The following is a 57,671-nucleotide window of genomic DNA, read 5'->3' as shown; positions in this document are numbered from 1 at the left end:
TTGGACTGGTACTTGCTTATTTTGAAGCTGCTTCTTTTCAAAAAGCGAAAGCACTCGCCAAGGAAATGCTCCATAAGGGGATTGGTGATTACCTTCAGATGGTCGACCTCTATTTGACAGTATTGATCCAACTCCATGAATATCATGAAATTGTGTCAACCGTCGAAGCACTTTTAGAAGAAAAAGAGATTCCGCCGGAAAAACATGATCATTTTCTAACCATCCTTCAGTTCAGCCGAAGGATGGCAGAGAATCGTCAACTAGATCTTGAAGAGAATGAACCAGAGGAAAAAACGGTCCAAGAGTTAAACCTATTTGCGAATGAGAATCTAAACGAACAAATGCTTCTCATTTCAAGCTTAGCAGAGAAAAATATTCGCCCCTACCTTCATGAAATTGCTGATTATTTAGAAGCGGAAGCAGGACATCCATTTTTAAAAACGATTCTCTTAACTCTTTTAAAAGAGCAGGAAATTGATAGAGAACTTTTGATCAGGAAATTTGGCGTGGATAAGAAAGTTATTCCAACACAACTTCCTGAGGTTAGAGAAGAACCAAGAATGCGTGAGATAAAAGCTTTTCTAGAATCTCATCTGGAAAGCGAAAACCCTGGTCTTTTTGAAAATACGAGCGGAATGGTTGAGCGTAATTTTTTTATAAGCTATCCGTTCGAATTAGAGCCCGAGAGTACTCATGCGTGGGCCGCCGCCTTTCACTACTTGGCACAAGATTATATGGGGATAAATACAAGTATGGATGATCTTTCCAAGGAATACGGTGTATCTGTGCGGGAAATCGAAGAAGCTATCTCAAAAATTGAGGAAATTGAGAAAATTTCTTATCCTAATATATAGGCTCGCTGTTGAAAGAAATCAATCCTATGTTATAATGTAGTGGTTGCATTGTGTAAAAAACTATATTTTACATTTAAAAAAAGGAAATTAGCTTTGATAGAAAGTGATTTCCAAACTACTCAAATTCGTTACGAATGATATGAGAATAGATTGTTGGAGGGAAAATGTATGTCAGCAAAATGGGAAAAGTTAGAAGGAAACCGTGGCGTTCTTACTGTTGAAGTAAGTGCGGACAAAGTAAACGAAGGTTTAAACGCGGCATTCCAAAAGGTTGTAAAGCAAGTTAACGTTCCAGGTTTCCGTAAAGGAAAAATGCCACGTCAAATGTTCGAAAAGCGTTTTGGCGTAGAATCTCTATATCAAGATGCATTAGATATTCTTCTTCCTGAAGCATATGGAAGCGCAATTGACGAAACTGGAATCGAGCCAATCGACCGTCCAGACATCGACATCGAGCAAATGGAAAAAGGCAAAGAACTTATCTTCAAAGCTACTGTTCAAGTTAAGCCTGAAGTAACATTAGGCGAATACAAAGGTTTAGAAGTAGAAGCATTAGACACAAACGTGACTGATGAAGATGTTGCTAACGAATTAAAAACTCTTCAAGAGCGCCAAGCTGAACTTGTTGTTAAAGAAGAAGGTACAGTAGAAAACGGCGATACAGCTGTTCTAGATTTCGAAGGATTCGTTGATGGCGTTGCTTTCGAAGGAGGAAAAGCTGAAAATCATTCACTTGAAATCGGATCTGGATCATTCATCCCAGGTTTTGAAGAGCAATTAGTAGGACTAGCTGCTGGTGAATCTAAAGACGTGGAAGTAACATTCCCTGAAGAATATCATGCAGCTGAACTTGCTGGTAAGCCTGCAGTTTTCAAAGTAACTATTCATGAAATTAAAGGAAAAGAACTTCCTGAATTAGATGACGAGTTTGCTAAAGATGTGGATGATGAAGTTGAAACATTAGATGCGCTTAAAGAGAAAATCAAAACTCGTTTAGAAAACAGCAAGAAGCACGAAGCTGAGCACCATTTACGTGATACTGTTGTTGAAAAAGCTGCTGCAAATGCAGAAGTTGAAATTCCAGAAGTGATGGTTACTAACGAAGTAAACCGTATGCTTCAAGAATTCGAACAACGTTTACAAATGCAAGGTATGAACCTTGAACTATACTTCCAATTCTCAGGTCAAGATGAAAATGCTTTACGTGAGCAAATGAAGGAAGAAGCTGTTAACCGCGTACGTGTGAACTTAACACTAGAAGCGATTGCTAAGGCTGAAAACCTAGAAGTGACTGACGAAGAAGTTAATGCTGAACTTGAAAACATGGCTGGCATGTACAACATGACTGTTGACAGCATTAAACAAGCTCTAGGTGGACTTGAAGGTATCCAATCAGACCTTAAACTTAAAAAAGCAGTAGACTTTCTTGTTGAAAACAAGAAGTAATTAGAAAAGCGGAAGTGACCGTTTTGCGAAGTACACTAGTCGCAGGTCACTGGAGCTAGACAATTAACTTGTATAATGCAAGGCACGATATATATCGTGCCTTGTTTTATACATTTCTACAAATACATATTATAATAAGAAGTGGGAACATTTTTAACAATGGGCAGGAAATCATCTCGACCAAGGCGAATTAAAATATAAAATAATTTCCAGACAGCTTTAAGATTTATTTTTATCGTAATGGTTAAGATTAAAGAATACATAAGTGTTTTAAAATGAATTACACAAACAAACGGAAAACTATTTACCTTAAGCTTTTTATTTCCAGTCCATTGGCATTCTGTGTTACAATGCAACATACATACTATTTAATAATTAGAGAGAGACATGACTTTTGTTTGTGTAATTCGCTGCTTTGCATATGATACTAACATGTTTTAAGGGGTGAAAGGATTTGTTTAAATTTAATGATGAAAAAGGTCAATTAAAGTGTTCCTTCTGTGGTAAAACACAGGACCAAGTTCGTAAATTGGTTGCCGGGCCTGGAGTTTACATATGTGACGAATGTATTGAACTTTGTACCGAAATCGTTGAGGAAGAGCTTGGAACAGAAGAAGAAGTAGAATTTAAAGATGTACCAAAGCCGAAGGAAATTTGTGAAATTCTTGATGAATATGTTATTGGTCAAGATCAAGCAAAAAAATCACTTTCAGTGGCAGTATACAATCACTACAAGCGCATCAATTCGAATAGCAAAATTGATGATGTTGAACTTGCTAAGAGTAACATCTGTATGATTGGACCAACAGGAAGTGGTAAAACATTACTTGCCCAAACATTGGCTCGTATTTTGAATGTACCATTTGCTATTGCTGATGCTACTTCACTAACGGAAGCTGGATATGTTGGGGAAGATGTTGAGAACATTTTATTAAAATTAATCCAATCTGCTGATTATGATGTAGAAAAGGCAGAAAAAGGGATTATTTATATTGATGAGATTGATAAAATTGCCCGAAAATCAGAAAATCCATCGATTACAAGAGATGTTTCTGGTGAAGGCGTTCAACAAGCTTTATTAAAAATTCTTGAAGGTACGGTTGCAAGTGTTCCTCCACAAGGTGGAAGAAAACACCCGCATCAAGAATTTATCCAAATCGATACAACAAATATCCTCTTTATTTGCGGTGGAGCATTTGATGGCATTGAACCGATTATTAAACGCCGTTTAGGTCAAAAAGTAATTGGATTTGGATCCGATATTAAACAGCAGGAAGTTTCACAGAAAGAACTTCTATCAAAAGTACTACCAGAAGACTTACTTCGCTTTGGATTAATTCCAGAATTTATCGGACGTCTTCCAGTAATTGCGAGCCTCGAGCAGTTAGATGAAGCAGCATTAATTGAAATTTTAACGAAGCCGAAAAATGCGCTTGTTAAACAATATCAAAAAATGCTTGAAATCGACGATGTTGAGCTTCAATTTGAAGAGGGCGCTTTGACTGAAATTGCCAAAAAGGCAATTGAACGCAAAACTGGTGCACGTGGTCTACGTTCCATCATTGAAGGAATTATGTTGGATGTCATGTTCGACCTTCCTTCACGTGATGACATTACCAAGTGTGTCATTACCAAAGAAACAGTCATTAACAATGGTGTTCCAAAACTCTTATTAGAAGATGGAACCGTCGTTGCTGAAGAAAAATCTGCATAATTGTAGCAAAAGGCCTGGCATTAGCCAGGTCTTTTTTTGCTTTTTATTGGTAATGAGCGAATTTTCAGGATGAATGGGCGAATTTTCTCTATTGATGAGCGAATCTCATAGTCCAATGAGCGAATGTTTCATGCTCCAATGAGCGAATCTCATAGTCCAATGAGCGAATCTCATAGTCCAATGAGCGAATTTCATGCTCCAATGAGCGAATTTCAGACTCCAATCAGTGAATTTCATGCTCCAATCAGCGAATCTCACTGTCCAATCAGCGAATATCCACGTTCAATCAGCGAATCCAATTTCACTTTCACCCCCGCCCCATCTCCCGAAACAGTTTCTTACGAATATGTGGTTTATTCCAACCCACTGCAGGAAATACTTATTAATATATATTTAGTAAAAAGTTGAAGTGCAGGAGGGAAATGTATGAGTTGGACGGGGATTGCCTTATTTATACAGCTATTCTTCGGAATCATTATTGGGCTGTATTTTTGGAATTTGCTTAGGAATCAGCGTACACAAAAAGTATCCATTGATCGGGAATCCCGAAAGGAAATGGAGCAGCTTCGCAAAATGAGATCTATTTCACTTTCAGAACCATTAGCTGAAAAAGTACGGCCTTCAAGCTTTCAAGATATTGTCGGCCAAGAAGATGGAATTAAATCATTAAAAGCAGCACTATGTGGACCAAATCCCCAGCATGTGATCATTTATGGACCGCCTGGAATTGGAAAAACAGCAGCTGCACGCCTTGTATTAGAAGAAGCGAAAAAAAATCGTAAATCACCTTTTAAACCTGAATCTGTATTTATTGAACTAGATGCAACGACCGCACGATTTGATGAAAGAGGAATTGCCGACCCGTTAATTGGTTCGGTCCATGATCCCATCTATCAAGGAGCGGGGGCCATGGGACAAGCAGGAATTCCACAGCCAAAGCAAGGGGCAGTGACCAATGCACATGGCGGGGTCCTTTTTATCGATGAAATCGGAGAATTGCATCCGATTCAAATGAATAAACTCTTAAAGGTATTAGAGGATCGGAAGGTTTTCCTTGAAAGTGCGTATTATCATGAGGAAAATAACCAAATCCCAACCCATATCCATGATATTTTTAAAAATGGCCTGCCAGCTGACTTTCGATTAATTGGGGCAACGACAAGGACACCAAGTGAAATTCCCCCTGCGATACGGTCTCGATGTATGGAGGTATTCTTCCGGGATTTAACTCAGGAAGAAATCGTGGAAATTGCGAATAAGGCTGCCCAAAAAGTGAACCTGCAAATCAACGAAACAGGCGTCAATACACTATCGAACTATGCAAGGAATGGGCGCGAAACAGTGAATTTAATCCAAATTGCGGCAGGACTTGCGATCACGGAAGAAAGAAATTATATCAAGGATGAAGATATTGAGTGGGTCATCCATGCGAGCCAAATGTCCCCAAGAATGGAACGTAAAATTAATGATTTATCCCATGTAGGTCTTGTGAATGGCTTGGCTGTTTATGGGCCGAACTCCGGTGCACTATTAGAAATTGAAGTGACCGTCATTCCTGCAAAAGATAAGGGGACCATCAATATCACAGGGATAGTTGATGAAGAAAGTATCGGCGGACAAGGCAAATCGATTCGCCGAAAGAGTATGGCGCGCGGTTCCATTGAAAATGTAATTACCGTGTTACGATCAATGGGTGTCCCAGCGAACGACTTTGATATCCATGTGAATTTCCCGGGCGGTGTTCCAATCGACGGCCCATCGGCAGGAATTGCTATGGCAACGGGGATTTATTCAGCGATTTATAAAATTCCAATCGACAACACGGTTGCCATGACGGGAGAAATTAGTATCCATGGAAATGTCAAACCGATTGGCGGGGTGTATCCAAAGGTAAAAGCCGCGAAAAAAGCAGGCGCAAAAACAGTGATCATTCCAGAAGAAAATATGCAAACCATCTTAAATGAGATAGATGGAATAAAAATTGTTCCGGTTTCCCACCTACATGAAGTATTCGAGATTGCTCTAGTCAATGATTATCAAAGAATGGATGCGATCCCTGCATCGATTGAACTATCTAAAAAAGAGAGTATTTAATGAAAAACTTCGGTTTGTGGCCCATCAGACAAACCGAAGTTTTTTTTGTCAAAAGATTTCTCCCATCATTATAGAAAGAATTCGGAATGATTGGGGAAAATAAACGTATGCTGAAAAGAGAAAATCACCTGCATTCTCTAAAAATAGACACTTAAAAATAAATAGGATAGAATTGTACAAAGACCATTCTGATTTTGCAGTGAAAAATTGTTTGCATGTGGAGGTGCAGTAATTTGACGAAAAAGAACGAATTGATCGTCCCCCTCCTGCCGCTTCGAGGATTGCTCGTCTATCCAACCATGGTCCTGCATTTAGATGTTGGACGTGAAAGATCAGTACAAGCACTTGAAAAAGCAATGGTAGATGACCATTTAATTTTCTTAACCACTCAGAAGGAAGTGTCCATTGATGACCCTTCTGAAGAGGATTTATACACGATAGGTACATTAACAAAAGTAAAACAAATGCTTAAACTGCCAAACGGCACGATAAGAGTATTGGTAGAAGGTTTAAACCGTGGGGAAATCACTTCCTTTCATGATGAAGAAGACTACTATGCGGTGACAATCATAACCTATGATGACCCAGTGACAAAGGATGTCGAAGATCAAGCCCTAATGAGAACCATGCTTGACTATTTCGAACAATACATAAAATTATCGAAGAAAATTTCTGCAGAGACCTATGCATCTGTTGCAGATATTGAAGAGCCTGGCAGAATGGCAGATATCATTTCCTCCCACTTACCAATTAAGTTGAAGGAAAAGCAGGAAATCCTAGAAACGACGGATATCAAAGAAAGAGTAAACAAAGTAATTGATATCATTCATAACGAGAAAGAAGTCTTAAATTTAGAGAAAAAGATTGGTCAGCGTGTCAAGCGTTCGATGGAACGGACACAAAAAGAGTATTATTTACGTGAGCAAATGAAAGCGATACAAAAGGAATTGGGCGATAAAGAGGGCAAAACCGGTGAAATTGCCGAGCTAACGAAAAAAATTGAACAAGCAGGCATGCCTGAACATGTGCTAAAAGCTGCACAAAAGGAACTAGATCGATATGAGAAAGTTCCATCTAGTTCAGCAGAAAGTGCTGTAATTCGAAACTACATCGATTGGCTGATTAGTCTCCCTTGGTCGAATAAAACGGAGGATGACATTGACATTAGCCGAGCTGAAAAAATCTTAAATCAGGACCATTATGGTCTTGAAAAGGTAAAGGAACGTGTCCTCGAATATTTGGCTGTTCAAAAGCTGACCAACTCGTTAAAAGGACCAATCCTCTGTCTAGCAGGACCTCCAGGGGTTGGTAAAACAAGCCTGGCTCGTTCGATTGCGTCGTCGCTCAATCGTCATTTTGTTCGTGTATCACTTGGCGGAGTACGTGATGAATCCGAGATCCGCGGCCATCGCAGGACCTATGTCGGTGCGATGCCAGGGCGAATCATCCAAGGAATGAAAAAAGCAGGTACCATTAACCCTGTCTTTTTACTCGATGAAATTGATAAAATGTCCAGTGATTTCCGCGGGGACCCTTCGAGTGCCATGCTGGAAGTTCTAGATCCAGAACAAAATAGTAATTTTAGCGATCATTATATAGAAGAAACCTATGATCTTTCAAAGGTCATGTTTATCGCCACAGCCAACAATCTATCAACCATTCCTGGACCATTATTAGACAGAATGGAAATTATCACAATTGCCGGCTACACGGAACTTGAAAAGGTTCATATTTGTAGAGATCATTTGCTTCCAAAACAAATGAAGGAAAATGGTCTTTCCAAGGGAGTTCTCCAAGTCCGCGATGATGCGATTCTAAAAGTCGTTCGTTACTATACACGGGAAGCAGGCGTTCGAAGTTTAGAACGTCAGATGGCGACTCTTTGCCGGAAAACCGCAAAAATTATTGTTTCCGGTGAAAAGAAGCGCGTCATCATTACTGACAAGAATATTGAAGAGTTTTTAGGGAAAACAAGATTCCATTATGGAATGGCAGAAAGCGAAGATCAGGTCGGAGTAGCAACGGGGTTAGCTTATACAACCGTAGGTGGAGACACACTTCAGATTGAAGTATCTTTAGCTCCTGGTAAAGGGAAACTCGTATTAACTGGGAAGCTTGGCGATGTTATGAAGGAATCCGCGCAAGCTGCGTTTAGTTATATCCGTTCTAAAGCGGAAGAACTAGGGATTGAAGAAGACTTCCATGAAAAATATGATATCCATATACATGTGCCTGAAGGTGCCGTTCCAAAGGATGGACCATCAGCAGGGATCACCATGGCAACAGCACTGGTATCCGCATTGTCCGGCAGACCTATCCGCCGTGAAGTAGGAATGACAGGAGAGATTACCTTAAGAGGAAGAGTCCTTCCGATTGGCGGTTTGAAAGAAAAGACCCTTAGTGCCCATCGAGCCGGATTGACGAAGATTATTCTTCCAAAAGATAATGAAAAGGATATTGATGATATCCCAGAAAGCGTAAGGAATGAACTAGATTTTGTCCTTGTTTCCCATGTGGATGAAGTCTTGAGGCATGCCCTTTTAGAAGGTGAAGTATAATGAAAGTAGTTAGTTCAGAAATTGTCATCAGTGCTGTAAAGCCAGAACAATACCCAGAAACAGATTTACCTGAATTTGCACTTGCTGGCCGATCCAATGTTGGTAAATCTTCTTTTATCAATAAAATGCTTAATCGAAAAGGTCTGGCAAGAATCTCCTCCAAGCCAGGAAAAACACAAACGCTTAATTTCTACTTAATAAATGAAATGCTTCATTTTGTGGATGTTCCAGGTTATGGCTATGCGAAAGTGTCTAAATCAGAACGTGCAGCCTGGGGGAAAATGATCGAAACCTATTTTACATCACGCGAGCAACTAAGAGCAGCTGCGCAAATTGTTGACCTTAGACATCCACCATCAAAGGATGATGTGATGATGTATGATTTTTTAAAGCATTATGAGATCCCTTGTATTATCATCGCAACAAAGGCGGATAAGATTCCAAAGGGAAAATGGCAAAAGCATTTAAAAGTTGTCCGAGAGACATTAGACCTTGATAAAAATGACCAAATGATTCTTTTCTCCTCTGAAACTGGACTTGGAAAAGATGAAGCATGGTCAGCACTAAAGAGCTATATGTAAAAAAGAAACGCCTGGCATTTGCGCCAGGCGTCATTTTTTTCTCTTCAGCAAAAAATAAATACCCACAACAATAAGCAGGGCAGGCCAAAACTTCCACACTAAACTCATTCCGTTTTGGAGTAAATCAAAATATGCTGTAATTTTATCATAAAATAAGAGAAGAACAGCTAAAATAAGAAAAAGGAATGCTTGAAATAAACCAGTATTCGTCTTTTGAAAGCGCAGGAAAAAGCCTACAGAAATAATTAATATTAGCATTCCAATCGTGTTACTTGGCCAAAAGGACATCTTGCCGACCAGATGAAAATGGAGTCCGAAGCCAGCCATAATGACCCCAGGAAGAATTGCCTCATAGTCATGTGCAGAATACCCCTGACCTAGAAAAGCAATTCCGACAATAATCAGTAGTGTCGGCCATGTGAAAAAATGCTGAAAAATAGTTATGCCGGTTTGCTGCAACAGAAAGTAAGCACCAAAGCCGATAAGAATGATCCCAGGAAAAATTCGTTGATTCTTCATTAAAAACACCACACTTCCAGTAAGGTTCTCTTGAATCTTGTCCATTTTTTTGGTACTGTACATAAGGAAGTATATTAAAAAAATATTTATCATGATTAAGTAAATAAAGGAAACGCTGCTAAACTGTTCCAGGTGGATTGTTAATCAGCGGCTTTACTTAAATATATTAACATATAGTTTCGTTTTCTGTTCACATTTTACGAGCAAAAGTCGAAATTGCTCATGATATAATCATACTAGCTAAGTTGTAATATCTATTGGGGGTGTCCTTACAAATGCATACATTAGTGATCGGTATAAACTATAAAACTGCCCCTGTTGAAATACGCGAGCGGTTGTCATTTGATGAAGCCGACCTTGCAAATGCCATAAAAAAGCTCAATACAAAAAAAAGCATCCTAGAAAATATCATCTTGTCTACATGTAATCGTACGGAAATTTATGCGGTGGTAGACCAATTACATACTGGCCGCTATTATATTAAAGAATTTCTGTCCGAATGGTTCGAATTAGAACAAAAAGAATTTTCTCCGTTCTTATTTGTGTATGAAGATGATGGGGCGATTGATCATTTATTTAACGTGACTTGCGGACTTAATTCCATGGTTTTAGGAGAAACACAAATCCTAGGACAGGTTCGTAAGAGTTTTATGTTGGCGCAGCAAGAAGCAACGACAGGTACTGTATTTAACCACTTGTTTAAACAAGCGATTACCCTTGCCAAACGTGCTCATTCAGAAACTGATATTGGTGCCAATGCCGTTTCTGTCAGCTATGCAGCCGTTGAATTGGCCAAGAAAATTTTTGGATCACTTGCTAATAAACATGTGTTAATTTTCGGAGCAGGGAAAATGGGAGAGTTAGCTGCTCAAAACCTTCACGGTAATGGCGTGAAGCAAGTTACGGTAATTAACCGAACCTATGAAAAGGCAATTGATTTAGCCAATCGTTTCAGCGGTAAAGCGAGAAAAATGGCTGAATTAGAGAAATCATTGGTGGAAGCTGACATCCTTATCAGTTCAACTGGTGCGAAGGACTTTGTTATTTCAAAAGAAATGATGGCCGGCATTGAGAAAAAACGCAAAGGGAAGCCGTTATTTATGGTGGACATTGCTGTACCACGCGACTTAGATCCTAGAATTGGTGACCTTGAAAATGTCTTTTTATACGATATCGATGATTTAGAAGGAATTGTTGAGGCCAACTTGCAAGAACGTAAGAAAGCAGCAGAACGAATCATGCTCATGATTGAAAAGGAAATCGTGGATTTCAAGCATTGGCTTGGAACGCTTGGAGTAGTACCAGTCATCTCAGCACTGAGAGAAAAAGCCCATGCGATACAATCTGAAACGATGGTAAGTTTGGAAAGGAAATTGCCAAATTTAACAGAACGTGACTTAAAAGTTTTAAATAAGCATACCAAAAGTATCATCAATCAGCTCTTAAAGGATCCGATCTTACAAGCAAAAGAATTGGCTGCGCGACCTGACGCAAATCAGGCAATGGAATTATTCATGAAAATTTTTAATATTGAAGAGCTTGTCCAAGAACAACATTCGAAAGCAGCCGAAACCAATCAAATACCGGTTACAACACCGCGGGCTTCCTTTCAGTCATAAGGGGTACATTCTATGTTTAATGTCTTTATGACAAGGCTTCACGAATTAACCGTTGTTCTTTACGCCTTTAGTGTGTTGTTATATTTTTTCGATTTCCTACATCATAACCGGAAGGCAAACCGTATTGCTTTCTGGTTACTTGCGTTTGTATGGATTTTGCAAACCGTCTTTCTCGGAATCTATATGTATAAAACAGGCAGATTCCCGGTATTAACGATTTTTGAGGGACTTTATTTTTATGCGTGGATATTGGTTACATTATCCATTGTGATTAATCATTTATTACGGGTTGATTTTATCGTTTTTTTCACGAATATCCTTGGCTTTACGGTGATGGCGATTCATACATTTGCCCCAATGCAATATAGTTCGCATATTATGGCGAAGCAGCTTGTTTCCGAACTGTTGTTAATTCATATTACAATGGCTATTCTTTCATATGGTGCATTTTCCCTATCCTTTGTTTTCTCATCATTATATTTGCTTCAATATGATTTATTAAAAAGGAAAAAATGGGGCACAAGGCTCATACGGCTTGCCGACTTAGATAAACTCGAAAAATCATCCTACATATTGGCTGTGATCGGTGTGCCAATGTTGCTGCTAAGTTTGATTTTAGGACTGCAGTGGGCCTTTCTTAAGGTTCCCGGGATGCCTTGGTACGATATGAAAATCGTTGGATCATTTCTGTTATTAATAGCTTATAGTATCCTTTTATATTTGCATATTATGAAAAATTTATCTGGCAGAAAACTGGCCATTTGGAATACAGCGGCATTTTTAATTGTCCTAATTAATTTTTTCTTATTTGGTAGATTATCATCTTTTCATTTATGGTATGCGTAGGGCATAACCACCTCAGGAGGCACATTCATGAGAAAAATCATTGTAGGTTCTAGACGAAGCAAACTGGCTTTAACACAAACAAATTGGGTGATGGACCAATTGAAGAAGTTGGACCCTCGTTTCGAATTTGAAGTGAAAGAAATCGTCACGAAAGGGGATCAAATTCTAAATGTTACCCTTTCAAAAGTTGGCGGTAAAGGATTATTTGTAAAAGAAATCGAGCAGGCTATGCTTGATAAAGAGATTGATATGGCCGTGCATAGTATGAAAGACATGCCGGCAGTTTTACCAGAAGGACTAACAATTGGCTGTATCCCATTCCGTGAGGATCACCGTGATGCGCTCATCTCAAGAGGACATGTAAAGCTAAAAGATTTAAAACCCGGTGCGATTATCGGGACAAGCAGCCTGCGCCGCAGTGCTCAGTTATTAGTGGCGCGTCCTGATTTAGAGATTAAATGGATCCGTGGTAACGTAGATACAAGATTAGCAAAATTAGAAACGGAAGAATACGATGCGATTATTCTAGCAGCTGCAGGCCTATCACGCCTTGGCTGGGCTTCAGACGTAGTTACTGAATTTTTGGATGCGGACCTTTGTATTCCAGCTGTGGGTCAAGGGGCTTTATCGATTGAATGCCGTGAAGATGATAAAGAACTTCTAGAACTTTTCGAAAAATTCACTTGTAAGAAAACAGAAAGAGCCGTTCGTGCCGAGCGGGCCTTCCTTCAAAAAATGGAGGGCGGGTGTCAGGTACCAATTGCCGGCTTCGCCTATGTGGCAGACAATGATGAAATCGTCCTAAATGTGTTAGTGGCTTCCCCGGAAGGACATGAAATCATTAAAGAAGAGGTAAGAGGTCATCACCCAGAAGAACTTGGTATTCAGGCAGCCGACCTGTTAATTCAAAAAGGTGGTAAGGACCTGATTGAGAAGGTAAAACGGGAGCTCGAGGGTCTATGACCCAAACGTTACCTTTGCTTGATAAAACCGTTCTTGTTCCAAGAGGAGAAAATCAAGCAAAATCCTTTTCACAGCTGGTTGAAAGGTTCGGAGGGATTCCAATCGAAATCCCTCTTATTGCTTTTCGTCCAATTGAAAAAAATCAACGCCTCTACAATTCATTATTGGCACTTGATACATATGACTGGATTATTTTTACTAGCAATGTCACAGTTGAAACCTTCTTTTCTTTTTTTAATAAAAGAGAGATAGGCGGGGCGTTTCCAAGAATCGCTGTGATTGGAAAAAAAACAGCAGAGGTTTTGGAAGCAATGGGATTCTCCCCTGAGTTTGTTCCGTCCGCTTATGTGGCAGAATCGTTCGTGGAAGAATTTAGTCCATTATTGGATAGGGATGCACGGGTGCTGCTTCCGAAAGGAAATCTGGCCCGAGAGTATATCGCCAGGACCTTAACTGAACGTGGTGCACGTGTGGATGAGGTTGTCATTTACGAAACATACCTGCCCGATGAAAGTCGCGATAAGCTGGCACGGATGCTAGCGGATCACAAACTCGATATCCTTACCTTTACAAGCCCATCAACAGTTGACCATTTAATGGCTGTTGTGAAGCAGTATGGACTGAATGAGCAGTTAGGTTACTGCCTTATTGGCTGTATTGGGCCTGTTACAGAGAAAAAATTACGCGACTATGGACTACCCGTCCATGCGTCACCCAAAGAGTTTACCGTAAAAGAAATGATTAATAGCATGATTGCTTATTTAGAGACGGAGGAATAATAAATGGAACTTCAATTTAAACGTCATCGCCGCTTACGCTCAAGTGCGAGCATGCGTTCACTAGTTCGTGAAAATCATCTGAAAGCAGAGGACTTCATTTATCCACTTTTTATTTATGAAGGCGAGAATATCCGCAATGAAGTGTCATCCATGCCGGGTGTTTACCAAGTTTCGATGGACCATTTAGAAGCAGAAATGGAAGATATCGTCGCACATGGAATTAAGTCGGTCCTGCTTTTCGGGATTCCAAAAACGAAAGATGCATGCGGTGAGCAGGCCTATCATGACCATGGAATCGTTCAGGTAGCTACTCGTTTTATCAAAGAAAAATTCCCTGAAATTATTGTCGTTGCAGATACTTGTCTTTGCGAATATACAAGCCACGGTCATTGTGGAGTGGTAGAAGGGGAGAAGATTCTTAACGATCAATCCCTTGAATTGCTTGTAAAAACAGCTATTGCGCAGGCAGAAGCAGGGGCAGACATTATTGCCCCATCTAACATGATGGACGGCTTTGTTGCAGCTATCCGTGCAGGATTGGATGAAGCAGGCTTTACGGAGATTCCAATTATGTCTTATGCCGTGAAATACGCATCAGCTTTCTACGGTCCTTTCCGTGAAGCAGCTGAGGGTGCACCGCAATTTGGTGATCGGAAGACTTATCAAATGGATCCTGCGAACCGGTTGGAGGCATTTAGAGAAGCAGAATCTGATGTCGCTGAAGGGGCAGACTTTTTAATCGTGAAACCAGGGATGCCATACCTTGATATCGTCCGTGATATGAAAAATACCTTTAATTTACCAATTGTTATTTATAATGTAAGCGGAGAATATGCAATGGTTAAGGCGGCAGCACAAAACGGCTGGATTGATGAAAAAAACACCGTACTTGAAATGTTAATGGGCATGAAACGTGCGGGTGCAGACTTGATCATTACTTATGCTGCAAAAGATGCGGTTCGCTGGTTACGAGAAGACCAATAATTTGAAAAGAGGGAACGGTATGCGTTCGTATACAAAGTCGATAGAAGCATTTAAAGAAGCCCAAGCTATTATGCCAGGCGGTGTAAATAGTCCGGTACGTGCGTTTAAATCAGTAAATATGGACCCGATTTTTATGGAACGAGGCAAAGGGTCAAAAATTTATGATATTGATGGCAATGAATACATTGACTACGTCCTTTCATGGGGACCACTCATCCTCGGTCATACGAATGACCGCGTCGTAGAAAGCTTGAAAAAGGTTGCTGAACTTGGAACAAGTTTTGGTGCACCAACATTAATGGAGAATAAACTAGCTAATCTTGTGATTGAACGTGTCCCATCCATCGAAGTGATTCGGATGGTATCATCAGGAACAGAAGCAACAATGAGTGCACTTCGCTTAGCAAGAGGGTATACAGGACGTAATAAGATTTTGAAATTTGAAGGCTGTTACCATGGGCACGGGGATTCCCTGTTGATAAAGGCTGGTTCGGGCGTGGCTACTCTAGGCTTACCTGACAGCCCAGGCGTACCTGAAGGGGTAGCCTCAAATACCATCACAGTCGCTTACAATGACCTTGAAGGCGTAAAATATGCGTTTGAACAATATGGTGAGGATATTGCCTGTATTATTGTTGAGCCTGTTGCTGGGAACATGGGGCTGGTGCCGCCGCTTCCTGGATTCTTAGAAGGTCTCCGTGAGATTACGTCAGCGAACGGCTCATTGCTTATTTTTGATGAGGTTATGACAGGCTTCCGTGTCGGTTATAACTGTGCACAAGGATATTTCAATATCACTCCTGATATCACTTGCCTTGGTAAAGTAATTGGCGGTGGACTTCCGGTTGGAGCGTACGGCGGGAAAGCAGAAATCATGAAGCAGATTGCCCCAAGCGGTCCAATTTATCAAGCGGGTACCCTTTCTGGTAACCCACTTGCAATGACAGCAGGTTATGAAACTCTAAGCCAATTAACTCCAGAGCATTATGCGGAATTTATCCGTAAGGGTGATTTATTGGAAAAAGGTTTCAAGGCTGCAGCTGAAAAATATGATGTTCCCATCACATTTAACCGTGCAGGTTCAATGATTGGCTTCTTCTTTACGAATGAAGCAGTCATTAATTATGATGTAGCGAAATCATCTAATTTGGAATTCTTCGCCGCATATTATCGTGAGATGGCACTACAAGGAATTTTCTTACCGCCATCCCAGTTTGAAGGCTTGTTCTTATCTACAGAGCATTCAGATGAGGATATCGAAAAGACTATCCGTGCAGCGGAAATTGCCTTCTCAAAGCTTAAATAATCTATTTCATGGCACCCACCAGGTTTAGTGGGTGTCTTTTTGTATGGTTAAAAGCTTAATTTGTTGAGCCAGTCTAGGGACTGGCTTTTGTAGAAAGTAGTTGGAAATAGGGTTTGGCGAAATAAATCGGTGTTTTGGCGAAATAATTAGCAAAGTTGGCGAAATAAAGTCCTAGTTAGGCGAAATAATCAAGTAAACCGGCGAAATACCTACTCAACTTGGCGAAATCCTCACTCTCATAAAACATAAAATCCTCATCTAAATCTCCAATCCCAAAAACTACGTTTCTTTTCCACTCAAAATAACACTTTTTATCATAAAAAAAGCCCATGGGTCATAGAGTGTAAGTGACATAGTGATTTTGCGTGAAGGAAACGAAAGGAGGAGTCGCTTTGTCCCAAGAGAACCAATCGTGCCTACGCTTTTCCTTGGAGGAGTCTTTGTGGTTTAGAAAAGGACAGGAAGTCGAAGAGCTTATTTCCATCTCTTTAGACCCGGACATTACCATCCAGGAAAACGACCAGTACGTAACCATAAGAGGTTCGCTCGAACTCACAGGCGAATATAAAAGTTACGAAACTAACAGTGAAAACGAAGAAGAAGGTGTAACATCACAAAAGTTTGTGGAAAGGGTGGATACCCGCGAGGAAGGAACCTGTGAATTTACCCACCGATTCCCTGTCGACATCACCATCCCAAATAATCGGATTCAGAGTATTTACGATATTGATGTTCTCGTTGAATCGTTTGACTATTCGATTCCTGAACGCAGCTGCCTGAAGCTGGCAGCAGAACTAACGATTAGCGGCTTATATTCGACCGAACAACAACAACCGCAGGAAGAGGCCACTGAAATTGAGGTTGTCCATCGTGCTGAACCTGAATATGAAGATGTGGAAGAAGTCGAAGTTGAATTGGAAACAGTCCAAAGCAGCTACCAAGATAACTTCTTATTTGAAGCTGAGGCTAGGAAGCAGCAAGAGGAAGAAGAGAGTGTAGAAGTTTTACCTAAATTTCCGACCTTCAATTACCAGCCGCAGGAAGAATTTGAAGAAGAGGAACACGAACCTACATGGGAGTTACAGGAAGCAAGAAATGTAGAGAGCCAGCCAGCATGGGAGTTTCAAGAGGCCAGTAATCAAGAAAACGAACCCGCAGTAGATTTACAAGAAGTTAGAAATGAAGGGTACCATTCATCATGGGATATAGAAGAAGTAAAAAGTGAAGAGAGCCAGCCAGCATGGTATTTCCAGGAAGCAAGAAGTGAGCCCAGCCAGCCAGTGCAAGAGCAAGCGCAAGCGGGCGGTGTGGAAGCAGAGCAACACCCAACAGGTCAGGTTGAAGAGGAAGTAAGTCAGGTAGAAGAGAGCTCTTCCTCCCCAGAGGAACCGCCGAAAAATGTAAAAAAGAAAAAAGCAGCCAAAAAGAAAAGTATGACGTTAACCGAGTTCTTTGCTCGGAAGGATGAACATGCGGAGCAAGCAAGAGTTAAGATTTGCATCGTCCAAAAGGGCGATACCGTGAGCAGCGTAGCAGATAGATATGATGTATCCGTACAAAACCTCCTTCGCGTTAACAATCTTGAAATCAATCAAGATGTATACGAGGGCCAAGTATTATATATTCCTAGCAGCTTTGCAAAAAAATAACTAAAAGAGATGAGCGGGTTCTTTTGACCTGCTCACCTTCTTTTCATAATCGTAATGGCGTCCACCAAGCGGGCGGTTACGCTTTTCCAATGGAAAGAGAGTTGAAAGTTCACATGAATAACTCCAATCATCTAGCCGCAATTGCCCCAATCTTAAAACATTATCTTGTTGAACCTCAGTTTGTAGAGGATTTTGGCAGCGTCCTCAAGGTTTATTCCAATAAAGGAACCTTTGCATTAAAAAAAATTGACCCGACGACCGGGACCGATTTCATACGTCATGTCCATCTTCTCTACCAAAAAGGATTTAACCGTATCGTTCCAATATATCCTACCATGGACGGCAGGTATGCAATTTTACATGAAAATGACCTCTATTACTTAATGCCATGGATGTCAAATGAACAAAAAGAAGACCGTGAGCACCGAAATCAACAGCTGTTTCGTGAACTAGCCCGCCTTCATACACTATCCGCCAAGGAAATTACCTTGGATAAAGAAGAAAGAACAGAGCACTATGAAAAGACTCTTCAACAGCATGAAAAACATCAGGAATTCCTCGATGGCTTCATCGACGAATGTGAAAAAAAGACCTATATGTCGCCTTTTGAATTGTTATTCTGCCTCTATTACAATGAAATCAGCCAAGCGCTGAAATTCTCGAAAACCAAATTTGAAGAATGGTATGAAAAAACGAAAGACAATGAAAAGGCCCGCATGGTGATTACTCATGGAAAATTGTCACCCGAGCATTTTTTATATGATGATAAAGGGTATGGTTATTTTATAAACTTTGAGAATGCTCGCTATGGTTCACCGATCCATGACCTCCTGCCCTATTTATCACGAGCTTTAAACACAAATCCAAAACGAAGCGATACAGCCATCGATTGGGTTTATCATTATTTTAAATACTTTCCGTTTAAAGCGGATGAAAAATTATTATTCTTCAGCTACTTGGCGCTTCCGATTCCAATTATCCAGGTAGCAGAAAGCTACTATCGGAAGGAGCGTCCCAAAAACGAGTTAAAATATGTACGCCAGCTGCAGCACCGCTACTGGCATTTGAAAAACTCCGAGTATGTTGTCATGAGAATGACCGAGATTGATGCGCAATCAGCAGCAAAAGAAGGAGCCCAGCAGCAGTAAACTTGCTACAAGGGCTCCTTATACGATTTCAAAATAGATCGACACAGCAATCGCCACAAATAACGTTAATAACACGATATCAAAGAATGTAGGAATAATCAGTGTTCGAATAAATTGGAAGACCACAAATGGAATAACTAATTGCGCTGCCACCCTCCGACAAGTCCGAAACCAGGGTTGGTATTTAAATTTATTGAAATTCCTCTTCACCAAAAACCCCCCCTTTTTTATTTTCTTTATGTATATTCCACATGAGCGGAGAATTCTCCAAAAAAGAAGCATATAGTATAAAAAATAAAAAAAGTGGTTATCATTATTGACGTCAAACCCTTTTTTTCGGTAGTATAACAATATAATTTAATTAATAAGCAACGACAGGGAAGAGTACGATGCCAACCTGCTTTATAGAGAGGGAAATTATAAGCTGGAAGATTTCCTAAGCAGACAGTCGGAAGGTCGCCCACGAGCTTCTTCTGCGAACGGATTATAAGAATCCTATTAGTTGAAGACGGACAAAATCCGTTATCTACATAAGTGCCAATCAGTTTTTTTGATTGGAAAAAAGGTGGTACCGCGAAGCAAACTCCATTCGTCCTTTTATGACGATTGGGGTTTTTTATGTGGAAAAGGAATCAAAGGAGGATTTTATAATGGAAACAAAGGAACTAACAATGCCTACTAAATATGACCCGCAAACGATTGAAAAAGGTCGATATGAATGGTGGCTGCAAGGGAAGTTTTTTGAAGCAAAAGATGATGAAAGTAAGCAGCCATACACGGTTGTTATTCCGCCCCCAAACGTAACAGGGAAACTTCATTTAGGTCATGCCTGGGATACAACGCTGCAAGATATCGTGACCCGTATGAAGCGGATGCAGGGCTATGATGTGCTTTGGTTACCGGGGATGGACCATGCGGGGATTGCTACCCAAGCAAAGGTGGAAGAAAAACTTCGCAGTGAAGGCAAAAGCCGCTACGATTTAGGCAGAGAAAAATTCGTTGAGGAAACATGGAAGTGGAAGGAAGAGTATGCTTCTCATATCCGTCAGCAATGGTCGAAACTAGGCTTAGGCTTAGATTACAGCCGCGAGCGTTTCACGCTTGATGAAGGCTTATCAGATGCTGTTAAAGAGGTGTTTGTTACCCTTTATAAAAAAGGTCTCATTTACCGCGGTGAATATATTATTAACTGGGACCCGTCTACCAAAACAGCACTATCAGATATCGAAGTAATTTATAAAGATGTTCAAGGTGCCTTTTATCATATGAGCTATCCGCTTGCCGATGGTTCCGGACATATTGAGGTGGCGACAACCCGTCCCGAAACAATGCTAGGCGATACGGCTGTTGCCGTTCATCCGGAAGATGACCGCTATAAGCACCTCATTGGTAAAAACGTCATTTTGCCAATCGTTGGCCGCGAAATTCCAATTGTGGCTGATGATTATGTGGATATGGAATTTGGATCTGGAGCGGTTAAAATTACACCTGCCCATGACCCGAACGACTTTGAACTTGGTAATCGTCATAACTTAGAACGGATTCTTGTTATGAACGAAGATGGCTCGATGAATGATAAAGCCGGCAAATATAAAGGTTTAGACCGTTTCGAATGCCGCAAGCAAATCGTGAAAGATTTGCAGGAACAAGGTGTTCTTTTCAAAATTGAAGAGCATCCACATTCCGTAGGTCACTCCGAGCGAAGCGGTGCAGTGGTTGAACCGTATCTTTCCACCCAATGGTTTGTTAAAATGCAGCCGCTCGCAGATGAAGCGATTGCCCTGCAAGATAAAGAAGCGAAAGTAAACTTTGTTCCAGACCGCTTTGAAAAAACGTACCTGCGCTGGATGGAAAATATCCGCGACTGGTGTATTTCAAGACAGCTTTGGTGGGGTCACCGGATTCCGGCTTGGTACCACAAGCAAACAGGTGAAGTATATGTAGGAACAGAAGCACCTGCAGATGCGGAGAACTGGGAACAGGATAAAGACGTTCTAGATACTTGGTTCAGTTCGGCATTATGGCCGTTCTCAACGATGGGCTGGCCGAATACAGAAGCAGCTGATTTCAAGCGTTACTTCCCAACTGACGTGTTAGTGACTGGCTATGATATTATCTTCTTCTGGGTATCCCGAATGATTTTCCAAAGCATCGAGTTTACCGGCGAGCGTCCATTTAAAGATGTCCTCATCCATGGTCTCGTTCGTGATGAGCAAGGCCGTAAAATGAGTAAATCCCTTGGAAACGGCGTAGACCCAATGGATGTTATTGAAAAATACGGTGCAGATGCGTTAAGATATTTCCTTTCAACTGGAAGTTCTCCGGGTCAAGACTTACGTTTCAGTTTTGAAAAAGTAGAGTCTACATGGAACTTTGCCAATAAAATTTGGAATGCGTCCCGCTTTGCGTTAATGAATATGGACGGCATGACCTATGATGAAATAGATTTCAGCGGCGAAAAATCAGTTGCCGACAAATGGATTTTAACACGCTTAAATGAAACGATTGAACATGTGACACGACTTTCTGACCGCTATGAATTCGGGGAAGTGGGCCGTGCATTGTACAACTTTATCTGGGATGACTTCTGTGACTGGTATATCGAAATGGCGAAACTTCCGTTATATGGTGAAGATGAAGCAGCTAAGAAAACTACTCGTTCCATTCTAGCTCATGTTTTGGATCAAACGATGCGATTGTTACATCCATTCATGCCATTTATCACCGAGGAAATTTGGCAAAACCTTCCACACCAAGGTGAGTCCATTACGACAGCGAAGTGGCCAGAAGTAAATCCAGCCCTATCTGATGACCAAGCAGCACAAGAAATGAAATTACTCATGGAAATGATTCGTTCTGTACGAAATATTCGTGCGGAAGTAAACACTCCAATGAGCAAGAAAATCAAAATGCTCGTTAAAGCGAAGGATGAAACAGTTCTTACATCGCTTGAGAATAACCGCAGCTATATTGAACGTTTCTGTAATCCTGAAGAATTGCAAATGGGTGTGGAGCTTGAAACCCCTGAAAAAGCCATGACAGCCGTTATAACTGGCGTTGAAATCATCTTGCCGCTTGCAGGCTTGATTAACATCGATGAAGAAATTGCGCGCCTGCAAAAAGAATTCGACCGCTTAAATAAAGAAGTGGAACGAGTTCAAAAGAAATTGAGTAATGAAGGCTTCATGAAAAAAGCCCCTGAGAATGTTGTAGCTGAAGAGCGGGCAAAAGAAAGTGATTATCGTGAGAAGAGAGCAATCGTAGAAGCTCGAATTAAAGAATTAAGAGGGTAAACTAAATGATGAGGCGAGTCCAGCAATGGAGTCGTCTCATCTTATTACACATACAAAAAGATGGGGTGTCACGGATGTTTACTACATATAAAGAAGCCCTAGAATGGATCCATGCTCGGTTAAGACTAGGGATCAAGCCAGGTTTAAGGCGGATGGAATGGATGATGGAAAGACTCGGCCATCCGGAAACAAAAATGAAGTCCGTTCATATTGGCGGTACCAATGGTAAAGGGTCTACAGTTACCTATCTTCGTTCCATTCTTGAAGCAGGGGGGTATACGGTCGGAACCTTTACCTCCCCTTATATTGAACAGTTTAACGAACGAATTAGTGTCAATGGCAAAGCAATTAGCGATGAGGAACTGCTTCAGCTAACAAATATCATTCGCCCGTTGGCAGATGAATTAGAAAAGACGGACCTAGGCGGCCCAACGGAGTTTGAAGTGATTACTGCCATGGCGTTTCATTATTTCGCAAGCTTGAACAAGGTTGATATCGTTATTTTTGAAGTAGGATTAGGCGGTCGCTTTGATTCAACCAACATTATCCAACCGTTAGCTTCCATCATTACGAATATCGGTCTTGATCACACCAATATCCTCGGAAATACATATGAGGAAATTGCTTTTGAAAAAGCAGGGATTATTAAAAAGAGTACCGCCTTATTCACAGCTGTTAAACATCCAGGTGCGCTCAAGGTCATCGAGGAACAAGCTCAAAAGAAAGAGGCACCCGTATATCGCTTAGATCAGGAGATTTCGATAAGCGGTCATAAATCCTTAGGTAAGGGCGAAATGTTTAACGTTTCCACTCCATTTCATACACTCGACCAGCTGGAACTCAGCATGATGGGCCAGCATCAAACGGAAAATGCCGCTCTTGCGGTAATAGCTGCCCAATTTTTACATCAAAAAGGCGAGTTTATCTTAACTGAACAAGCGATTCGAGCAGGATTACAGAAGGCATATTGGCCAGGTAGATTTGAAATGCTGTCGGAAAGTCCACTGGTCATCATTGACGGGGCCCATAATGAGGAAGGGATTACAGCTCTTACACATGAACTATCCACTCGATATCCTAATCGCCATATCCAGATTGTCTTTGCTGCATTAACGGATAAAAAGCTGGACGAGATGATTGGGAAACTCGATAGAATTGCTTCTCAAATTACTTTTGTTAGCTTTGATTTTCCCCGCGCGGCCAAAGCAGAGGAATTACTGAAAATCAGCCAGTCAGCCAACAAACTTGCGGTGGATGACTGGGGTTCGTATCTTGCAGAAGAAATAAAAACACTGGATAACGACGACATATTAGTTATTACAGGGTCACTTTATTTTATTTCAGAGGTAAAACCATTTTTATGCCAGTTTTTGAAAAACAAGAAAATTTCTTTATGACAAGATATTTTTTCGATGGTAAAATAATTTTATCTCGATAAAAATCGAAAGCGGAGGATAAGCATGAAGGTAAATCCATACATCAAGAATTCGATTTTTCTAACTTGGATTTTAATGGTCCCAGCTGGAACGTGGTTCACTTATAAGACTTATCCTCCACAAATCTCCGGGCAGTGGACGGATATCCTTGCCTTTTTACTGTTAACCTGTGTAGTGGCAGCCATGCCGATTGTCATAAATAATATGTTTATATTCTTAATTCAATGGGTGGCGCTTGCTACCTTTTTAAGATTCGGTTTATTTGTGGAAATCATTTTTGCACAAATAGCCGTTCTTGTTTTACTACTCAAGTTACGGATCCTCCGCAAAGGGGAATTATTTCGATTACCGCTTAACTTGAATATGTTTTTCCTCGTTTCCTTGACCAGTGGACTGGTCTACCACGGGCTTGGTGGAGAGGTAGGACAGAATTTTACAGAAAACTCTAATTACTTATGGCTAGCTATGTTATATGCAGTGGTTAGTTATGCGATGAATCAGATCATTGTCTCCTTCAATCTATATTTTATTTATAAAAGCAAAGAATCCTATTTCGGAAAGGATTTTATTGTTGAGACGATAACCACTTTCATCACCTTTCCGATTGGGTTTGTACTGTATATCCTTTATAATCAAGTCGGCGGTTTAGCCCTGTTGTTTGTGGGGATTCCTTTTGTCAGTTTATCTATGATTTTCAGACTTTATTATTCTAGTGAACAGATCAACGGTTATTTACAAAAGGCTGCCGAAATCGGACATCAAATGGCCGAGCGATTGAAGGTTGATGATGTGGTTGATTTGTTGATTCAAAAGGTTAGTGAAATGCTTCCAGTGGATTATGCCTATATCCTTGAAGTAACGAACAATGATGAACTTCAAGTCGTTCGAGGGGTCGAAGGGGGCGTGACTAAGCATTTCCCTCCTGTCAAGAAAAACCAAGGAATTTGCGGGATGGTGTGGGCAGAGCAGAAAACATTCTTATTTACAGCAAGGAAAGAATGGCGGAACTTTTCGTACGGTCATCTACCTGATGATGCCGAAAGTGTTCTAGGTGTACCCATCGTTCGAAGCAAAAAAGTACTTGGCGTTTTAGTACTTGCTTCAAAGCGAAAGCGTGCCTTTGAAAAATTCCAATTGATGATTATCGATATCCTTTGTTCTCATTTTGCCGTTGCCATTGAAAATGCCAAGCATTATGAAATGACAAAAATGCAAAGTGAACGCTGCTCATTAACCAAACTATATAATTATCGTTATTTTGAAAACCTGCTAACTGAGGAATTTGAAAAATTAACCCGATTCGAACGTCGAACACTGTCGTTAATTATTCTGGATATCGACCATTTTAAACAAGTCAATGATACGTATGGACACCAAAGCGGCAATGAAATTCTGTTTGAGCTTGCCAGCCGATTAAGTAAGTTGGTAGGTGGTCGTGGTACGGTGGCAAGATATGGCGGAGAAGAATTCGTTGTACTTCTGCCTGATACACTCAAAGAAGAGGCATACGAAATGGCTGAACAAATTAGGCAAATGATTTCCAATTGGCCATTTACCATCCAACAATCTTTTGATTTTGAAAAAACACAGCAGAAAGTCATGATTACCGCATCAATAGGGGTAGCGACAGCTCCTGAGAATGCGGAAGATGCGTTGGCTTTGATCCGGCATGCGGATCGGGCACTTTATGTGGGCGCAAAGAGGGCTGGGCGGAATAGGGTGGCGGAGTATTCTTCGTGTTAAAAAAGGTGTGACTGTAGTTGTCTTTACAACTACGGTCACACCTTTTTATCGTGTTAATTATAATCAACGCTATTTATGATGGTATTTACATTGTCTCCCCATTTAATATTAAATTCAGGCGGTATAAGACTTCCACATTCCCTAGTAAAAGTATTAAGATCAACGGTATATTCAGTTTTTATTGAACCATTTTCCCACACTTTACCTAACACATATAATTTACTAGTTGAGTCGACATCAACCTTTTTAGCTGCTAAATTTCCATTTACACACATCTTTGAGGAAGATAGAATGTTTAAATTATTATCAATCGTTGCGCTCTTATAGTTCACATCAGTTGTTGGAGCATCTGCACCTCCAACAAAAACAAAAGAATGATCGGCAAGTTCTAAATGTTGATTAACATACAATGTTTTATTTACTAGAATTTTTGATGTTCCACTTATCTTTACATTCTGCATAAATTTAGCGCCGTCTTTTGTTTCTATAATTACATTTGAAGCGCTATTCATGTTTTTGTTATTTATAAATGCACCATCAGAGTGGATTTTTACATTTGTTATATTATTTTCGTTGCCATTTCCATCAAAAGTGAGTGCACCTGTAGTGTAAATTGTTTGGTTATCTCTAATGTTATTATTACCAGTAAAATTACCATTACCGTTTATATAAACATTGTCACAATCTAACGTTGTACATTCTGATGTTGATGTTGGTTTAACCGTATCAAATTTTGGCATTGCGTATGTGTTACTGGTATCAATTGTTCTTTGATCAATGATTGAAGCAAAGTCTATAGTCATTTTTGTAAAAAGAGTGGTTTCTTTTGAGTTATCATTTCCGATAACATTAAAACTAATAATTACTTTACTCGAGCTCGGGTCAGGATCTGAAGTAACAATATAATTACTCATACGATATGGAGCATTCGTAGGAGTTGAAATGATTTTACCTTGTAGCACTTCTGCCATTTTTTTAGCAGCTTCGTTTTTAAATTTATTTTCATCCTGAAGCAAAGGTCTATCCCTTATATAATCACTTACAGTTTGTTGTTCAGATTCAAATGTTTTTTGAATTTCCACCTGGTAATTCGAAATCCCCGCTTCAGCTGCTGCAACCGAACGAGATTTTTTCTCAACCACCTGATTTTGTTTCACACTGCTAAATGCCTGCCCCATGAAGGAGAGGAATACAACCATAAAAACAGTAATGATCAATAATACGGTTACAAGGGCATATCCTTGTTCATTCTTCATTAAATTCTTCATTGATAATCCGCACCCTTCATTCGATAAAGAAATGTATCTTGAGTTATACTGTTTTGTGGATTATTTTTATCACTTGCATTAATTTTTAAAGAAACGTCATTTAAAGAGCCATCATTTAATTTATTATTGGGTTTTACTGTTTTTGGCCCAGAGCCTGGCACAGCATTTATTTCAAGAATTTTAAAACAAATCGCAGGGTGATTAAATATTTGCGTTTGCTTAGGATTAGTTTTTAAGTTCGTAACTTTAATTTCACAGTTTTCACTTTTTATTTCGTATTCGATCAGTGTTTGATGTACTTTTTTTAAATTTGTAATTAATAGATTGGTCTCTTGAATCATCGCGTTTTTAGAAATTGCCTTTTGCGAAAAATTATAGCCTTGAAAAAAAACACTCCAGGCAATGATCCCTACAAAGGAAAGAATGGATAGGGTAACAAGTACTTCAATTAGCGTAAAACCATTTTCAGCTCTCTTCATATATCTCATTTCCTATCTTTTAACATATCCGAATGTTTCAGTAACGACATGTCTATTCTTTTTATCTATCAATTGAACAACAATCGAATGGATACTTGATAATCTGGAACTTGTTTCAGGAAATCTCTTAATTTTAATATTCACGTCATATTGATCTTTAGTCGTTTCGAAATAATAATAGGTTGGATCAGAGTAGAACCTATTATATGTTACTTTTGAATCAGTTGGGGTAAATCCAGCTGTTTGGTCAGTCTTAACTAAAAACCATTTCACATCACTTGATTCTTGCCAATTAATAAGAACTTCTTTAGCAAGGTTTATAGCTTTAGCCTTTTCTTGATTTTGATTATTCATAAGTCCCATTTGTGGGAAAAATCTCATAACGGATAAAAAGATAATTGAAAGAAGCACAATGGATACAAGAACCTCGATTAAAGTGACTCCTCTTTCATTGCGAATTAATTTCATTCTAATCATTCCTTAATGATAGCAAAATTAGTACAAATAGATGGAAAAGCAATTAGGATTATCTACCTATAAAATTATTTTCCATCTTCTTTTAAACAACTTAAAAGTATTATACAATATTTATTAGGCGAATTTTGTCTAATATTTGAGGAAATCTACAAAAAAATTAAATCATTTGAAGGAAAATGTAGTTTAATAGTATAAAATGACTAATTAAAAGGAGAGTGAAAGAATGCAATCAATTTTATGGGCCTTTAGTTCGGTGGCTATACTCACGTTAATAATATACTTGCTGCCATTAGGTTACACCTTAAAAGGGAAACTCCTTTTAGTATTAATTAGTTTTATTTTATCTCTTGCAGGACTTGCAGCCGTTTCAATCATTCCGTTGTGGGAGACGGCATTAATACTTTTAGCGCTCAGTTTTTTTGCAGCTTACTTTATGGGTAACCGTTTGGGAACAGTATTATTACCAAAAAATCCTCTATTAGAAGAACCAATGGATGTTGAAATTGATGGCCACAATGCTGATTACAAAATTGAAAATTTAAAAGATATTAATTTGGTGGAAATTGGCGATGAATTACCAATAGCTGATTCGTCCCATTTTAAATTAGAAAAAGATCCAGTGACAGAGGTAGTATCTTCTCAAGACTTGTCTGAAATTGTAGATGTACCTGTTAGTGAGCAGGAGCCAATTGATATGGATATCTCCTTTTTACTAGAAAGAGAGAATGAAGTGGATGTAATGACTCAAATTGAGGATCAAAACATGGAAAATGACTATTTATCAGATATTGAAAGTTTATTAGAGCTTGAATCAAGAACGGAGCAAATGGATTCACAAGAAGATCCCCTGGAGCTTTCCCCGATTCGAGGAGAAACGACATTAGCTGCAGAGCTCGGAGCGGTGGAACAGGAGCTTTCTGATGACTCACTTTTCGATTTTCTTCTTGCTAAAAAAGAGGCTGCTGCAGATCGTGAAGATGTCTTAGATGTAATTGAATCGAAAGAAAAGGTAGTTCTACAAAAGTAACTAACAATAATTTCTATCTTAGTTTAATAGATGAAGTATATGTGAGTGTTTGAAGGGAGACAGAACTTTTGGGCAAGAATCAGCAAATGATCAAATTGTTTGTTGTTTTACTATTTAGTACAGCATTTATTTTTAGTTTTTCCCATTTTGGGGCAAAAGCATTTGAAAAAATGACTAATGCAGATGGAAAATTCTCTGATGGTACCTCGGTCGGTGCTTTAGATGTTTCAGGAAAGACAGAAATTGAAGCTAAAGGCCTGTTAGAGGAAAAATACGTTGAATGGGTGAAACAGACAAAGATCCAACTTCAATATGGAGAAAAAACAGCTTCATTTGATTTAACCCAATTTCACCTAGATTCCGGAAAAACAATCAATTCCATTAAGGATGGGCAGAAAAATCCTGCCTATATAACGGTAGATAAATTAAAGGTTAAAGAGCAATTAGAGCTATTATTTTCTCCAATTAAAACAAGTGATATTGATATCAATAAGCTCACATCGAGCTTAAATACGACAGCTTCCTTATTCGAATCCGGTTCACAGACTTTGGACCTTCATAATGATTTCTTACTTGCAGGAAAAATTAAAAAGGATGCTGTCATAAATTCCGCCGTGATCTCAATGACAGATGTGCCGTTTACTTTGAGAACGATCATTGATAAAAACCCTGAAATAGAAATTTCAGAAGGTGCGAGTTTTTCACTGTTAGATTTTGCGAAAAAGCAAAAAATTGATGATCTAGACTCTTTAAACATAATTGCTACAGGTATTTATCAAGCAATCTTACCTTCAAATTTTAAGATTCTAGAAAGAAACATTGGCAGCACGTTACCTGCATATTCGAAGTTAGGATACGAAGCGATGGTCAATCTACCTAAAAAGACCGATTTGATGATAGTAAATCCTAATAAATCAAAATATAAACTAAAACTCCTCTTAGAAAATAAAGAATTGAAGGTTTCTTTGACGGGACAAGAATTTGTTTATAAATATGAAATCAAGACTAAAGAAAAACAAGATTTAGCATATAAGACAATCATTCAATATAGTCCGCTCCTTCTCCCAGGAAAATCAAAGATCCAAACGGAGGGAAAAACAGGAGAAATTATTAAGGTTTATCGGGATGTTTATCAAGGTAACGAACTTCTTAAAAGTGAACTGATTTCAGAAGACTATTATCCTCCTTCATACCAGATTGAAGTCCACGGGCTAGCTGGCAGTGTACAAGCAGGTACTCCAACGACTGATACAACTGGTAATTCAGATAGCAGCGGTGACCAGACTACCGATTCATCAAATATGAATGGAAATCAAACATCAACAACAGATAATACCGGACAAAATTCTAACGATAATGATTTATGGGGCAAGCCAAATGAACAACCAAAATAAAAGCAGGGATGTAAAATGAGGCAATCACGAAAACGACTAGGAGATTTGTTAATCGAAGAAGGTTTAATTACTCCTGAGCAACTTCAAGCTACATTAGATGAAAAAAATGATTCTCAAAAACTTGGAGATGCCCTGTTACAAAAAGGATATTTAACAGAACAGCAATTAGTTGAGGTGCTTGAATATCAACTTGGTATTCCGCATGTCAGTTTGTTTCAATATCCATTTGATACCAATCTCTTTTCATTAATCACCAAAGAAACAGCCAAAAGAAATTTAATCATCCCATTAAAAAGGGATGGAAATAAGCTTTTCGTGGCAATGGCGAATCCAATGGATTTTTTCGTGATTGATGATTTGCGGTTGTCGACCGGTTTTCATATTGAACCGGCCATTTCTACGAAAGATGATATTCTCCGGACTATAAATAAATATTATGATGTCGATGATGGACTAGATGAATTACTTGATGAACTTCCATTAAACGATCGAGACAGAAATGAAGACGTAACAGATCAAAATTCTCCGATTGTTCGATTAGTGAATCAGATATTGACCAATGCAGTGATTCATCGTGCCAGTGATATTCATATTGATCCACAAGAGACAAAGGTGGTAATCCGTTACCGAATTGATGGTGTTCTTAGGAATGAACGAATTCTCCCGCGTAATATGCAAAGTGTATTAACGGCAAGAATAAAAATCATGTCTAATCTTGATATTACAGAGCATAGAGTACCGCAGGATGGTCGAATCAAGCTGAATCTTGACTTTCATCCGGTTGATCTCCGTGTCTCCACACTGCCAACTGTTTATGGTGAGAAGATTGTTATGCGGATTTTGGATATGGGCTCCACATTAAATGATTTGAACAAGCTTGGTTTCAATTCATTAAATCTGAAAAGATTCAATGAGATGATTGAAAAGCCAACGGGGATTGTCCTTATTACCGGGCCAACGGGATCAGGGAAATCTTCGACCCTTTATGCTGCACTTAATAAGCTTAACAGTGAAGCAGTTAACATTATTACTGTCGAGGACCCGGTTGAATATCAATTGGAAGGGATTAATCAAATCCAGGTTAACCCGAATGTAGGGATGACCTTTGCGGCGGGACTTCGATCGATTTTACGTCAAGACCCGAATATTATAATGGTTGGGGAAATCCGTGATAAAGAAACGGCTGAAGTGGCTATTCGAGCTTCATTAACGGGACACTTGGTTTTAAGTACTCTTCATACCAATGATTCAATTGGGACAGTTACTCGTCTGATTGACATGGGCGTCGAACCATTTTTACTCGCTTCATCACTTAGCGGGATTGTTGCTCAGCGTCTTGTCCGAAAGGTGTGTCGTGATTGTGCGGAGGTTCAAGAGCCATCGAAGCGTGAAATCGAGATTTTTGCCAAGCGCGGAATGAAGATTGAGAAAATTACTAGAGGAAAAGGTTGCTCCTCCTGCAGCATGACAGGCTATAAAGGCAGGCTTGCTCTTCATGAAGTGTTGGTCATAAATGACGAAATGAGCCGGGCAATGATGAATGGTGAGTCATTTCAAAAGATGAAAGAATTGGCAAATAAAAATAAAACGATCTTTTTATTAGATGATGGATTATTAAAAATAAAACAAGGGTTAACGACAACCGAAGAAGTATTAAAAGTAGCAATTCTGGAGTAGGAGAGCATGAAGATGAAAGAAAAAATTGACGCTATATTACGAGCTGCCATTGAATATAAAGCCTCAGATGTTCATTTAACGGTCGGTGTTCCCCCCGTGATGCGTATAAATGGTGACTTAAGAAGATATGGAACCGATAAAATCATGCCAGATGACACCGAAGGTATGGCTAAAGCGATTATTCCTGAAGGATTGTGGGACTTATTTAAGGAAAAAGGAGAACTGGATTTCTCCTATGGTGTTCCTGGTATATCCAGATTTCGTGTCAATGCCTATCATCAGCGGAAAAGTGTTTCAATTGCCTTAAGAACAGTCGCATCCAAAACACCAACAATTGAAGAACTAGATTTACCAGATATCATTTCTAAATTGGTTGAGAAGCCACAGGGGCTAATCCTTGTAACGGGTCCTACAGGAAGCGGGAAGTCAACGACCTTAGCATCGATGATTGATTATATGAATCGAACAATGCGAAAGCACATCATTACTTTAGAAGACCCGATCGAATATCTACATCGTCATGGGAGTTCGATTATTGATCAGCGGGAAGTTGGTTTCGATACCAATAACTACGCAAGTGGCTTAAAGGCAGCACTCCGACAAGATCCAGATGTGATTCTAGTTGGGGAGATGCGTGACATCGAGACCATGTCAATCGCGATAACTGCGGCTGAAACAGGTCACCTTGTTTTAGGGACACTTCATACATCAAGTGCACCGACCACCATTAACCGAATTATTGATGTATTCCCTCCGGGGCAACAGCCACAGATACGTGTCCAGTTAGCTTCTGTATTAGTTGGGGTTATTTCTCAACGTTTATTTCCGACTACGGATAAAAAAGGCCGGAAAGCGGCAACTGAAATATTAGTAAATAACGCTGCCATTGCCAACCTTATAAGAAATGAAAAAATCCATCAAATTCAAAGCACGATGCAAACGTCACGCGCTCAAGGAATGCATACGCTTGAAATGAGTATCAGAGACCTATTGGATCGAAATGTAATCCAAAGAGAAGCTGCTTCGCAATACCTGCATGAAAAGATGATGATGAATGGCTAGATTTAAATATAGTGGGCGGGATCGTAAAGGAAAACGGCAGGGAACACTAAACGCTGGTTCTAAGTGGGAAGCGATGGAAAAGTTGAAAGAAGAGGGAATTAGGGTAATTGAAATGACTCAAGTACCTGAGACCCTTATGACTAAAGACCTAACGCTTGGAACTCCAGTGAAATTGCAGGATTTTGTCATTTATTTAAGACAATTTTCGACTTTAATTAAAGCAGGGGTCACGGTTGTCGAAGCAACCTCGATTTTAGCCCATCAAACTGAGAGCAAAGCATTAAAGAAAGCCCTGCTGGATGTGGAACAGGAGATGAGGGAAGGGAATCCTCTTTCTGAAGCTGTGTCTAAACACAAGAAAATCTTTAATCAAATGTTTATTAACCTTGTTAAAGCAGGGGAAGTCAGCGGAAATTTAGATGAGACGCTGGATCGTTTGGCTGAGCATTTTGAAAAGCAACATTACACACGACAAAAAATTGTCTCTGCGCTTTCCTATCCGATAGCGGTTGGAATTATTGCTATTATTGTTGTTATTTTCTTACTTGTTGCCGTTGTCCCAACATTTGTATCGATGTTTGATGATATGGGTGGCGAACTGCCTGCAATCACCAAGTTTGTCCTGTCAGCAAGTACTTTTATGCAGTCTTTTTGGTGGATTGTTATATTGTTCATTTTTGCTTTGGTCTTTTTAATTACCTATATTAAAAAAAGTAATCAAACAAAATATTATTTTGATTATTTTTTGTTAAAGATGCCGATATTCGGTAATTTACTCCAAAAAGCGGCACTGGCACGGATGATGCGCACTCTCAGCTCATTGTTCTCAAGTTCAGTTCCCATTCTACAAGCGATGTCTATTGTAGAAAAAGTCGTTGAAAATGAAGTTCTAGCAAAGGTCATTCGAGAGTCACGAGATTCATTAGAGAAAGGTCGTTCCATGACAGAACCAATGGAGAGCCACTGGGCGTTTCCTCCATTGGTTACTCAAATGATTGCCATCGGTGAGGAAACTGGTGCTTTAGACGCAATGTTATCCAAAATTGCTGAATTCTATGAAAAAGAAGTAGAAAACGGAACAGATCGGTTAAAATCATTAATCGAACCAATAATGATAGTCTTTTTGGCAGGGTTAGTAGGAACTATAGTCACCTCCATCATGGTACCAATGTTTAGCATGTTCGACCAATTTCAACAAATGAATCAATAATCGACAAGAACACAAAAATTCTGAGAATATAGGACAAAATACTTAAAAACTTCATTTCTTTTCTTCGCCAATTAATGTATACTACAAGAGACAATATTACTAGGTTTATAGAACCATATAGGGAGATGAAATTAATGCGTCAAATGTTAAAAAATAGGCTAAAAGATCAAAAAGGATTTACATTAATTGAATTACTTGCAGTTATCGTTATTTTAGGGATACTTGCTGCTATTGCTGTTCCGTCTATTTTAGGAATAATCAATCATACTAAACAAGATGCACAAGTTGCAAATGCTCAGCAACTTGCCAATTCAGCACGGTTGGTCATTGCTGATGAAAAAAAGGAAATTACAACAAGTACAACAGCGAATGTAATTACATTAAAATATTTGGTCGAACATAATTATATAGAGGATTTAAAAGATCCAAATAAAAAAGGATATAATCCTGATACTACTGTAGTTAATGTTTATAAAGATAGTGCTGATTCAAATAAAATTAAATATGTTGTTACATTACAGCAACTTAATCCAGAATCCGGAGAGGTACCATACTTAAATGCAGCTACAAAAAAAGTTGGTACTGATAATATTGTAAAAGATGCCTCGGAATTAGTTAGAGATGATATAAAACTTCCATAATATGATAAAATTTATTTTAATTCTATACGGAGTAACATTAGGCTCTTTTTTTAATGTTGTTGGACTTCGAGTTCCTGTTAAAAAATCGATTTATACTCCCCGTTCTGCGTGTCCCACTTGTGGGCATCAGTTAAAAGCATACGAACTTATACCAGTAATTTCATACTTGCTTCAAGGAGGAAAATGCCGCGGCTGTAAGTCGCGGATTTCTCCTATCTATCCAATTTTTGAATTGCTTACTGGTTTACTATTTATGACAGCTCCTTTAGTTATCGGGTGGTCAGGAGAATTAGTAGTCGCTCTAACGCTAATCTCAATGTTTATGATTATCGTAGTATCAGATATTCACTATATGCTCATCCCTGATAAAATTCTAATCTGGTTTGCAGGGATTTTTTTATTGGAACGGATTCTTTGGCCGTTAAACCCATGGTGGGACAGCCTTTTGGGTGCCGTAACGGGATTTATACTTCTCCTTCTCATCGCTGTTGTCAGCAAAGGTGGAATGGGAGGCGGAGATGTTAAGCTGTATGCCTTACTTGGATTGGTAATAGGGTTTAAACTAGTCCTTTTGTCCTTCTTTCTTTCGACATTGTTTGGCGCTGTTATTGGCGGATTGGCATTGCTTCTTAAAATTGTGAACAGACGTCAGCCAATTCCATTCGGACCGTTTATTGCAGCTGGAACCTTAACCGCCTATTATTGGGGAACGGATTTAATTAATTTGTATATACATTTCCTTAACCAAGGATTTTAAATAAGGGGTTTTTTTACATGTCTTTTTCCCTTTTTACACCTAAAAACCGAATAATTAATCTGGTTTTAAATGATCATTCTATTCGCTTGCTAGAGTTAAAACAGGTGAATCCACCTTCTGCTCAGAGATGGAACGAGCGTTTTCTTCCCCCAGGTATTATCAGTGATGGGAAAATTACCGATATTGATTCCTTATCAAACATCCTGGAGGAGTGTATTGATGAATGGAAAATTCAAAGACGGCAAATTCGCTTTCTAGTACCTGATCCCCTTGTAATCATCCGGAAAGTTTCAATTCCATCTGAAATTCAAGATGATGAAATTCAGGGATATTTGTATCTAGAACTTGGCTCAAGTATTCACTTACCGTTTGAAGAACCCGTCTTTGACTTTTATCCATTAGAAAGTGATGGCAAAACACGGGATTTACTTTTATTTGTAGCACCGGAACAGCAGGTAATGGAGTATGCAAACTTACTTTCTAAGCTGAAGCTTAACCCGATTGCCGCAGATATTTCTCCACTTGCACTGTACCGACTGTATCATCAACTTGATAATACCAGTGCTAATGAGGTAATATTCTCTGTTCAATTTGATTTGACCAGTGTGAACCTTTGTATTTTTGAAAAAAATGTGCCGCTTGTTATGCGTCAATTTCCTTTACCGTTTAATGTAGATATTTGGGATGTCAAAAAAGACTTAACAGGCAAATTGGTATTTAAGTATACCGGTGAGGCGGAAGAGTTAGTGATTCAGTTTGAGGATATATTTAGAGAGATTAGTAAATTAAGCGACTTCTACCGATATACACTTAACAATGAAAAAAGTGATATTACAAAGTTTTTACTGAACGGTGATCATCCGATGCTTCAAGCAATTTATGATGAAATGATTGAGAGATTGGATGTACCTGTTGATAAGATTTCTCTTGAAACAGATTCTAAAGGAAAAAAAGAAAATCTACCTCCTAGTCAATTACTGTCTTTAGGACTGGCATTAAAAGGGGTGCAATAATGTTAGTAGAAATTAACCTGCTTCCCCAAAAGGAACCGAAAAAGATCGGCTTTATCATTACTTTATCTAGTTTAGTTGCATTGCTGATACTTGTTGGTGCATTTTACCTCTGGCAAACCAATGCTGCCAAAAATGAAATGGCATCATTAGATAGACAAATTACGATGACAAAGAGGATTACTAATAATGAAAATAAAAGTGCAGAAACAGCTGCTGCTACTAGTTCTGTTAGTCAATTAAAGAGTGCGATTGAATGGGCTAATGAATATCCAATTCAGACACTTCCTGTCATGCGCCATCTGACATCATTGTTACCAGAGCGTGGCTTTATTCAGAACTTTGCCTACACGGAGGCTGGGACTATATCACTAACAGTTCAATTTGATAGTGCTAGAGAAGCTGCGTACTTTTTAGATAATCTTAATGAATCAAAATGGATTGAAGAATCGAGTTTGAGTTCGTTAACTGCTGCAGCGAATGAACAATCGACAAGTGACAGTGCAGCTGCATCAACTAGTCAAACGAATCCATCGAATTCTTCAACAGATTCAACAACCCAAACAACGACACAAACAAATCAATCAGATATGAATCAAACTGGGACGAATCCGAATTCAACTACCAATTCTAGCAGTGAAACAAATTCACCATCTGGAACAACTGGTGAGCAAACAACTGCCACTACCTCGACACCAAATACCAATTCGACCAATACCTCTAAGACTGCAGCCAGCAGTGCAACGGGTAAGAAAGAAAAGGATAATATCCTTCCGCGCTATACAGGTCAATTTGAATTAAAGTTGAATAAAGAAGTGGTAAAGAAAAATACGCAAAAGAGCAAGAACATTGAGGAAGGAGTGACTGAATCATGAAACTCCGTTTCTCAAAAAAACAAGGACTAATAATTGGTGCGGTCACTCTTATACTGATATTATTCATTGTTTATGCTCAATTCTTTAAACTAGCTCCTTTAAAAACAGACTTGGATCTCAAGCAGCAGTCACTTGAGTCTGAACAAAAACTTTTAGAAATCGTTAGTCAAAAAAATGCAGAAGAAACGCAAAAAACTTCTGAAGGTACGAAGGAGTTACAGAAAAAGCTGCCTGTAAAGCCGTTACAGGAACAGCTAATTTTAGACTTAGAGAAAGCAGAAACCATTTCTGATAGTAAGATTAGTTCAATGAGTTTTTCAAAAGACGTGGATGTGAGCACTGCTACTGCTGACCAAACAAATGCTGAAAATGCTAATGGTCAACAAACTACAACTGACACTGCACAAGCTGCAGCAACACAGGACACAACGGCACAACAAACAGCCTCTAGTCAAACTACGGGCATGAAAAAAATGACCATCTCATTGAGTGTTGAATCACCAAACTACAAGAAATTAGAAAAGTTTATTGAAACACTCGAATCGTTGAAACGGATCATCGTGGTTGAATCTATCAGTTATTCAGGCGGCCAAGAGATCACAAGTTTAGACCAAGAAGATCAGCCGTTAACCTACAGTCTGACAATTTCTGCATTTTACATGCCAACTTTAGATGATTTAGCAGGAGAATTACCAAAAATCGATGCACCCAAACCAGCTGGCAAAGACAACCCACTAAGCCAATTCTCTGCCACAACTGACACACAGCCATAATTATCACCATGCCAAACTAATAAATAATTTGGCGAAAGTCTACGATAACAAGACGACAAAAGTCTTGTTATTTTTTTTTGTCTTTATGATAGGATGAAGCCAATGACTCATCGGAAGAGAGAGGAGTACGGTTTCGTGGACAAGCCCAATAATGGCAATACAATTAAGATCAAATTAAATGGAGAAAACCCGCCCATTCAAGAAGTTCCTCCAAAAAATGAGGTTGAAACTAACAGTGATCCAATTCCAAGAGTAATAAAAATAAATACCGAGCATACAGAATCAGAATCTGATGTTAATAGTGAGACGGCGGCATCCCAAGAATCGGTTGACGAAAGCTTTGATTGGATTATTCCTGAGTCCTCAGACCAAGACATTGGGGAGCTCAAAATTATACCGAGTCCAACGAGCAAAAAAACGTCCCTGCCGAAAATAACATCATTCACATCGAATATCAAAAAGAAAAATGGCCGTCCATTAGGATCCATCTTAATTTCTGCAGCATTCGCTATATTAATTGGAACAACAATTGGTGTTGTGATGCTGAAGTTAGTTATCACATCACCAACTGAGAAGACGGTGACAACAGTACCAACTGAGGTCACAGACAAGCCTGCCAGCAGCAATAAAACGAAAACAGCAGAAGCCAAAAATACTTCATCTGCCTCCATCTCCCAGTTAACGACCTATGTCATTCAAGGCGGTGTTTTTTCTTCAGATTCTGGAGCAAAAGCCACTTCAGATAATTTATCTTCGAAAAATGTTCCATCTCAAACAGTCGAAATGGATGGCAAGTATTTTTTATTTCTAGGTGTTGCAGATTCGATTGAAGGAGCAAAGGCCTTAGGGGCGCAGTATAAAGAAGACGGGATTGAAGACGTATTTGCTAAGCCATTGTTATTAGACGAAAAAAAGTTCTCTGGTATCACGGATAAAGAAAAGACCTTTTTAAAAGCAGTACCGACTATTTATCGAACGATCTCTCTTACCACTTCAAATGCCCTTGTGACCAAGGAACTTTCCGAGGACGCAAGTAAAGTCCTTTCAGAAATAGAAGCACCGTTAAAAACCGTTGTGAAAAACGAAAAGATAAAAGATCTAAAAGCAGAATTGGTTAGTGCAAACGAAAAAGTAAAGGCGTTTCAAGAATCAAAAGACGTAAAAAATCTTAGTGACGCACAGCAGCATTTACTAAAATTCATGTCAGTATATTTTTCTAAGTAATCACTATCGACATTTTCCGGGAAATAAAGCCTATCAAATTCTTGGTAGGCTTTTTGCTTTCCAAAAAAAAGAAAAAATCTGCATAATTTTACAAATTCCATCAAAATTTAATGATATAAAAATTGTTTGAGACTATAATTTCTGATAGGATTGAATTGTATCTCCCTAATACGTACCATAAAGGTAAGGTGATCGAATGCAGAACCTCATTTTAGCCTCTTCTTCTCCACGGCGAAAAGAACTTCTAGAAACTCTCCGTTTAACATTCGCGATCTCAAGTAGTGAAGTTGATGAAAGTTTTGACCCAGCTCTCGCTCCAAAAGATGTAGTAATGGAGTTAGCCGACCGGAAGGCACAGACCGTTTTTAAAGAAAACCAGGATGCCTTTGTGATTGGCTCGGACACCATTGTTGTTGCGAATAATCAAATCTTAGGAAAGCCCGCAGATGAAGCAGAAGCGTTTACCATGTTAAAAAGCTTGTCAGGTCGTCAGCATGAAGTTTTTACAGGTGTTTCAATTGTGTCGAAAACAGGGACAACAAAGTTTTATGAAAGAACAGAAGTTTGGTTTTGGGAGTTAACAGACGACTTAATACGGGCGTATGTAAAAAGTGGTGAACCGCTTGATAAAGCAGGTGCATATGGCATTCAGCAGCTCGGAAGTATGCTTGTCAAAAAAATAAATGGAGACTATTTTGCGGTTGTCGGACTGCCTGTTTCACGATTGGTAAGAGAATTGAAAAAGGCAGGCTACCAGTTGCCGTATTAAACTTTTTTGTTTATTAACTCCCTTAATAAGGGGAGGAAAAAAAGTGTCCACTAATACATTAATGATCCGTGATTTCCCTCAAGACGAAAGACCCAGGGAGCGGTTTGTTCAACATGGCCCACAAAGCTTATCGAATCATGAACTAATCGCTATTTTGCTGCGAACCGGAACAAAAGATGAATCGGTCCTGCAATTATCGAACCGGCTGTTAACTCATTTTGAAGGGTTACGTCTTTTAAAAGCAGCTACTTTAGAAGAAATGACCGAGATCAAAGGGATTGGTTCTGCCAAGGCCATCCAAATCCTCGCCGCCGTCGAAATTGGCAGAAGGATTTCAAACCTCGACTATAAGGACCGCTATGTCATCCGCTCCCCTGAAGACGGAGCAAAGTATGTCATGAATGATATGCGCTTTCTTTCACAAGAGCATTTTGTGTGTTTATACTTAAACACAAAGAACCAAGTCATTCATAAACAAACCATTTTCATTGGCAGCTTAAATGCCTCAATCGTGCACCCAAGGGAGGTATTTCGCGAGGCGTTAAAGAGGTCTGCCGCCTCCATTATTGCGGTCCATAACCATCCCTCCGGAGACCCGGCTCCAAGCCGTGAGGACATAGAGGTGACAAAGCGTCTGGTCGAATGCGGAAAGATTATTGGCATTGATTTACTCGATCATTTGATCATCGGTGAAAATAAGTTTGTGAGTTTGAAGGAAAAAGGTTATTTATAAACTATGATTTTATTTGACGTTGAGTTATAATAATGGTTATGATTTTTTAGGACTTCTTAAAGATTAAACTAGATAAATATTAGGAAAATAGACATGATAGTAAGGTGAATATCTATCTATTGGTGTTTTTGCATTCGGTTCAGAAAGGGAGATACAAAACTATGTTTGGAATTAGAGCAAGAGATCTTGGAATTGACTTAGGGACAGCAAATACCCTTGTATATGTAAAAGGAAAAGGAATTGTCCTGCGTGAGCCCTCCGTTGTGGCGATGCAGACTGATACAAAAAACATTGTCGCGGTAGGAAACGACGCGAAAAATATGATTGGACGGACGCCGGGAAATATTGTGGCACTAAGGCCGATGAAGGATGGCGTCATCGCTGATTTTGAAACCACTGCGGCCATGATGAAATACCATATTCGTCAAGCACAAAAAAGTAAAAACGTGTTTACTGGGAATCCTTACGTTATGGTCTGTGTGCCTTCCGGGATTACTGCAGTTGAAGAACGTGCTGTCATCGATGCAACGAAACAAGCTGGGGCTAAAGATGCGTATACGATTGAAGAGCCGTTCGCAGCAGCAATTGGTGCCAATTTACCAGTTTGGGAACCAACCGGCAGCATGGTGGTTGATATTGGCGGGGGAACTACTGAAGTCGCCATCATTTCATTAGGCGGCATCGTTACAAGTATATCCATTCGAGTAGCTGGCGATGAAATGGACGATTCGATTATTACTTATATTCGAAAAAATTATAATTTGATGATCGGTGACCGTACAGCGGAAACTATTAAAATGGAGATTGGCTCGGCAGGGGACGCTGAGGGTGTCGACAATATGGAAATTCGCGGCCGAGACTTATTAACCGGCCTGCCAAAGACGATTGAAATCACGGCCAAAGAAATTGCTGGAGCATTAAGAGATACCGTCTCTGCGATTGTCGAGGCAGTCAAGAATACATTGGAAAAAACACCACCTGAACTTGCGGCAGATATTATGGACCGCGGGATTGTTCTAACCGGCGGCGGTGCATTACTCCGCAATTTGGACAAGGTTATTAGTGAAGAAACGAAAATGCCGGTGCTGATTGCTGAGAATCCGCTTGATTGTGTGGCCATTGGGACAGGAAAAGCATTGGATCATATTCATTTATTTAAAAATAAATCAAGAGATTCACGTTAATGTAGATTGTGCTATTCGGCACATAAGGATTATTCAAATGAAAAAAACGATACTTTTTATCTAGAAAAAAATAGAGGTGTATAATCATGCCACAGTTCTTTCTGAATAAACGTCTGATTATTTTGCTTGTCAGCATCATTGTTCTCGTGGCATTGATTGGGTTTTCTTTAAGGGAGAGAAGTAAACTATCCTGGCCGGAGCAATTTCTAAAAGATACCACCGGCTGGGTTCAATCCCTGGTTTCAAAGCCTACTCATTTTGTGACAGGCTTTTTTGAAAATCTCCAGGATTTGCAAAATACATACGATGAGAATAAAGAACTAAAATCGCGGGTCGAAAATCTTGTCAATCTTGAAGCACAAGTACAAGAACTGAAACAGGATAATAAAGAATTACGTGACATTCTCGGTGAAAAAAGAACCCTGAGAGACTTCAAACCATTACCAGCTACCGTAATTGGCAGAAACCCTGATCGTTGGCATGAAATGATTATTATCGACAAAGGCAAACTAAACGGCATCAAGAAAAATATGGCTGTTGTTACGGCAACCGGCTTGGTTGGTAAAGTTAAAAATGTAACACAATTTAGTTCAACCATCCAACTATTAAGTGCGATGGATCCAAAAAATCGTATATCTGCTGTTGTGCAGGGCAAGAAAGATGTTTATGGATTTGTCCAAGGATTTGATGACAAACGGAAATTATTATTAATTAAGGCAATACCATCCGGTGAAAAAATTGAAAAAGGGCAAAAAGTGATCACTTCTGGCCTAGGCGGCGTTTTTCCGAAAGGGTTGCTGATTGGTAAAGTGGTTGACGTAAAGCCCGATCAGTATGGATTAAATCAAACGGCCTTAGTGCAGCCTGGTGCAGACTTTTATGATATTGAAAATGTCATTGTCATAAAAAGATTAATGACCCAGCCAGTGAATATGGAATCAACAGATGGGAAGGAGAAAGATTTGTGAGAAAATTCCTTCTTCCTCTTTTATTTCTATTGCTTTTTATTGTAGAAAGTCTTTTTGTGGAGTATTTACCCGAAAAGGTTTTCGGGTTTGAACGAATATTTGTCCCACACTTTCTTTTTATTGCTATTTTGTTTTTAACGATTTTTGTCGGAAGAAAACATGGAATTATTTATGCGGCTATTTTTGGACTTTTATATGATGTCGTATACGTTGAAATTATCGGGATTTACTTTTTCCTATTTCCATTTATCTCTTATTTGGTTTATAAACTATTGCAGGTTTTACAAGCCAATCTTATTACGGCCTTTCTTGCGGCCATCTTCGGTGTCTCACTACTAGAGATTGGTGTGTATGAAATGAACTATTTAATCCATGTTACAGACCTGGATTTTATCGGCTATATGAACTTGCGTTTTTACCCAAGCCTTATCCTAAATGCTGTTGTTACACTCATTGCTGCCTACCCATTAAAGTGGCTTTTTGAGAAACATTCAGAAGCAATAAGAGCTGAATGATTTTTCATTAAAAAAGAGGAGAATGGACGCATCGTGTCGAAATTTTATTAGGATAGTATGACTATTGATTCGAAATAGGTAAGAGGAGTCATATTCCTCTCGAATGGACTTGTTTCGAAATTGCTTTCTTATTATGAGGTGAAAAATTCTCCATGAAAAAACGGCAAAATGTTACAATAAAAGGGACGAAGGAAGGACTTGTCCTTCATCTTGATGATAGTTGTTCTTACGATGAATTAAAAAAGGAACTTGATTATAAACTTTCAGCCAACTCCAGTACACAGGATGAGCGTCATTTAACCTCTGTCAAAGTGGAAATAGGTAACCGCTATTTAACCGAACCACAGCGGGAAGAACTAAAAGAATTAATTCGCCAAAAAAAGAATTTTGTTGTGGATGAAATTGAATCGAATGTAATTACTAAGGATGAAGCTGAGGAATTAATAGCCGAAACAGAGGTGATGACTGTTTCGAGAATTATTCGTTCCGGACAAGTCCTCGAAGTTCCTGGTGACCTGCTGTTAATTGGCGATGTCAATCCAGGCGGGACAGTCATTGCAGGTGGAAACATCTTTATCATGGGAACGTTAAAGGGAATCGCTCATGCAGGCTGCTATGGCAATGATGAAGCAATCATTGCTGCATCTAGTATGAAGCCCTCTCAGCTTCGAATTAGTGATTGCTTAAATAGTGCACCAGACAGCCTTCAAAGCAATGAAAAGCGGGAAATGGAATGCGCATACATCGATGAAAACCGTCAAATCATTGTTGATAGATTACAAGTATTAATCCAATTAAGACCTAATTTAACGAGATTAGAAGGGGGACATTAAAGTGGGAGAGGCAATCGTAATTACATCCGGTAAGGGTGGAGTAGGGAAAACAACAACTTCTGCTAATATCGGCACATCATTAGCCCTTCAAGGAAAAAAAGTATGTTTAGTAGATACTGACATCGGTCTTCGTAACTTGGATGTGGTCATGGGACTTGAAAATAGAATTATTTATGATCTTGTCGATGTGGTTGAAAAAAGATGCAAAATCCATCAAGCTCTTGTAAAGGATAAACGTTTTGATGGTTTATTATATTTATTGCCTGCAGCACAAACCGTTGATAAATCTGCTGTGAAGCCAGAGCAAATGAAAGAACTTATCATCGAATTAAAGCAGGACTACGATTATATAATTATAGATTGCCCAGCCGGTATTGAGCAGGGGTTCCAAAATGCCGTGGCTGGGGCTGACAAGGCGATCGTCGTCACAACACCAGAGGCTTCTGCTGTCCGTGATGCGGACCGGATTATTGGTCTTCTGGAGAAACAGCCGAATATGGAATCTCCTAAATTAGTGATCAACCGGATTCGAAATCATATGGTGAAGAATGGGGATATGCTCGAGATTGATGAGGTTACTCAGCATCTTTCCATCGAACTCATCGGTATTGTTGCTGATGATGATGAAGTAATTAAAGCTTCGAATCATGGGGAACCGATTGCCCTTAATCCGAATAACAAAGCATCGATTGCCTACCGAAATATTGCCAGGAGAATTCTTGGCGAATCCATCCCGCTGCAGTCACTCGAAAATGCAGACAAAGGAATGTTTACCAAAATTAAAAAGTTTTTTGGTGTGCGTTAAAATAAAGCTGCTATATATTCAGCCTGTCCACTCACTTGTGGACAGGTTGTTTTATTTTTAAGACATACTCTTTCATTCACCCTCATAGACTTGTACAAATTAGTGTGAAAAGGGTGGATGGAAATGGCGCGGTCTACACCGGAAGAAATTCGGCGACGAATCGCCAAGCGAAAAAATGATAATGGCACTACATCTGTAAAAAGTCCCGACCGCCAGATTGAATGGCCTAGTGACGATGAAAAATATGGCTTTCATCAGTATACCCCTCCAGGAGGGAGTGACGGCGATGATGGACATCCATTATTTAAGAAGGAAGTTTTCTTTTTCAAAGTTTTATCTTCAGTCCTCCTGTTTTTAGTGATTGCGATATTATTTCGGAACCATTCCACTGCCTTTGATCCAGCAAGAGCTTTGGTGACTAAAACAATGGACCAGGATTTTAAGTTTGCAACTGTATCAAACTGGTACGAAAGCAAATTTGGGAAACCTTTAGCCCTCTTGCCTTTTTCGGATAAAGATCAAACGGAGAAAAAAGAGGTGGCAGAAACTGAGTTTTCCGTTCCAGCAATGGGAAAAATCCTCGAAAACTTCGAAAAGAACGGGCAGGGAATTATGATTGAAACGGGAAAAGGGGCGTCCGTACAAACAATTAATGAGGGCTTTGTGATGTCTGCAGGTGTAAAAGAAGGTCTAGGGAAGACAGTCGTCGTTCAACATGCCGATAAAACGGAAACATGGTATGGAAATTTAGATAAAATCGACGTTAAATTATATGAGTATGTTGAAAAACGACAAGTAGTTGGCACCGTCTCTGGATCCACAGGTGAGGATAAAAGCAAAGGTAAATATTACTTTGCCATTAAAAAAGATGATAAATTTATCGACCCAATTCAGGTGATTGACTTTGAATAGAGCCATAAATTTACTACGACTAATTACTATTCATCCATTGTTATGGATTGTCATTGCACTTTCAGTTGCCACAGCTCATTTCCTTGAGGTTTGCTTATTACTTGGGATCATTTTCATTCATGAATTGGGGCATGCTGCTGCGGCTTCTTTTTTTTCATGGAGAATCAAAAAAATCACCCTGCTGCCGTTTGGCGGGGTTGCTGAAATGGATGAGCATGGCAATCGCCCGTTAAAAGAAGAGATGATTGTCGTTCTAGCAGGGCCGCTCCAGCATGTGTGGATGGTGGCCTTAGCCTATGGATTGGTTAGCATGGATCTGATATCTGTGGACCTATTTCACTTGTTTTTTAGCTATAATCTAATGATATTCGTATTCAATCTCTTTCCTGTTTGGCCGCTTGATGGCGGGAAACTGGTATTTTTACTGCTTTCCTTAAAAAGTTCCTTCCCGAGCGCCCATCGCTTAACGCTTATCCTTTCCTTGGTTAGCTTGTCGATCTTTTCGCTGGTTATTGTGGCAGCAGCTCCAACCCATATTAATGTCTGGGTCATCATCGCCTTTCTTTATTTTTCGCTCTACCATGAGTGGAAGCAGCGCCGCTTTATTTTTATGCGATTTTTATTGGAGCGCTATTATGGGAAGAAATCAAGTCTGCAAACTTTGAAACCAATTGAGGCCAATGAAGAGGATTTACTTATTCACGTTTTAGAAAAGTTTCAACGCGGCTGCAAACATCCAATCATCGTCGAAGCCGATGGCAAGGAAAAAGGGATGCTAGATGAAAACGAGCTCTTACACGCCTACTTTACCGAAAAACGCCTAACCGACAAAATCAGCGACCTTCTCTTTTCTTATTATTAATACTATGCTGATAGGAGCGGAAGGCGCGAGACTCCTGCGGGAGGACGGGGCAGGGGAGACCCCGCAGGCGCTTTAGCGCCGAGGAGGCTCCCCGGACCGCCCGCGGAAAGCGAAGCGCCTGGAGCGGAAATCAACTAGCAAGTTTATCATGGCCCATTAAAAAGGTATAATAAGAAGAAAAAAGTGAGGTCGCTTGTTTGGAAACATTAATAGTTAACTACAACTCACGGGAAAAGCGATTGGCTTATATAAAGGATAACCGTGTGGAAAATATCGTCTTTGACCGGCCAGAACATCAATCACTGGTCGGTAATATTTATTTTGGGACAGTGACGAAAGTATTGCCCGGCATGAATGCAGTGTTCATAGATATTGGCGAGGAGAAAAATGCGTATTTACACCGGGATGTTCTTCCTTCATATCTCCAATCCACTGATAAACAAAAAAACGTCAGCTCGTTCGTCCATCAAGGGGAAAAAATGCTTGTTCAAGTCGACAAGGATGCAACCGGCACGAAAGGTGCTCGAGTAACGGGGATTGTTGAAATCTCAGGGACAAACCTTATTTACATGCCAAAGGGTCGGTATGTCGCCGTTTCAAAAAAAATTGCTGATGACAAACAGCAAGCAACCCTACGGCGAATTGGCAGTCACTTAAAAACAGACGAAGAAGGGATGATTTTTCGAACCTCCTCCCTTTCAAGTACCGAAGAAGAAATACACACTGAACTAACCAATCTGCGCGAACAATATCAACAACTGCTACAGAAAACAACAGGATTAAAAAAGCCAGGGATTGTTTTTCAAAAAGATACTTTCATCGAAATGATTTTGGATAAGGTAGGGAAAATGTCAGACGGAGAGGTAATCGTCGATGACTTATCACTAAAGAAGCTGGCTGAGAAGCAGAATCAGCGGGTTAAACATAGTTACTACAGCGGTAAAGAGAATATATTTTCAGTACATAAGATCGAGCAAGAAATTGATAAAGCTCTCAAACGAATGGTCTGGCTTGATCAAGGCGCCTACCTGATTTTTGATGAAACGGAAGCACTGACGATTATTGATGTGAACACAGGTAAATTTTCCGGGAAGACGGATTATCAGGAAACCGTGTTAAAAACGAACCAGTTGGCTGCGAAGGAAGTCGTGCGTCAGCTGCGTCTGCGCGATATTGGCGGAATCGTCCTCATCGATTTTATCGATATGAAACGAGAAAAGGACAAGCAGGCTATTTATGCACTTATCGAATCGGAATTAGCCAAAGATCAAAAAAGAACAAAAATCATTGGCTTTACGCCGTTAGGAATTCTTCAACTAACACGAAAGAAAACGAAGGTTACTCTATCAGAGGCACTCGAGGTGAAGTGTCCAGTTTGTGATGGGACCGGCCGGATTCTCAGTCCAGAAACGGTAGGCTTTCGACTTGAACGAGAGCTATTAGAGCACCGCTATTCTGAATTTGAAGCTGTCCTGGTGGAAACGACCGCTGAAGTGAAAGAACAGCTGCTAGGGCCAAATGAAGCCTACAGGGAAGCATTAGAAGAGCTCTTACATCTAAAGTTATTTTTCTCCATTCAGTCGTCTGACCGCCATTATTATGTGATAAAACAGTTTGGCAATGAAAATGAGATTGCTTCAAAAGGATTGGATGATAAATGATCTTTCTAAAATTCTATTGACACTTTTGCCTAGAATATGTTAGGATTTTAATGTTATGTTTGTAGCGCACCCGTGCTACAACCGCACAGAACAGGTCTTAAGTCTTTAACTAAGTTTAAAGCGCCTGTGTATGGCGAGTCTGAGTTTATAAGGAGGTGCAGTTCATGTACGCAATTATCGAAACTGGCGGTAAGCAATTGAAAGTTGAAGAAGGCCAAGCTATCTACATCGAAAAATTAGATGTTGAAGCTGGTGAAACAGTTACTTTTGACAAGGTTCTTTTCGTTGGCGGTGAAAACGTAAAAGTAGGTTCTCCTGTTGTTGCAGGTGCTACAGTTACAGCTAAAGTTGAAAAACAAGGCCGTCAAAAGAAAATCATTGTTTTCAAGTACAAGGCGAAGAAAAACAACCGTAAGAAGCAAGGTCATCGTCAACCTTACACTAAAGTAGTCATCGAAAAAATCAACGCGTAAGGTGTTGGATCATAGATGATTAACATTACGATTTATCGTACTGAGTCCGGAACGATTCATTCATTCGAAATGAGCGGACATGCATTGTTTGCAGATCGTGGGAAAGACATTGTTTGTGCAGGCGTATCAGCCGTATCTGTTGGTGCGATTAATGCGGTCCATGAACTAACTGGTGTCACTCCTGATCTGGAACATCGAGCAGATGGTTTTCTCCGCTGTGTGATTCCGGAAGGTCTTCCAGAAAACACGCAAGAGAAAGTGCAAATTCTTCTCGAAGGGATGGCTGTTTCATTACGGGCGATTGAAGAAGAATACGGAAAGCACATAAAGATTACCTTCAAAAAGCAGGAGGTGGAATAAATGTTATTAAAATTAGATCTTCAGTTGTTTGCATCTAAAAAGGGTGTAGGTTCTACAAAAAACGGACGTGACTCTATCGCAAAGCGCCTTGGTGCTAAGCGTGCAGACGGACAATTCGTAACTGGTGGTTCAATCCTTTACCGTCAACGCGGTACAAAGATTTACCCAGGTGAAAACGTTGGCCGTGGAGGCGACGATACTCTTTTTGCAAAAGTTGACGGCGTTGTAAAATTTGAACGTGTCGGCCGTGATCGCAAAAAAGTGAGCGTTTATCCAGTAGCTCAAGAAGCTTAAGGATTCTTTGAAAACTCTAACCTGATTGGTTAGAGTTTTCTTTTTTCCAGCGAATTTTTCCTTCCATATTATACTTCGGGAAACGCTACGTAGATGCTTCTTTTTGCCTCTAAATAACTTTCATCACAAAATAAGCTTACTCATGGTTCATTTTTTGATATACTATCAGCAAACTAGTGTTGTGACACTTAATGTGGGAGTGTACGTATGGAGAAAGATTGGGATATTGTTGAAGTGTTGCGGCATGCTCGGCATGATTGGTTAAATAGGCTTCAATTAATAAAGGGGAACTTGGATTTAAATCGAATCGACCGGGCAAAAGAGGTCATCGATGAAATCATTATCGAAACGCAGCACGAGTCAAAACTTTCGAATTTGAAAATGCCTTTGTTTGCCTCACTCTTGTTAAAATCGAATTGGGAGAATCCTTCCTTTAAACTTGAATATGAAGTCCTTCATGATCAGAAAGTAGATCAAATCAATGAGGAGCTTTTGACAAAGTGGACATCCCATTTATTTACATGTTTAAATGAGACGATCGAAGCCTTTCAGGAAAATCATTTATCCGTAACAATAGACCCGGAATCAAAGGGGATTCGTTTCTTTTTTGATTTTAGCGGGATAATAATAAAAAGCGAAGTAATCACTGAATTCCTATCCAAACCATTTAGTCTACTCGACATCGTGGTCAAGGACTTATCAGAAAGTGAATTCGCATTAGAAGTATATATACCCTTTCAAAAAAGTAGGAAAAGTTAAGACGCTTTTCGTGACATTTTTTGATTTGAATTGCAGACTGGAGGAATAAGATGTTTGTTGATCAAACGAAGATTTATGTAAAAGGCGGAGACGGCGGTAACGGAATGGTCGCGTTCCGTAAAGAAAAATATATACCCAAAGGCGGTCCAGCAGGTGGGGATGGCGGGAAAGGTGCCAATGTTGTTTTTGAAGTAAATGAAGGCTTGCGCACATTAATGGATTTCCGTTATCAGCGTCATTTTAAAGCACCACGCGGGGAGCATGGCATGTCCAAAAACCAGCACGGAGCCGGTGCAAAGGATATGATTGTCAAGGTCCCGCCTGGAACAGTGGTGATTGATGCCGAGACGAAAGAAGTGATTGCAGATTTAGTTGAAAATGGACAACAAGCAATTATTGCCAGAGGCGGCCGTGGCGGGCGCGGAAATTCACGATTTGCCACCCCGGCTAACCCTGCGCCGGAGCTTTCTGAAAATGGAGAACCAGGTCAAGAGCGGGAAGTAATCCTTGAATTAAAACTGCTTGCTGATGTGGGTCTTGTTGGATTTCCTAGCGTAGGGAAGTCAACGCTTTTATCCGTTGTATCATCGGCAAAACCGAAAATTGCGGAGTATCATTTTACAACGATTGTTCCGAATCTTGGGATGGTCGAGACAGAAGATGGGCGCAGTTTTGTCATGGCGGACCTTCCGGGTTTGATTGAAGGGGCTAGTGAAGGTATAGGCTTAGGTCATCAATTCTTGCGTCATATTGAACGGACAAGGGTAATTGTTCATGTCATTGATATGTCTGCGATGGAAGGCAGGGACCCATTCGAGGACTTCCAGACCATCAATCGTGAATTAAGTGAATATAATTTGCGCTTGACTGAGCGTCCGCAAATTATTGTCGCCAATAAAATGGATATGCCGGAAGCCGAGGAAAATTTGAAAAAGTTTAAAGAACAGCTCGATGAGGATTATCCGATTTTCCCAATTTCAGCCGTAACTAGAAAAGGTCTTCGTGAATTATTGTATGCTGTTGCTGATAAGATTGAGGAAACACCTGAATTTCCACTTGAGCATAATGAAGAAGATGAAACAACGGGTGTGCACCGTGTTCTTTATAAGCATGAGGCAGAACCAGAAGCATTTAAAATTACAAGAGAACCGAATGGCACATTTGTCGTATCTGGTGAAAAGACAGATAAGCTCTTTAAGATGACAGACTTCTCGAGAGAAGAATCTGTTCGCCGTTTTGCACGTCAACTTCGTGGTCTCGGTGTAGATGAGGCCTTGAGGGAAAGAGGAGCAAAAGACGGGGATATTGTGAAATTAATGGAGTTTGAATTTGAGTTTATTGAGTAGAAGAGAACGTGTCCTAAAGAGAGTAAGGTAGAGTGATAAAATGGATAAAAAATTTTACTTAGTACGTGAAGATGTTTTGCCGGAAGCCATGAAAAAAACAATAGATGTGAAGGAAATGCTGGAAAGAGGGAAGTCAGAATCCATTGCGGAAGCTGTTCAAAAAGCAGATTTAAGCAGAAGTGCCTTTTATAAATACAGAGATACTGTTTTTCCGTTTTCAACCATAAAAAAAGAAAAGATTATCACGCTTTTCTTTCATTTGGAAGATCGCTCAGGTACGCTGTCACACTTGCTCAGTGTTGTTGCAAACTCAGGCTGCAATATTGTCACCCTTCACCAGACGATTCCGTTGCAAAGCAGAGCAAATGTAACACTCTCATTAAACACTTCAAACATCACGATGGAAATAGATAAGTTACTTGAGGAGCTTAGGAAACTCGAATTTGTAGAGAAGGTAGAAGTGCTGGGAACAGGTGTGTAGGACAATCTACCACCGGCTCTCAGCTCTCTTTTTATAAAATAAGGAGTGGGGAAAACAGTGAAAGTTGGATACTTAGGACCAAAAGCTACATTCACAGAATTAGCTGTAAAAAAGGTATTTCAAGAATATGAACTTGAGCCCTATCAAACAATTCCTGCAAGCATGGATGCCATAGTTGATAAAGAAGTAGACTTGGCTGTTGTTCCAATTGAAAATGCGCTAGAAGGCTCAGTGAACATTACACTCGATTATTTAACACAAGAAGTCCAAATACCCATTATTGGTGAAATCACCTTGCCGATCAAGCAGCATTTGATGGTACATCCAGATAATCAGGAAAATTGGCAGGATATCAGCAGGGTGTATAGTCACTCCCATGCTATTGCCCAATGTCATAAATTTTTACATACCCATTTAAAAGGTGTCCCATTCGAAAGCGTCTCATCAACAGCGGCAGCAGCATTAATGGTAATGGAACACCCTGATTTGAAAATTGCAGCGATTGCCAATGAACTCGCCGCAAAGGAATACGGGTTATCGATTGTAAAAAGAAATGTCCACGATTTTGATTATAACCATACGCGATTTGTTGTTCTTTCCGAGAAAGAACTTGATTTTCAGAAGATTAGTGAATCAACCCATTATAAAACAACGCTGATGGTTACACTTCCATCAGACCAGGCTGGAGCTCTTCATCAGGTATTATCTGCCTTTGCTTGGAGAAAATTGAATTTATCAAAGATTGAATCAAGACCCATGAAAACTGGGATTGGCAATTACTTTTTCATTATTGATCTCGAGATGAAATTGGATGATGTATTGATTCCCGGAGCAATAGCAGAAATAGAAGCATTAGGCTGCGGTGTTACATTACTTGGCAGTTATCCATCTGTTTTGGTGAGTTTAGACTAAACAAAAAGGGACCCGATTTGAGGCCACTGCAATAAGGGTAAAAAACTTCTTTGTTATTATTAAAAAAGCGCCTAAATTTATGTCTTACATAAATCTAGGCGCTTTTTTCGATAAAATTGAGATTTCACCCCTTCTTTTACTGAGAAAAGGCATCCTTAAGCTTTATCATCCTTTTAACATTTACAACAAAGGCAGTTAAAAATGCCTGTATTCGCATACCAAATTGACCACGGTATTTTGCCCTGGTCATCCGGTGTGCATTCTTCAATTCAGCGTTTTTATGCTCAATAATGGATCGAACTCCTTTTCTTTGAAGATATTCATCAGATTCTAGATAAGCCATTTGTTGTTTATGCTCTTCAGATTTAATACTAATAGAATATGTTTTTTCTTTCGTATTGTTATAGCATCCTTCTCTTAAAGGACATTGTTTACAAATGTCAGTATCAAAGTAAAAGGTAAGGCATGGATTATTAGCTGTCCCTGTTCTTCCAGTTTTAGCTTTTCTAATACTCATATGCCCGGCAGGGCATATAACCTCATCATTTTCTTTGTCATATTGAAATTTATCTTCTTCGCGTGTTCCATACACAGCTGGACTTAAGGGTATAGAAGCTTTTATCTCTTCTGATTGGAGAAAGGTTAAATTGTCCTTTCTAGAATATGCTGTATCTGCAAGTACTTCATCAATCGATATTTGTAGTTCTGTTGATTTGTTCACCAAGGTTTGTAGCTGTTTTCCATCGTCTTCATTTCCAGGGGTTACATGAATTGCTGTGATAATTTCTTCTTCCGTCATAGCTATGTGGTTTTTATATCCATAAAAAGTTCTCGACTTAGATTTTCTTCCAAAACGTGCATCAGGGTCAACGGCAGATGCAATCCCTTTATGAGATAAAAGTCTCTCATCTTCAATAATTTGCTTTACGATGTTTATTTTATCAAGCAAGCTACCTTCGGCATCAGGAAGTTTTTCTTCTAGTAGATCCTTTAGCTCAGCTAAATATTGCAAAAGTTGTATCGCTTTTTCTTTATCTGTTCCCTCTAATTTTGGATATGTGGGAATCATTTTATAAAGATTGGAATACTGTTTCTTCAACCCTTTTAATAGACGGTTTGCTGCTTTTTTCAGAACATCTAACGGCTTATCCTTAGCTGCATTAGCTAGAGTATGAGTTGAATCAATTATCAGAGCCTGGGACTGAATTAATCCATTTTCTACACATTGTTTTACAATATGCTCTAAAACCCTTTCAACACGGTTGGCTCCAAGTCTATGTACACGGAATCGGCTTAATTGTGAAGAATCTGGCAAGGAATCCTCTGGATTTAATCCTAAGAACCACTTATATGCTAAATTGTATTGCGAATCCTCAATCACTCTTTCATCCGATAAATTGTACAGAAATTGAAGAAAAAGGAGACGGAACAACAATTCAGGCTCATTAGCAGGTCTACCGTAATATACACAATACGAATCTTTAACCAAATCATTAATAAAGGAAAAGTCTACCACTTCATGAACTCGTCTTAAAATATGATCCGCTGGCACAAAAGAATATAGTTCTGAATGAAAGGAAAGGCTTGATTGATTATGATTAAGTAACATTACATAAACTCCAATACAGGTAATTAATTTATCTTTATTTTAACAAAAAAACGCCCCGAAGGGCGTTTCTTGTAAAAAATGTAAGTGTTTTGCAGTGTCCTCGATTTTAGGGTCCTTTTTTTGTGAGGTTTTACTATGATTCAATTAGGAAGCCTTCTGCTTTTAATGCTTTTTCTGCTTCATCTAAGACTTGGATGCTAGATGCTGAAATCGTATGAAGGTGGATTCCCTCGGTTAGTTCAGATAGCAGGGCTGCTCTGGTCTTTTGTAAGTTTGCCATGAATTGTTTCACCTCTTGGCGATTAGAAACCATAATTGAGGCCGTCAAATCTCCATAAACCTTGTGTTCAATTTTGACATCCTTCACTAATACTCCATGGTCAACGAGCAAATTTAGTTCTTTTTCGGTGTCATCAGGTGAATGTCTGCAGGCGATTGTTCGTTCAAAGGAATAATTGCTAGTGTTTTGCTTTAAATAAATATACCCTTGGCTCGTTGCAATAATGGGTTCATTCTTTGCTTTAAGGAGTGTGATATCTCCGACAATCACTTGTCTGCTTACATTCGTTTGATTGGCCAATTCACTTCCTGTCACCGGGACAGGACTGTCTTTTAGTAGCTGTAAAATGAAGGACCTCCTTTCTTCTCCCAATATTTTTTTTTGCTCAACCATATAATTCCTCCTATTTTCTATTGCTGTTTCCCTATTTTAGCATAGTTTAAATTTTTTATATAACCGCAGCTGCCTCGAAGGCATGAACGATATTCACGATCCTCTCACCCAGTTCTACCACATCTTCCAAGCGCGTTGATTGACCGAAAGAAATACGGATAAATTCTTTTGCTTCGTCAGAGGTTAAACCTAGGGCTTGAGCCACTTTTGCGGGGGATTGCCTGCCGACTTGACAGGCACTGCCGGTTGAAATGGCAAATCCATGCCGATTGCATTCAAGCATCATCCATTGACCCTGAATACCAGAAATTCGGAGCCCGATGATATTGGCGAGCTGCTGAGAGGCATCGGCTGCTTGATATATTTTCACCTTTTCTTCAATCGGCTCAAGTGTTTTAATAAAAGCTTTCCGCAGTAATTCATATCTATTTAAATCCTCTGGCAATTTTGTAGTTATTTTCTGGGCAGCAACTGTCATCGCGGCAATGGCAGGAACATTTAAAGTGCCTGGACGAAATCCGCGTTCATGAGAACTGCCTGGAAAAAAAGGCTCCCATTTAAGCTGAGGATCGACGTATACTCCACCAATGCCTTTTGGGCCATAGATTTTATGACCTGAAAAAGTAAAACTGCTGACAAGTGGTGCTAGTCTTTTTATATCTATTTTTCCAAACGACTGAACAAAATCACTGTGGAAAAGGATTACGTTGTCCTTGCAAATCTTGGCAAGTTTATCGATTGGCTGGATGGTGCCAATTTCAGAATTCACATGCTGCAGGGTGAGTAAAATAGTTTCTCGCTTAATTGAATGGACCAACTGTTCTTGATCAATCAGGCCGTTTTCATTAAGCGGAAGCAGGGTGATTTCATATCCCGCTTCCTTTAATCTAGTTAGGACTCCATGGATGGATGAATGCTCCGCCATGCCTGCGATGATATGTTTCCCCTCTTTTTTAGTGGAGGACAATAATGCCTCGATTGCTAAAAAATTCCCTTCTGTCCCCCCACTTGTAAAGAACAGCCCATTTTTATCAATTCCCATTAAATTGGCCAATTCTTCGCGGCAGTTTTCAAGTAAGGCAGCTGATTGTCCACCTATATCGTGGAGACTGCTGGAGTTTCCAAAGTATTCTGTTGCCACTTTTACATATACCTCAGCTGCTTCTGTGTCTAGTGGTGTGGACGCAGCATAGTCAAAATATTTCATGATTCTTCTCCCATTCTTCTTATTTTAGGACGGGGTGTTTCTACTTTTCTATAAAAATACTTGTTTTTAGTTTAATTCTATGTAAATATATATGTCAAGACACCTGTTATGTCAGGAGGGTCAACATGACAAATGATGACGTATTAATAATTGGAAGTGGAATAGCCGCCATGCAGCTGGCTGTTCAGTTAGCTAGCCATTTAAATGTGAGGATACTCACAAAGGAAAAATTACGAACGGCCAATTCGTATCTTGCTCAAGGCGGGATTGCGGCTGCCCTGGGGAATAATGACCATCCCTCTAAGCACGTGGTCGATACACTTGAAGCGGGAAGATTTCACAACAATCGAGATGTGGTTCAGGAAATTATTACTGCGGCGCCGGAACTGATTAAGAATATGGCACGCGATGGCGAGATTTTTGATAAAAATCAACAGGGTGAATTGTTTCTTGGGATGGAAGGGGCACACAGTGAAAAGCGAATAGTTCATGGCGGCGGTGATGCCACTGGTAAAAACGTCATGGAGTATCTGATTACTGTGCTCAAGCAAAAGCGAAATATCACTGTCGAAGAAAATGTCTTCGCCTATGAATTACTCTTAAATAACGAACAAAACCGATGTATTGGTGTTAAAGCAAAAACTTCTAAAAGATCCATCCATTATTTTTATGGTCAGCATGTCATTATCGCAACGGGGGGCTGTGGTCAGCTATATACTTACACTTCTAACGCCAAAACCGTCAGTGGTGATGGGATTGCCATGGCTTATTTAGCCGGTGCGGACATCGTTGATATGGAATTTAACCAATTTCATCCCACACTTTTATATATAAACGGTGAAACAAAGGGCTTAGTTTCTGAAGCTGTCAGGGGAGAGGGGGCCATTCTTGTTACAGAAGATGGGACCC

General features: G+C 39.6%; 54 protein-coding genes and 2 other annotated features (2 of these 56 cut by a window edge). Of the genes, 46 read left to right on the top strand and 8 right to left on the bottom strand.

All coding sequences use genetic code 11. The features are described 5' to 3' along the window. From ACE198_RS07520 to yihA, 6 genes are all read left to right on the top strand, one after another. Nucleotides 1–854, top strand: partial view of a tetratricopeptide repeat protein gene (locus ACE198_RS07520; protein ID WP_375375123.1) — the 3' portion only. It extends 172 nt beyond the left edge of the window; 854 of the gene's 1,026 nt are visible here — the last part of the coding sequence; the start codon falls outside the window, past its left edge; it ends in the stop codon at nucleotides 852–854. A gap of 168 nt (nucleotides 855–1,022) precedes the next feature. Next, the gene (tig, locus tag ACE198_RS07515; RefSeq protein ID WP_375375122.1) at nucleotides 1,023–2,300 is read left to right on the top strand and encodes a trigger factor; all 1,278 of its coding nucleotides are present in this window, start codon (nucleotides 1,023–1,025) and stop codon (nucleotides 2,298–2,300) included. A gap of 454 nt (nucleotides 2,301–2,754) precedes the next feature. Beyond that, on the top strand, nucleotides 2,755–4,014 hold the full coding sequence (gene clpX, locus ACE198_RS07510; RefSeq protein ID WP_026563401.1) for an ATP-dependent protease ATP-binding subunit ClpX: 1,260 nt from the start codon (nucleotides 2,755–2,757) through the stop codon (nucleotides 4,012–4,014). 426 nt (nucleotides 4,015–4,440) lie between these two features. Further along, entirely contained in the window at nucleotides 4,441–6,108 is a 1,668-nt protein-coding gene (gene lonB, locus ACE198_RS07505) for an ATP-dependent protease LonB (RefSeq protein ID WP_098574265.1), read from the top strand. Between the two features lie 233 nt (nucleotides 6,109–6,341). Continuing rightward, entirely contained in the window at nucleotides 6,342–8,666 is a 2,325-nt protein-coding gene (gene lon / locus ACE198_RS07500; RefSeq protein WP_251460335.1) for an endopeptidase La, read from the top strand. Then, a complete protein-coding gene (gene yihA, locus ACE198_RS07495) occupies nucleotides 8,666–9,247 on the top strand; it encodes a ribosome biogenesis GTP-binding protein YihA/YsxC (protein ID WP_375375121.1) in 582 nt (193 codons plus the stop codon). Before lon ends, yihA begins: the two co-directional genes overlap by 1 nt. A gap of 30 nt (nucleotides 9,248–9,277) precedes the next feature. On the opposite strand, the gene ACE198_RS07490 is transcribed toward yihA, so the two are convergent. Then, nucleotides 9,278–9,766, bottom strand: coding sequence for a LiaF transmembrane domain-containing protein (locus ACE198_RS07490; protein ID WP_375375120.1), 489 nt, complete (start codon nucleotides 9,764–9,766; stop codon nucleotides 9,278–9,280). A gap of 275 nt (nucleotides 9,767–10,041) precedes the next feature. Between ACE198_RS07490 and hemA the strand changes: the two genes are divergently transcribed. The 8 genes from hemA (at nucleotide 10,042) to ysxE (ending at nucleotide 19,060) form a co-directional block, all read left to right on the top strand. Further along, a complete protein-coding gene (hemA, locus tag ACE198_RS07485; protein WP_375375119.1) occupies nucleotides 10,042–11,385 on the top strand; it encodes a glutamyl-tRNA reductase in 1,344 nt (447 codons plus the stop codon). Between the two features lie 12 nt (nucleotides 11,386–11,397). Continuing rightward, nucleotides 11,398–12,231 (top strand): cytochrome C assembly family protein, encoded by an 834-nt coding sequence (locus ACE198_RS07480; RefSeq protein WP_098574256.1) that lies wholly within the window; start codon nucleotides 11,398–11,400, stop codon nucleotides 12,229–12,231. 27 nt (nucleotides 12,232–12,258) lie between these two features. Next, nucleotides 12,259–13,194, top strand: a complete 936-nt coding sequence (gene hemC / locus ACE198_RS07475) for a hydroxymethylbilane synthase (RefSeq protein WP_098574254.1) — start codon at nucleotides 12,259–12,261, stop codon at nucleotides 13,192–13,194. Next, nucleotides 13,191–13,973 (top strand): uroporphyrinogen-III synthase, encoded by a 783-nt coding sequence (locus ACE198_RS07470; RefSeq protein WP_375375118.1) that lies wholly within the window; start codon nucleotides 13,191–13,193, stop codon nucleotides 13,971–13,973. The genes hemC and ACE198_RS07470 overlap by 4 nt, the downstream gene beginning before the upstream one ends. Before the next feature lie 3 nt (nucleotides 13,974–13,976). After that, the gene (hemB, locus tag ACE198_RS07465) at nucleotides 13,977–14,957 is read left to right on the top strand and encodes a porphobilinogen synthase (RefSeq protein WP_098574250.1); all 981 of its coding nucleotides are present in this window, start codon (nucleotides 13,977–13,979) and stop codon (nucleotides 14,955–14,957) included. A gap of 19 nt (nucleotides 14,958–14,976) precedes the next feature. Then, nucleotides 14,977–16,263, top strand: coding sequence for a glutamate-1-semialdehyde 2,1-aminomutase (gene hemL, locus ACE198_RS07460; RefSeq protein WP_251460348.1), 1,287 nt, complete (start codon nucleotides 14,977–14,979; stop codon nucleotides 16,261–16,263). A 365-nt stretch (nucleotides 16,264–16,628) separates the two neighbouring features. After that, nucleotides 16,629–17,912 carry a stage VI sporulation protein D gene (gene spoVID / locus ACE198_RS07455; protein WP_375375117.1) on the top strand — a complete coding sequence of 428 codons (1,284 nt, stop codon included), beginning with the start codon at nucleotides 16,629–16,631 and terminating at the stop codon, nucleotides 17,910–17,912. Nucleotides 17,913–18,025: 113 nt separating this feature from the next. After that, nucleotides 18,026–19,060: a spore coat protein YsxE gene (ysxE, locus tag ACE198_RS07450; RefSeq protein WP_098574601.1), complete on the top strand. Its 1,035-nt coding sequence runs from the start codon at nucleotides 18,026–18,028 to the stop codon at nucleotides 19,058–19,060. A gap of 18 nt (nucleotides 19,061–19,078) precedes the next feature. On the opposite strand, the gene ACE198_RS07445 is transcribed toward ysxE, so the two are convergent. Beyond that, on the bottom strand, nucleotides 19,079–19,270 hold the full coding sequence (locus tag ACE198_RS07445; RefSeq protein WP_098574244.1) for a hypothetical protein: 192 nt from the start codon (nucleotides 19,268–19,270) through the stop codon (nucleotides 19,079–19,081). 152 nt (nucleotides 19,271–19,422) lie between these two features. Continuing rightward, nucleotides 19,423–19,660 (top strand) — a binding site (T-box leader). 50 nt (nucleotides 19,661–19,710) lie between these two features. On the opposite strand from ACE198_RS07445, the gene ACE198_RS07440 reads away from it, so the two are divergent. The 3 genes from ACE198_RS07440 (at nucleotide 19,711) to ACE198_RS07430 (ending at nucleotide 25,532) form a co-directional block, all read left to right on the top strand. Further along, nucleotides 19,711–22,353, top strand: coding sequence for a valine--tRNA ligase (locus ACE198_RS07440; protein ID WP_375375116.1), 2,643 nt, complete (start codon nucleotides 19,711–19,713; stop codon nucleotides 22,351–22,353). A 74-nt stretch (nucleotides 22,354–22,427) separates the two neighbouring features. Then, nucleotides 22,428–23,750 carry a bifunctional folylpolyglutamate synthase/dihydrofolate synthase gene (locus ACE198_RS07435; RefSeq protein ID WP_375375176.1) on the top strand — a complete coding sequence of 441 codons (1,323 nt, stop codon included), beginning with the start codon at nucleotides 22,428–22,430 and terminating at the stop codon, nucleotides 23,748–23,750. Between the two features lie 63 nt (nucleotides 23,751–23,813). Then, the gene (locus ACE198_RS07430; protein ID WP_375375115.1) at nucleotides 23,814–25,532 is read left to right on the top strand and encodes a diguanylate cyclase; all 1,719 of its coding nucleotides are present in this window, start codon (nucleotides 23,814–23,816) and stop codon (nucleotides 25,530–25,532) included. Between the two features lie 53 nt (nucleotides 25,533–25,585). Here ACE198_RS07430 and ACE198_RS07425 read toward each other — a convergent pair whose 3' ends face one another. Genes ACE198_RS07425 through ACE198_RS07415 form a run of 3 tightly spaced genes read right to left on the bottom strand, consistent with a single transcriptional unit; the run spans nucleotide 25,586 to nucleotide 27,747 of the window. Continuing rightward, nucleotides 25,586–26,800, bottom strand: a complete 1,215-nt coding sequence (locus tag ACE198_RS07425; RefSeq protein WP_375375114.1) for a hypothetical protein — start codon at nucleotides 26,798–26,800, stop codon at nucleotides 25,586–25,588. Beyond that, nucleotides 26,797–27,279 carry a PulJ/GspJ family protein gene (locus ACE198_RS07420; RefSeq protein ID WP_375375113.1) on the bottom strand — a complete coding sequence of 161 codons (483 nt, stop codon included), beginning with the start codon at nucleotides 27,277–27,279 and terminating at the stop codon, nucleotides 26,797–26,799. The genes ACE198_RS07425 and ACE198_RS07420 overlap by 4 nt, the downstream gene beginning before the upstream one ends. A gap of 12 nt (nucleotides 27,280–27,291) precedes the next feature. Further along, nucleotides 27,292–27,747: a type IV pilus modification PilV family protein gene (locus ACE198_RS07415; RefSeq protein WP_375375112.1), complete on the bottom strand. Its 456-nt coding sequence runs from the start codon at nucleotides 27,745–27,747 to the stop codon at nucleotides 27,292–27,294. Between the two features lie 232 nt (nucleotides 27,748–27,979). Between ACE198_RS07415 and ACE198_RS07410 the strand changes: the two genes are divergently transcribed. From ACE198_RS07410 to pheA, 28 genes are all read left to right on the top strand, one after another. Beyond that, on the top strand, nucleotides 27,980–28,783 hold the full coding sequence (locus tag ACE198_RS07410) for a SoxR reducing system RseC family protein (RefSeq protein WP_375375111.1): 804 nt from the start codon (nucleotides 27,980–27,982) through the stop codon (nucleotides 28,781–28,783). A gap of 68 nt (nucleotides 28,784–28,851) precedes the next feature. Next, nucleotides 28,852–30,177, top strand: a complete 1,326-nt coding sequence (locus ACE198_RS07405) for a G5 domain-containing protein (protein ID WP_375375110.1) — start codon at nucleotides 28,852–28,854, stop codon at nucleotides 30,175–30,177. 15 nt (nucleotides 30,178–30,192) lie between these two features. After that, the gene (locus tag ACE198_RS07400) at nucleotides 30,193–31,854 is read left to right on the top strand and encodes a GspE/PulE family protein (protein WP_375375109.1); all 1,662 of its coding nucleotides are present in this window, start codon (nucleotides 30,193–30,195) and stop codon (nucleotides 31,852–31,854) included. Between the two features lie 12 nt (nucleotides 31,855–31,866). Next, on the top strand, nucleotides 31,867–32,916 hold the full coding sequence (locus ACE198_RS07395) for a type IV pilus twitching motility protein PilT (RefSeq protein WP_375375108.1): 1,050 nt from the start codon (nucleotides 31,867–31,869) through the stop codon (nucleotides 32,914–32,916). Further along, complete coding sequence (locus tag ACE198_RS07390; RefSeq protein WP_375375107.1) at nucleotides 32,909–34,126, top strand: type II secretion system F family protein; 1,218 nt, start codon at nucleotides 32,909–32,911, stop codon at nucleotides 34,124–34,126. Before ACE198_RS07395 ends, ACE198_RS07390 begins: the two co-directional genes overlap by 8 nt. A 134-nt stretch (nucleotides 34,127–34,260) precedes the next feature. Then, a complete protein-coding gene (locus ACE198_RS07385; RefSeq protein ID WP_375375106.1) occupies nucleotides 34,261–34,767 on the top strand; it encodes a prepilin-type N-terminal cleavage/methylation domain-containing protein in 507 nt (168 codons plus the stop codon). Between the two features lies 1 nt (nucleotide 34,768). Beyond that, entirely contained in the window at nucleotides 34,769–35,524 is a 756-nt protein-coding gene (locus ACE198_RS07380; RefSeq protein ID WP_375375105.1) for a prepilin peptidase, read from the top strand. Nucleotides 35,525–35,541: 17 nt separating this feature from the next. Then, nucleotides 35,542–36,537, top strand: a complete 996-nt coding sequence (gene pilM / locus ACE198_RS07375; RefSeq protein WP_375375104.1) for a type IV pilus biogenesis protein PilM — start codon at nucleotides 35,542–35,544, stop codon at nucleotides 36,535–36,537. Further along, complete coding sequence (locus tag ACE198_RS07370; RefSeq protein WP_375375103.1) at nucleotides 36,537–37,409, top strand: PilN domain-containing protein; 873 nt, start codon at nucleotides 36,537–36,539, stop codon at nucleotides 37,407–37,409. Before pilM ends, ACE198_RS07370 begins: the two co-directional genes overlap by 1 nt. Next, entirely contained in the window at nucleotides 37,406–38,182 is a 777-nt protein-coding gene (locus tag ACE198_RS07365) for a GspMb/PilO family protein (RefSeq protein ID WP_375375102.1), read from the top strand. Before ACE198_RS07370 ends, ACE198_RS07365 begins: the two co-directional genes overlap by 4 nt. A 102-nt stretch (nucleotides 38,183–38,284) precedes the next feature. Continuing rightward, a complete protein-coding gene (locus tag ACE198_RS07360; protein ID WP_375375101.1) occupies nucleotides 38,285–39,406 on the top strand; it encodes a hypothetical protein in 1,122 nt (373 codons plus the stop codon). Between the two features lie 196 nt (nucleotides 39,407–39,602). After that, nucleotides 39,603–40,175 (top strand): Maf family protein, encoded by a 573-nt coding sequence (locus ACE198_RS07355; protein ID WP_098574210.1) that lies wholly within the window; start codon nucleotides 39,603–39,605, stop codon nucleotides 40,173–40,175. 43 nt (nucleotides 40,176–40,218) lie between these two features. After that, nucleotides 40,219–40,908 (top strand): RadC family protein, encoded by a 690-nt coding sequence (radC, locus tag ACE198_RS07350; protein ID WP_375375100.1) that lies wholly within the window; start codon nucleotides 40,219–40,221, stop codon nucleotides 40,906–40,908. Between the two features lie 161 nt (nucleotides 40,909–41,069). Next, the gene (locus ACE198_RS07345; RefSeq protein ID WP_251457584.1) at nucleotides 41,070–42,092 is read left to right on the top strand and encodes a rod shape-determining protein; all 1,023 of its coding nucleotides are present in this window, start codon (nucleotides 41,070–41,072) and stop codon (nucleotides 42,090–42,092) included. 86 nt (nucleotides 42,093–42,178) lie between these two features. After that, nucleotides 42,179–43,060: a rod shape-determining protein MreC gene (gene mreC / locus ACE198_RS07340; protein WP_098575635.1), complete on the top strand. Its 882-nt coding sequence runs from the start codon at nucleotides 42,179–42,181 to the stop codon at nucleotides 43,058–43,060. Then, nucleotides 43,057–43,575, top strand: a complete 519-nt coding sequence (mreD, locus tag ACE198_RS07335; protein WP_375375099.1) for a rod shape-determining protein MreD — start codon at nucleotides 43,057–43,059, stop codon at nucleotides 43,573–43,575. The genes mreC and mreD overlap by 4 nt, the downstream gene beginning before the upstream one ends. Before the next feature lie 152 nt (nucleotides 43,576–43,727). After that, nucleotides 43,728–44,408: a septum site-determining protein MinC gene (gene minC / locus ACE198_RS07330; protein ID WP_375375098.1), complete on the top strand. Its 681-nt coding sequence runs from the start codon at nucleotides 43,728–43,730 to the stop codon at nucleotides 44,406–44,408. Nucleotide 44,409: 1 nt separating this feature from the next. Further along, nucleotides 44,410–45,213 carry a septum site-determining protein MinD gene (minD, locus tag ACE198_RS07325; protein ID WP_251457577.1) on the top strand — a complete coding sequence of 268 codons (804 nt, stop codon included), beginning with the start codon at nucleotides 44,410–44,412 and terminating at the stop codon, nucleotides 45,211–45,213. Between the two features lie 123 nt (nucleotides 45,214–45,336). Beyond that, nucleotides 45,337–46,125, top strand: a complete 789-nt coding sequence (locus tag ACE198_RS07320; protein ID WP_251457575.1) for a M23 family metallopeptidase — start codon at nucleotides 45,337–45,339, stop codon at nucleotides 46,123–46,125. After that, nucleotides 46,118–46,987, top strand: coding sequence for a M50 family metallopeptidase (locus tag ACE198_RS07315; protein ID WP_375375097.1), 870 nt, complete (start codon nucleotides 46,118–46,120; stop codon nucleotides 46,985–46,987). Before ACE198_RS07320 ends, ACE198_RS07315 begins: the two co-directional genes overlap by 8 nt. 197 nt (nucleotides 46,988–47,184) lie before the next feature. Continuing rightward, complete coding sequence (locus ACE198_RS07310) at nucleotides 47,185–48,648, top strand: Rne/Rng family ribonuclease (RefSeq protein WP_375375096.1); 1,464 nt, start codon at nucleotides 47,185–47,187, stop codon at nucleotides 48,646–48,648. 69 nt (nucleotides 48,649–48,717) lie between these two features. Next, nucleotides 48,718–48,799 (top strand) — a sequence feature (ribosomal protein L21 leader region). Between the two features lie 13 nt (nucleotides 48,800–48,812). After that, entirely contained in the window at nucleotides 48,813–49,121 is a 309-nt protein-coding gene (gene rplU / locus ACE198_RS07305) for a 50S ribosomal protein L21 (protein WP_026563440.1), read from the top strand. Between the two features lie 15 nt (nucleotides 49,122–49,136). Further along, nucleotides 49,137–49,481 carry a ribosomal-processing cysteine protease Prp gene (locus ACE198_RS07300; protein WP_098575628.1) on the top strand — a complete coding sequence of 115 codons (345 nt, stop codon included), beginning with the start codon at nucleotides 49,137–49,139 and terminating at the stop codon, nucleotides 49,479–49,481. Next, on the top strand, nucleotides 49,482–49,775 hold the full coding sequence (rpmA, locus tag ACE198_RS07295) for a 50S ribosomal protein L27 (RefSeq protein ID WP_026563442.1): 294 nt from the start codon (nucleotides 49,482–49,484) through the stop codon (nucleotides 49,773–49,775). 207 nt (nucleotides 49,776–49,982) lie between these two features. Next, on the top strand, nucleotides 49,983–50,534 hold the full coding sequence (locus ACE198_RS07290; RefSeq protein WP_375375095.1) for a Spo0B C-terminal domain-containing protein: 552 nt from the start codon (nucleotides 49,983–49,985) through the stop codon (nucleotides 50,532–50,534). Between the two features lie 50 nt (nucleotides 50,535–50,584). Continuing rightward, nucleotides 50,585–51,880, top strand: coding sequence for a GTPase ObgE (obgE, locus tag ACE198_RS07285; protein ID WP_375375094.1), 1,296 nt, complete (start codon nucleotides 50,585–50,587; stop codon nucleotides 51,878–51,880). Nucleotides 51,881–51,920: 40 nt separating this feature from the next. Further along, on the top strand, nucleotides 51,921–52,361 hold the full coding sequence (locus tag ACE198_RS07280; RefSeq protein ID WP_098575625.1) for an ACT domain-containing protein: 441 nt from the start codon (nucleotides 51,921–51,923) through the stop codon (nucleotides 52,359–52,361). A gap of 57 nt (nucleotides 52,362–52,418) precedes the next feature. After that, complete coding sequence (gene pheA / locus ACE198_RS07275) at nucleotides 52,419–53,273, top strand: prephenate dehydratase (protein WP_375375093.1); 855 nt, start codon at nucleotides 52,419–52,421, stop codon at nucleotides 53,271–53,273. 136 nt (nucleotides 53,274–53,409) lie between these two features. On the opposite strand, the gene ACE198_RS07270 is transcribed toward pheA, so the two are convergent. The 3 genes from ACE198_RS07270 to ACE198_RS07260 all read right to left on the bottom strand — a co-directional run bounded on the left by ACE198_RS07270 (nucleotide 53,410) and on the right by ACE198_RS07260 (nucleotide 56,762). Continuing rightward, a complete protein-coding gene (locus tag ACE198_RS07270; protein WP_375375092.1) occupies nucleotides 53,410–54,882 on the bottom strand; it encodes an IS1182 family transposase in 1,473 nt (490 codons plus the stop codon). 133 nt (nucleotides 54,883–55,015) lie between these two features. Further along, the gene (locus ACE198_RS07265; RefSeq protein WP_375375091.1) at nucleotides 55,016–55,555 is read right to left on the bottom strand and encodes a transcription repressor NadR; all 540 of its coding nucleotides are present in this window, start codon (nucleotides 55,553–55,555) and stop codon (nucleotides 55,016–55,018) included. Nucleotides 55,556–55,610: 55 nt separating this feature from the next. Next, nucleotides 55,611–56,762: an IscS subfamily cysteine desulfurase gene (locus tag ACE198_RS07260; RefSeq protein ID WP_375375090.1), complete on the bottom strand. Its 1,152-nt coding sequence runs from the start codon at nucleotides 56,760–56,762 to the stop codon at nucleotides 55,611–55,613. 125 nt (nucleotides 56,763–56,887) lie between these two features. Here ACE198_RS07260 and nadB point away from each other — a divergent pair, with 125 nt between their 5' ends. Further along, nucleotides 56,888–57,671, top strand: partial view of an L-aspartate oxidase gene (gene nadB, locus ACE198_RS07255; protein ID WP_251457556.1) — the start only. 800 nt of this gene lie beyond the right edge of the window; the window shows 784 of its 1,584 coding nt (coding positions 1–784); its start codon is at nucleotides 56,888–56,890; its stop codon lies off the right edge, out of view.

The organism is Neobacillus sp. KR4-4 (assembly GCF_042136325.1).
Classification (GTDB): domain Bacteria; phylum Bacillota; class Bacilli; order Bacillales; family Cytobacillaceae; genus Neobacillus.
Note: the sequence above shows the minus strand (reverse complement) of the source record. Positions and strands in the feature narration are given on the sequence as shown.

Excerpts from the sequence above, each read along its gene's own strand:
- tig (WP_375375122.1), top strand. The coding sequence starts at position 1,023 with ATGTCAGCAAAATGGGAAAAGTTAGAAGGAAACCGTGGCGTTCTTACT.
- lonB (WP_098574265.1), top strand. The coding sequence starts at position 4,441 with ATGAGTTGGACGGGGATTGCCTTATTTATACAGCTATTCTTCGGAATC.
- yihA (WP_375375121.1), top strand. The coding sequence starts at position 8,666 with ATGAAAGTAGTTAGTTCAGAAATTGTCATCAGTGCTGTAAAGCCAGAA.
- ACE198_RS07490 (WP_375375120.1), bottom strand. The coding sequence starts at position 9,766 with ATGAAGAATCAACGAATTTTTCCTGGGATCATTCTTATCGGCTTTGGT.
- hemA (WP_375375119.1), top strand. The coding sequence starts at position 10,042 with ATGCATACATTAGTGATCGGTATAAACTATAAAACTGCCCCTGTTGAA.
- ACE198_RS07480 (WP_098574256.1), top strand. The coding sequence starts at position 11,398 with ATGTTTAATGTCTTTATGACAAGGCTTCACGAATTAACCGTTGTTCTT.
- hemC (WP_098574254.1), top strand. The coding sequence starts at position 12,259 with ATGAGAAAAATCATTGTAGGTTCTAGACGAAGCAAACTGGCTTTAACA.
- ACE198_RS07470 (WP_375375118.1), top strand. The coding sequence starts at position 13,191 with ATGACCCAAACGTTACCTTTGCTTGATAAAACCGTTCTTGTTCCAAGA.
- hemB (WP_098574250.1), top strand. The coding sequence starts at position 13,977 with ATGGAACTTCAATTTAAACGTCATCGCCGCTTACGCTCAAGTGCGAGC.
- hemL (WP_251460348.1), top strand. The coding sequence starts at position 14,977 with ATGCGTTCGTATACAAAGTCGATAGAAGCATTTAAAGAAGCCCAAGCT.
- ysxE (WP_098574601.1), top strand. The coding sequence starts at position 18,026 with ATGAATAACTCCAATCATCTAGCCGCAATTGCCCCAATCTTAAAACAT.
- ACE198_RS07440 (WP_375375116.1), top strand. The coding sequence starts at position 19,711 with ATGGAAACAAAGGAACTAACAATGCCTACTAAATATGACCCGCAAACG.
- ACE198_RS07435 (WP_375375176.1), top strand. The coding sequence starts at position 22,428 with ATGTTTACTACATATAAAGAAGCCCTAGAATGGATCCATGCTCGGTTA.
- ACE198_RS07430 (WP_375375115.1), top strand. The coding sequence starts at position 23,814 with ATGAAGGTAAATCCATACATCAAGAATTCGATTTTTCTAACTTGGATT.
- ACE198_RS07425 (WP_375375114.1), bottom strand. The coding sequence starts at position 26,800 with ATGAAGAATTTAATGAAGAATGAACAAGGATATGCCCTTGTAACCGTA.
- ACE198_RS07420 (WP_375375113.1), bottom strand. The coding sequence starts at position 27,279 with ATGAAGAGAGCTGAAAATGGTTTTACGCTAATTGAAGTACTTGTTACC.
- ACE198_RS07415 (WP_375375112.1), bottom strand. The coding sequence starts at position 27,747 with ATGAAATTAATTCGCAATGAAAGAGGAGTCACTTTAATCGAGGTTCTT.
- ACE198_RS07410 (WP_375375111.1), top strand. The coding sequence starts at position 27,980 with ATGCAATCAATTTTATGGGCCTTTAGTTCGGTGGCTATACTCACGTTA.
- ACE198_RS07400 (WP_375375109.1), top strand. The coding sequence starts at position 30,193 with ATGAGGCAATCACGAAAACGACTAGGAGATTTGTTAATCGAAGAAGGT.
- ACE198_RS07395 (WP_375375108.1), top strand. The coding sequence starts at position 31,867 with ATGAAAGAAAAAATTGACGCTATATTACGAGCTGCCATTGAATATAAA.
- ACE198_RS07390 (WP_375375107.1), top strand. The coding sequence starts at position 32,909 with ATGGCTAGATTTAAATATAGTGGGCGGGATCGTAAAGGAAAACGGCAG.
- ACE198_RS07385 (WP_375375106.1), top strand. The coding sequence starts at position 34,261 with ATGCGTCAAATGTTAAAAAATAGGCTAAAAGATCAAAAAGGATTTACA.
- ACE198_RS07380 (WP_375375105.1), top strand. The coding sequence starts at position 34,769 with ATGATAAAATTTATTTTAATTCTATACGGAGTAACATTAGGCTCTTTT.
- pilM (WP_375375104.1), top strand. The coding sequence starts at position 35,542 with ATGTCTTTTTCCCTTTTTACACCTAAAAACCGAATAATTAATCTGGTT.
- ACE198_RS07370 (WP_375375103.1), top strand. The coding sequence starts at position 36,537 with ATGTTAGTAGAAATTAACCTGCTTCCCCAAAAGGAACCGAAAAAGATC.
- ACE198_RS07365 (WP_375375102.1), top strand. The coding sequence starts at position 37,406 with ATGAAACTCCGTTTCTCAAAAAAACAAGGACTAATAATTGGTGCGGTC.
- ACE198_RS07360 (WP_375375101.1), top strand. The coding sequence starts at position 38,285 with ATGACTCATCGGAAGAGAGAGGAGTACGGTTTCGTGGACAAGCCCAAT.
- ACE198_RS07355 (WP_098574210.1), top strand. The coding sequence starts at position 39,603 with ATGCAGAACCTCATTTTAGCCTCTTCTTCTCCACGGCGAAAAGAACTT.
- ACE198_RS07345 (WP_251457584.1), top strand. The coding sequence starts at position 41,070 with ATGTTTGGAATTAGAGCAAGAGATCTTGGAATTGACTTAGGGACAGCA.
- mreC (WP_098575635.1), top strand. The coding sequence starts at position 42,179 with ATGCCACAGTTCTTTCTGAATAAACGTCTGATTATTTTGCTTGTCAGC.
- minC (WP_375375098.1), top strand. The coding sequence starts at position 43,728 with ATGAAAAAACGGCAAAATGTTACAATAAAAGGGACGAAGGAAGGACTT.
- ACE198_RS07320 (WP_251457575.1), top strand. The coding sequence starts at position 45,337 with ATGGCGCGGTCTACACCGGAAGAAATTCGGCGACGAATCGCCAAGCGA.
- rplU (WP_026563440.1), top strand. The coding sequence starts at position 48,813 with ATGTACGCAATTATCGAAACTGGCGGTAAGCAATTGAAAGTTGAAGAA.
- ACE198_RS07300 (WP_098575628.1), top strand. The coding sequence starts at position 49,137 with ATGATTAACATTACGATTTATCGTACTGAGTCCGGAACGATTCATTCA.
- rpmA (WP_026563442.1), top strand. The coding sequence starts at position 49,482 with ATGTTATTAAAATTAGATCTTCAGTTGTTTGCATCTAAAAAGGGTGTA.
- ACE198_RS07290 (WP_375375095.1), top strand. The coding sequence starts at position 49,983 with ATGGAGAAAGATTGGGATATTGTTGAAGTGTTGCGGCATGCTCGGCAT.
- obgE (WP_375375094.1), top strand. The coding sequence starts at position 50,585 with ATGTTTGTTGATCAAACGAAGATTTATGTAAAAGGCGGAGACGGCGGT.
- ACE198_RS07280 (WP_098575625.1), top strand. The coding sequence starts at position 51,921 with ATGGATAAAAAATTTTACTTAGTACGTGAAGATGTTTTGCCGGAAGCC.
- ACE198_RS07270 (WP_375375092.1), bottom strand. The coding sequence starts at position 54,882 with ATGTTACTTAATCATAATCAATCAAGCCTTTCCTTTCATTCAGAACTA.
- ACE198_RS07265 (WP_375375091.1), bottom strand. The coding sequence starts at position 55,555 with ATGGTTGAGCAAAAAAAAATATTGGGAGAAGAAAGGAGGTCCTTCATT.
- ACE198_RS07260 (WP_375375090.1), bottom strand. The coding sequence starts at position 56,762 with ATGAAATATTTTGACTATGCTGCGTCCACACCACTAGACACAGAAGCA.